Origin of the sequence: Streptomyces sp. NPDC059852 (assembly GCF_042731455.1) — a bacterium.
GTDB lineage: Bacteria > Actinomycetota > Actinomycetes > Streptomycetales > Streptomycetaceae > Streptomyces.
This window is the reverse complement of the sequence record NZ_JBHWJK010000031.1, coordinates 1-54,131: the sequence shown is the minus strand read 5'-3', so window position 1 is coordinate 54,131 and position 54,131 is coordinate 1. Positions and strand designations below refer to the sequence as shown.

Below are 54,131 nucleotides of genomic sequence, written 5' to 3'. Positions count from 1 at the left end.
AGTTCGAGCACCCGCTCGTTGAACGCCAGCCAGCTGCGCTCCCGGTCGAGGAAGCGGCCCTGGGGGAGCTGGACGCCCTCGACCTCGCCGACGTCGTAGGCGTCGAGATCGGCGTCGATGTCGGGTTCCAGGTCGGAGACGACCGCCGAGGTGACGGTGTGCGGGCGGTGCGCCGCGATGGAGCCCACGGAGGGCTGCGCGGGCTGGACCTGTGCCGGGGCGTTCGAGGGCTGGCTCATACGCCCATTGTTCCGCGCATCGAGGCGTACAGGCGCGTCGGAACGGGCGGGTGGGAGCGTCGCTGGGAGGCGTCGCACGTTCCCGTTCCCCGCGCCCGCGTGCGGAGGCGGCGTGGGCTCTGGCACGGCGGGAGTCATGGGCCGAGCGTCCCAAGGCTGTCTTAACCGCCGGTTACCAGGACATGGCGTGCGGTGAAGCGGGACGCGGCCCGCGCGCGTCCGCACGTCCCTCCCCCCGTGGAGAGACGTGCGGACGCGCGCGAGGAGCGGCCGCTCCCCTCATACGGCTCGCGCGGTGCGGCGGTTCAGCAGACGGAAGGAGACCAGGACCGCGAGGGCCGCCAGGGCCAGGACGATGGCCGTCTCGACCAGGTGCAGGGGCCAGAAGTGCGAGGCCGGGTGGAAGTCGCGGTAGTAGCCGACGATGTCGTGCTCGGCCAGGCAGCGGGCGTCGTCCACGCACAGCGGGTCGCTGACGCGGGCGCCGCCGGAGGTCAGGGCGCCGTCGTCGACGACCATGCCGGTCCACTCGGGGTACTCCTCGCCGGTCTGCGTCCTGACCGGCCACAGGTACGGGCGCAGATCGCCGAGGACGATCGTCAGGGCGCCGAGGGCGAGGACCGCCGTGCCCAGCGCGGGCACGGCGCGGCGCAGGAGCAGGCCCGCGAGGGCGCCGACGGCCAGGCCCAGCAGGGCGTAGGCGGTGGCGAGGGTGCCGTTGGCCTCGTAGGCCGGGCTCTGGTACCAGTCGGCTGCCCCGATGGTCGTGCGCAGCGCGCCGTCGGAGCCGAACAGCAGGCGGTGCAGCAGCGTGAGGACGAGCATGCCGGCCACCAGCAGCGCGGCGGGGACGGCGAGCTTGGCGGCGAGCCAGCGGGACGGGGAGACCGACTGCGTCCAGGCCAGCCGGGCCGTGCCGCTCTCCAGCTCCCGCCCGATGAGCACGGCTCCGGCCCAGGCGGCGGTGAGGAAGGGGACGAGCCCGATGAGCCCGCCGGCCAGCGCCGTGGCGCTGTGGTAGAGCCCCGCGGCGTCGCCCGCCATGTCGCAGCCCAGCTGCGGCCGGCCGTCGAGGCAGCCGCGGGACCGGTACTCGGCCCAGGCGGCGTCCGCGCCGGGGCCGTACGCCCACAGCAGGACGCCGGCGCAGACGGCCACCAGCATCACCCAGAACCACAGCGCCGAGCGGTGCACCCGCAGCGTCGCCCAGAGCAGGCCGCGGGGTCCCCGGCGCCGGTCGGCGGCCGCCGTGGTCTCGAGGGTCACGGCGGTCATACGGCGGCCTCCTGGGCGTCGTCGAGGCGCAGGGCGGGTGCCTGAGGGGCACGGAGATGGGCGAGGACCAGCTCTTCCAGGGTGGGGACGGTGTCCTGCCACGCGGGGTCGAGCGGGCCCTCGGGCCGGATCAGGGCGGTGAGCCCGCGGCCGGTGGTCCGCGCCTCGACCACGGTGTGCGGGTCGAGGGAGGCGTCGGCACGCGCGGTGACCAGGCGGTGCGCGGCCAGGACGTCGTCCAGCGGTCCGGACAGGCGCACCCGTCCGGCGCCGAGCAGCAGGAGGTGGTCGCAGGAGCCCTCCAGCTCGGCGACGACGTGCGAGGACATCACGACCGTGGTGCCGTGCTCGGCCGCGTCGGCCATGAGCGTCCCCGTCAGCTGGTGCCGGGCGAGCGGGTCGAGGTCGGCCATCGGCTCGTCCAGGAGCAGCAGTTCGGGCCGCTTGCCGAGGGCCAGGGCGAGCGCCACGCGGGTGCGCTGGCCGCCGGACAGGGTACGGATCTTCGCGTACGGGTCGAGCTCGCCCTCGGCGACGATCCGCTCGGCGACCCGGTCGTCCCAGCGGCCGGTGTTCAGCTCACGGCCCCAGCGCAGGGTCTCGGCGACGGTCAGCTGGGGGTACAGGGGCTTGTCCTGGGCGACGTGTCCGACCCGGGCGCGGGCCTCGGCGGGGGAGCGGCCGAGGACGGTGAGCGTGCCGTCGGTGGGCCGGGTCAGTCCGGCGGCCAGGGACAGCAGGGTCGACTTGCCGGCGCCGTTCGGGCCGACGACGGCGCACACGCCGCCCGCCGGGATCCGGAACGCGCAGCCGTCCAGCGCCGGCTTCCCCCGCCGCCCGAACCGCATGCCCAGCCCGGCCGCCTCGATGGCGGTCTCGGTCATGACGGGTCCCCCTTGAAGTGTGTGTCCAGTACGGAAGTGAAGAGCGCGTCCACGTCGTCGCGGTCCAGCCCGGCCGCACGGGCCCGGACGGCCCAGGCGTCCAGCTCGGCGCGCAGCGGTGAGTCCGCCGGCGCGGTGTTCAGCCCCCGCCGCACGAAGGTGCCGAGCCCCCGCCGCGCCTCGACCAGTCCCTCGCGCTCCAGTTCGCGGTACGCCTTGAGGACGGTGTTCGGGTTGATGGCGGTCGCCTCGACGACCTCCCGGGCGGTGGGCAGTTTGTCCCCGGGCTCCAGCAGCCCGAGCCGCAGCGCCTGTTTGGTCTGCTGCACGATCTGCACGTAGGTGGCGACGCCGGAGCGCCGGTCGATGCGGTACTCGATCATCGCGTTCCACCACCCTTTCACTAATTGAGTAGTGAAAGGGTGGTGGAAGGGGGTCGCGATGTCAAGCGGGTCCGGTACGGTGACCGGACTCGACGACAGGGGGAGGGGCGCGTGGCCGGATCGCCAGCGCGTGTGGTCGCCGTCGACGTGGGCTCCGTCCGCACGGGCTCCTTCGCCTGGGCGGCCATCGACGTACCGGGGCGCACGCTCACCGCGCACGGCGACGACCCCGCGGGCGCGGTGGAGGCGCTCACCGCCGCCCTCGCGGACGGGAGCGCCGCGGTGCTGGCGCTGGAGGCGCCGATGTCCGTGCCCGTGCCCGACGACTGGCGGCTGCTGGGGAAGGGCCGGGCCGGGGAGGGGAACCGGGCCTGGTCGGCGAGTGCGGGGGCCGGGGCGCTGGCGACCGGGCTGGCGCAGGGGGCGTGGCTGCTGGCGGGAATCGCCCGCGCGCTGCCCGGACTCGCGGCCACCACGCAGCCACGGCGCTGGCGCGGTACGGCGGACGGCGGGGCCCCGCTGCTGCTCGTGGAGGCGTTCGTGTCGGGGGAGGGCAAGCCGGTGCCCACCGCGCTGGGCCCGCACGCCGCCGACGCCGAGGCGGCCGCCCGGGCGGTGGCGGAGCGGCTGGGCGGCGAGGACGGCACCGATGCCGGCGACGTGACCTGCGCGCCGCAGCGCGCCTTCAGCCTGCTCGCCGCGCAGGCGCGCTGGGCCGGGCTGTCCCTCGCCGGCGACGAGCACGCGCTCGACGTCCTCGTGGTCCGGGCCCGGCCCGTCGGGTGAGGAGGGCTCAGGTCTCCGTGCGGTACATCAGGTCCGTCTCGTACGTCGTGAACCCGAGGCGTTCGTAGACGGACACCGCCGCCTTGTTGTCCGCGTCGACGTACAGCATCGCCGTCGGCATCCCCTGCGCCGCCAGATGCCGCAGACCCACCGTCGTCAGGGCCTTGCCGAGGCCGCCGCCCTGGGCGCCCGGGCGCACCCCGACGACGTACACCTCGCCGAGCCGCTCCTCCGCGTGGACCTTCGTCCAGTGGAAGCCGACCAGTTCGCCGTCGCGTTCGGCCAGGAAGAAGCCCGCCGGGTCGAACCACGGCTCGGCCTTGCGGTCGTCGAGGTCGCGCTGGGTCAGGGAGCCCTGCTCGGGATGGTGGGCGAACGCGGCGGCGTTCACCGCGAGCCAGGCCGCGTCGTCCTGCCCCGGCACGAACGTGCGGATCGTGACGCCCTCCGGAAGCACCGGCTCCGGCAGCTCGAGCCCGGTCAACGGCATCCGCATCTGCCGCAGTTCACGGAACAGGGTCAGCCCCAGTACCTGGGCGAGATGCCGGGCGGCGGAGTGCCCGCCGTGCGCCCACACCCGCAGCCGCTTGCCGGAGGCCGCCAGAAGGGCCGTACCGAGAGCGCGCCCATGGCCGTGACCCCGGTGCGAGGGGTGCACGACCAGCTCGGCGGCCGGCGCCTCCACCGGGTCGGTGTCCTCCAGCTGGGCGTATCCGACGAGTTGGCCGTCCGCGGTCAGCAGCAGATGCGAGACGCCCGCACGGCCCCCGCCGTCACCGGCCGACACGCCGTGGCGCAACTGGAGCCGGCCCTGTTCGGACACCGCCTGCTGCCCGTCGACCCGGGCGGCCTCCGCCAGCAGTTCGAGGACGGCCTCGGTCTGCTCCGGGGACAGGACGGAGTAGGTCTCGACGGAACGGGACGATACGGATCGGGCGATGTCGTCGCTGGTCATGCGTACGAGGGTAAGGGGCGCCCCGGGCAAAGTCGCGGCACAGAAGCAACCAAGGTGTAACCCGGAACCCCCTGTCGCGCTACGCGCGTTGACTCTAGGCTGCCGCCCGACGGGCCCATGCCACTCACGACCCACAGGGGGGCGGATGTCAGCCACATCCCACCAGCAGCACCGCAGACGCCGTACATACGCACTGGTCGCGACGGCCGCCGGGCTCGCCACCGTCGGCGCGCTCGCCGCGGCGCTCCCCGCGACCGCCTCGCCGGAGTCCGGCAAGGGCGGCCACGGGCACGGCCACCACACCGGCCGCTACCAGGACGTGCAGCTGCTGTCCTTCAACGACCTGCACGGCAACCTGGAGCCGCCGTCCGGCTCCTCCGGCCGGGTCACCGAACTCCAGGCCGACGGCACCACGAAGACCATCGACGCGGGCGGCGTGGAGTACCTGGCCACGCATCTGCGCCAGGCGCGCGCCGGCAAGAAGTACTCCGTCACCGCGGCCGGCGGCGACATGGTCGGCGCCTCCCCGCTGATCTCGGGCCTGTTCCACGACGAGCCCACCATCGAGGCGCTGAACAAGCTGAAGCTGGACGTCACCTCCGTCGGCAACCACGAGTTCGACGAGGGCTCCAAGGAGCTGGCCCGCCTGCAGAACGGCGGCTGCCACCCCACCGACGGCTGCTACGCGGACGAGAAGTTCAAGGGCGCCGACTTCCCGTACCTCGCCGCGAACGTCCTGAACGAGAAGAGCGGCAAGCCGATCCTCAAGCCCTACTGGGTGTGGAAGAAGAAGGACGTCAAGATCGGCTTCATCGGGGTGACCCTGGAGAACACCCCGGGCGTCGTCTCCGCCGAGGGCGTCAAGGGCCTCAAGTTCAAGGACGAGGTCGAGACGATCAACAAGTACGCCAAGGAGCTGCAGCGCCAGGGCGTGAAGTCGATCGTGGCCCTCATCCACGAGGGCGGCTTCCCGGCCTCCACCTCGTACAACTACGACTGTGACTCCGGGAGCGCCGGCTCCGGCGTCTCCGGGCCGATCGTGGACATCGCGAAGAACGTGTCGCCGTCGGTGGACGCGCTGGTCACCGGTCACACGCACAACGCGTACGTGTGCACGATCCCCGACCCGTCGGGCAAGCCCCGCATGGTCACCTCGGCCTCGTCCTTCGGCCGCCTCTACACCGACACCACGCTGACGTACGACCGCCACACCGGCGACATCGCGCGTACGTCCGTGAAGTCCGCGAACCACGTGGTCAGCCGGGACGTCACCAAGGCACCCGACATGACCGCGCTGATCTCGAAGTGGAACACCCTCGCGGCCCCCATCGGCAACCGCCCGATCGGCTACATCTCCGCCGACATCACCACCGCCGGCACCGAGTCCCCGCTCGGCGACCTGATCGCCGACGCCCAGTTGGCGTACGGCAAGGAGCTGGACCCGGAGACGGACCTGGCGCTGATGAACCCCGGCGGCATCCGGGCACCCCTGACCTACGCGGCCAAGGGCGCCGAGGGCGACGGTGTGGTCACCTACGCCGAGGGCTTCACGGTGCAGCCGTTCTCCAACACGGTGAACCTCCAGAGCCTCACCGGCGCCCAGCTCATCCAGGTGCTCAAGGAGCAGGTCAGCGGCACCAACGCGGCCTCGCCGAAGATCCTTCAGATCTCCGCGGGCCTCACCTACACGCTGGACCTGACCAAGTCGGGCGCGGACCGTGTGGTGACGGACTCCATCAAGCTGAACGGCGCCGCGATCGACCCGGCCGCCACCTACCGCGTCGCGATGAACAACTTCCTCGCGGGCGGCGGCGACGGCTTCACCACCCTCGGCCAGGGCACGAACCCGCTCGTCGGCACGGACGACCTGACGGTGCTGCAGAACTACCTGACGGCCAACTCCACGCCGGCGAGCCCGATCGCGCCCCCTGCGGCGGACCGCATCACCGTCGTCCAGTAGGACGTCACCGCGCCGGGGGAGAGGCGTGAACTGATCGCGAACCCCCGGTAGCGGTCGCGGGTGGGGGGAGCGCGCACGGTCGGACGGACCGGTGCGTTCCCCCCCCCGTACAGAAGGACGGCGTCCGGGTCCGCCCGAAGGGCACGGACCTCGCGGTCGGCCGGAGGTGACGGCCCGGGAACAGCCCAGGTCACGGGCGTGGGCCGGACCTTCGACGGACCGGCCCGCTTCCCTCACTCCCTCTCCATCCACCCGCGCCGGCCGGTGGTAGGTTCGGGCGCGTGACAACCACGGGGTCCGCGCGCACGCCGGCGCCGGAGGTCCTTCCCCGCGGCCCCGCCGGGTACGACGCCACCGACGCGTCCGCCGACGACCTCGGGACGCGGGCCTGGCGATGGCGGCCCGCCACACGACGCGCCACCGGCGCCGGCGCCGCCGCCGCCGTGCTCTGGGCGTCGGCCGCCGCCGTCCTCGCCCTCCACCGCCTCGACCCGGCCACCGTCGGCGCCGTCCTGCTCGTCATCGCCCCGGTCGCGGCAGGGGCCGGTGCCCTGTGCGGGCGGGCCGGGCGCTCCACGACCGCCGTCACCCTGCTGGCGCTGGCCGCCGCCCTGGCCGTCGTCGGCGTATGGGCCTCGGCCGGCGCCCACGGCTGGCCGGGCCCGCTGCGGGCCGCCGGGCTCGCCGCGGCCGTGGCGGCCGCGCTCGCGCTCGCGGGCTGGTGCACCCCCCTGGGGCGTCCCGCGCTGATCTGCGCCGCCGCCGTCCTCGGCTGTCTCGTGCTGGGCGAGGCGGCCGTCCTGTTCCAGGGCGGGGCGGACACGGCCGTACGGCAGAGCCGGGCCGCCGCCCTCCCGGCCGTGGCCGCCGGACTCGCCCTCGGCGTGCTCCCGCGGCTCGCCCTGACGGCGTCCGGCCTCACCGCCCTCGACGACCGGCGCTCCGCCGGCGCCTCCGTCAGCCGCCACGACGCCGGCACCGCCCTCGCGGTGACCCACCGCGCGCTGGCCCCGGCGACCGTGGTGCTCGCCCTGGCCGCCGGCGCCTCGGGCGTGCTCCTGCTGCGCACCGCCACGGCGGGGACGGTCACGCTCGCCGTCCTGCTGGCCGTCGTCCTCGTGCTGCGCGCCCGCGCGTTCCCCCTCACCGTCGAGGTCGGGGCGCTCCTGCTGGCCGCCGCCGTCGTCGTGGTGCGGCTCGCCGCCCTCTGGGGGGAGCCCGGGATCGTCGTCCTCGCCCTGCTCGCGGTGCTGCAGTTGACCGTGCACCCGTCGGAGACGCCGCGCGCACGGCTGCGCCGGGCCGCCGACCTGCTGGAGCCGTGGGCCGTGCTCGCCCTGGTCCCGGCGGCGGTCGTGGTGTCCGGTGGCTTCGCGTAGGGCAGGGTGACAGCGTGACGGGGACTCAGGACGCACACCGCGGCCCGCTCGGGCCCGCGCCGGACGCCGGGCAGTCACCCCCGCCCCCGGTCCCGCGAGGGACCTTCGTGCCCGACCACGGCCGCGGGACGCCCGAGTCGGTGCCGACCGTCGACCCCCGCCTGGCCGTCGCCCTCGGCCGCCCGCAGCACGGCGACACGGCCGCCCGCCGGGCGGGCGCCTCGCTGCGCCGCCTGACCGCCTCCGCCGCGCAGGAGGTCACCGAGCAGACGCGGCTCGCCCGCGAGGTGCAGCAGCCGGTCACCACCGGACGGGTCGTCGCCGTCACCTCGATCCGCGGCGGCGTCGGCAAGTCCACCGTCGCCGCCCTCCTCGGACGCACCTTCAACCACTACCGGCACGACCCCGTCCTCACCCTGGAGGCCGACGCCGCCCTCGGCACGCTCCCGATGCGCATGGGCGCCAAGACCGTGCGCTGGACCTGCGCCGACCTCGCCTCGATCCTCACCCCGTCGATGGGGCTCACCGACCTCACCGGCTATCTGGTGCCGGTCCAGGACGGCGGCTGGCTGCTGCCCGCGAGCCAGGGCCGGGTCGGCGCCCCGCTGGACGTACGGACCTACCGGACCGTGACCCTCGCGCTGCGCCGCTACTTCGCGGTCACCGTCGTCGACAGCGAGACACTGCCCGGCGAGGTGGCGCGGACGGCGATGGACACCGCGCACGCCCGGGTCGTGGTCGCCCCGATGACCGCCGAGGGCATCCACGGCACCCGCCAGGTGCTGGACTGGCTCGCCCGGCTCCCGCACTCCGCGCTGCACACCACGGTCGTCGCCCTCAGCGCCGCCACCCCGGACGCCACCCTCGACGAGCGCACGGCCGTCGCCCATCTGCGCGAGCCCGGCGTCCCCGTCGTCCTGCTCCCCTACGACCGGCACCTCGCACAGGGCGGCCCCATCCGGACCGACATGCTCGCCACCGCCACCCGCGACGCGGCGGTCCACCTGGCCGCCGAGGTCATGCGCCGCGCGGCCGGCCCCCGCTGAGACGGGACTTGCGGAACGCGCCCTACGGCGTCCCGGGCGGCGGCGTCGGCGCGCCCGGCAGCCGTACGGTCGCGACCGTGCCACCGTCCTCGGCGCGGGTCAGCGCGACCTGACCGCCGGACTGCTCGACCGTGCGGGCCACGATGGACAGGCCGAGGCCCGAACCGGGCAGCGCCCGCGCGCTCGGCGAGCGCCAGAAGCGGTCGAAGACGTACGGCAGTTCGTCGGCGGCGATGCCCGGGCCGTGGTCGCGGACCGTGAGGACGCCGTCGGCCAGCGCCACCTCGATGGTGCCGTCGGCGGGGCTGAACTTCACCGCGTTGTCGAGGATGTTGACGACGGCGCGCTCCAGCGCCGCCGGTTCCGCGCGGACGTACCAGGGGCGCAGGTCGGTATCGATGGTCAGCTCCGGGCCGCGCAGCCGCACCCGGCGCAGCGCGGCCTCCACGGTGTCCGTCAGGGAGACCACCTGGACCCGCTCGCCGCGCTGGCCCTGCGGCCGGGACAGCTCCTGCAGATCGCCGATCAGGGCGGCCAGTTCGGTCATCTGCGCCTTCACCGAGGCCAGCAGGGCCTTGCGGTCGGCCTCGGGGAGCGGGCGGCCGGTCTCCTCGCTGCGGGTGAGCAGTTCGATGTTGGTGCGCAGCGAGGTGAGGGGCGTGCGCAGTTCGTGCCCGGCGTCGGCGATCAGCTGCTGCTGCAGCTCGTGGGAGCTGGCCAGCGAGGACGTCATGGAGTTGAAGGAGCGGGAGAGCCGGGCGATCTCGTCCTCGGCGTCGTCCTCCACGGGGATGCGGATGCCGAGGTCCTCGGTGCGGGCCACGTGCTCGACGGCCTCGGTGAGCTTGTCGACGGGACGCAGCCCGGCCCGCGCGACCGCGAGCCCCGCCGCCCCGGCGCCGACGACTCCGACGCCGGAGACGAGGAGGAGGATCAGGGCGAGGTCGCTGAGGGTGGCGCGGGTGCCCTCCAGCGACACGGCGATGCTGATGGCGACGTAGGACTGCCGTCCGGTGCCGGCGTCCTGGGCGAGCTGCGGCACGGTGATGACCCGGACCGGGGTGCCGTCCTCGGCCGTGCTGTTGTGGATGACGCCCTTGCTGGTGGCCCCGTCCCTGATGACGTCCTTGTCGGACTGGGTGACCTTGACCGCGCCGATCGAGTCGGCCGTGACGCAGGGCGTCCCGTCGGCCTTGACGATCTGGGTGTACAGGTTGCGGAAGGGCCCCGGGTCCTGCGGGGACGTGGTGCAGTCGGTGAGCGCGCGCTGCAGCTCGACCCACTGCCCGGGCTTCGTGCGCACCGCCTGGCGCAGGTCGTCGTTCAGCTGCTCGTACAGCTTCCCCTGCACCAGGAACCAGCACGTCACCGACACCGCCGCCACCGCGAACGCCACCGCCGCCGCCACCAGCAGCGACAGCCGGGTGCGGATCGGCAGCGTACGGAGGCGGCGCAGCGCCCTGCTCACTCGGCGCCGCCCTGGCGCAGCACGTAGCCCACGCCCCGGACGGTGTGGACGAGCCGCGGCTCGCCGCCCGCCTCCGTCTTGCGGCGCAGATACATGACGTAGACGTCGAGGGAGTTGGAGGAGGGCTCGAAGTCGAAGCCCCAGACGGCCTTCAGGATCTGCTCCCGGGTCAGGACCTGCCGGGGGTGCGCCAGGAACATCTCCAGCAGCGTGAACTCCGTGCGGGTCAGCTCCACGGGCCGCCCGCCGCGGAAGACCTCCCGGGTCGCGAGGTTCATCCGCAGGTCGGCGAAGGTCAGCACCTCCTCGTCGTCCGCCCGGTCCGCGCCGGCCGCCGCGTACGAGCTGCGCCGCAGCAGTGCGCGGACCCGGGCGAACAGCTCGTCCAGTTCGAACGGCTTGACGAGGTAGTCGTCGGCGCCGGCGTCGAGGCCGGTGACGCGGTCGCCGACGGTGTCGCGGGCGGTGAGCATCAGGATCGGCGTGGTGTCACCGGCGGCGCGGACCCGTCGGGCGGCGGTGAGGCCGTCCATCCGGGGCATCTGGATGTCGAGGACGACCAGATCGGGCCGGTAGGCGGCCGCCTTCTCCAAGGCGTCCGCGCCGTCGACCGCGACCTCGGTGTCGTAGCCCTCGAAGGCGAGGCTGCGCTGGAGGGCCTCGCGCACCGCCGGCTCGTCGTCGACGATCAGGATGCGCTGCGGGTCACGGTCGGCGTCGGCGGGGCTCATCGGCTCGGGTTCCTCGGGTGCGACGGGACGGGGGCGGGTGTGCGGGCGTCCAGGGACCGGACCTCTTCAGCCTCGCACGGTTCACGGCCTTCTCAGCTCTGTGATCCCGCCCGCAGCTTGGCCAGGTCGGCCTTGACCGTGTTCACGGGGATGGCGAAGCCCAGGCCGACGCTGCCGGCGTCGGAGGAGCCCGACGACCCCGCGGCCGAGTACATCGCCGAGTTGATGCCGATGATGTGCCCGTTCATGTCGATGAGCGCGCCACCGGAGTTGCCGGGGTTCAGCGACGCGTCCGTCTGGATCGCCTTGTACGTCGTCGTCGACGAGCCGGTGTCGCCGTTGAACTGCCGGCCGCCGAACTCGAACGGCCAGCCGCCGTCCGGCTGCTGTTGCTGCTGCCCCTCGTCCGTGGAGACCGTCACGTCGCGGTCGAGCGCGGAGACGATGCCGCTGGTGACCGTGCCGGTCAGGCCCTCGGGCGAGCCGATCGCCACGACCTGGTCGCCGACCTGGACCCCGCCGGAGTCGCCGAGGGTGGCCGCCGTCAGCCCGGAAGCGCCCTTCAGCTTGATCAGCGCGAGGTCCTTGCCGCTGTCGGTGCCGACGACGTCGGCGGTGTACTGCTTGCCGTCGTCCGTCCGCACGGTGACCTGGGAGGCGCCGGAGACGACGTGGTTGTTGGTGACGATCTCGCCGTCGCTCGTGATGATCACGCCGGAGCCGGTGGAGGTGCCGGCGTTCGACTGCGCCTTGATCTCCACGATGCTCGGGCTGACCGCCTTGGCGACCCCGGCGACCGTGCCCTTCTGGCTGGAGGGGACGACGGTGGTGCCGGCGGGCGCCGCGGTGGCCGCGGTGTCGTCGCGGGTCAGCTCCTGGATGCCGTAGGCGGTGCCGCCGCCGATGGCCGCGGCGACGATCGCCACGGCGGCGAGGAGGGCGACGGGGCGGCCGCGCCTGCGGCGCCGCCCGGCCGGCGGCTGGGCGGCCGGCTCGGAGAGGAGAGCGGTGGGCGCCGTCCCGCCCACGGGGTGACCGGCCGGGTGGGCCGGCGGGGGCGGCCATTCCGGGTTCACGGGGGAGGAGGCGTGCTGCTGGGCGCCCTGGTACGGGTCGTCGTCGCCGCTGCGGCGGTAGCTCTCGCTCATACGACCGAGCGTGGCGTCCGAGGATGAGAGCTTCCTGAGGGCGGGCTGAGAAGCCCGGCAGAAGACCGTATGCCCGATATAAAGACGGCCGGAGACCGGTCAGGCGCAGCCGCAGGACTGGCGCTGGACGAGCCGCGAGGGGAACACCTTCAGCCGCTCCCGGCGCGATCCCGCGACCCGCACCCCGTCGTCCAGGACGAGGTCGACGGCGGCGCGCGCCATGGCCGAGCGGTCGGAGGCGACCGTCGTCAGCGGCGGGTCCGCCAGAGCCGCCTCCTTGATGTCGTCGAAGCCGGCGACGGCCAGCTCGCCGGGGACGTCGATGCGCAGCTCGCGCGCCGCGCGCAGCACGCCGATGGCCTGGTCGTCGGTGGAGCAGAAGATCGCGGGGGGCCGCCGCGGCCCGGACAGGATGTCCAGCGCTATGCGGTAGGCGTCGTAGCGGTTGTACGGAGCCTCGAAGAGCCGTCCCTCGGTGGGCAGGCCGGCCTCCGCCATGGCCCGCTTCCAGCCCTCGACGTGGTCGGAGACCGGGTCGCCGACCGCCGGGGTCTCCGCGGTGCCGCCCATACAGGCGACGTACGGGTATCCGTGCTCCAGCAGATGGCGTACGGCGAGCTGGGCGCCGCCCAGGTCGTCGGTGACGACGGCGACGTCGTCGATGGCCTCGGGCCGCTCGTGCAGCAGGACGACCCGGGCGTCCCACGCCTCGATCTCGGCGGCGGCCAGGTCGTTCAGGGCGTGCGAGACGAGGATGAGCCCGGAGACGCGCATCCCGAGGAACGCCCGCAGATAGTGCACCTCGCGCTCGCCGACGTAGTCGGAGTTGCCGACGAGGACCATCTTCCCGCGCTCGGCGGCGGCCCACTCGACCGCGTGCGCCATCTCCCCGAAGAAGGGCTGGCGGGCGTCCGGCACGATCAGGCCTATGAGGTCCGTGCGCCGCGAGGCCATCGCCTGCGCGACCCGGTCGGGCCGGTAGCCCAGCTCCTTGATCGCGGCGAGCACACGCTCGCGGGTGGCCGGGGCGACCGGCCGGGGTCCGTTGTTGATGACATAGCTGACGACGGCGGTCGATGTCCCCGCCAGTCGTGCGACGTCATCGCGAGTCACCTTGGCCACGCGCGGAGTCTACGCGGATGGACCCGCTCTGGGCAGGGCGTGCGGGAGCGTCCCGTATGCCGGACGGGGCCCGGCCGCGCCGGTGCGCCCCGCCCGGGGTGCCGCTACGCGTCGGCCCGGACCTCGGTGGCGTCCAGGGCGGCCGCTGTGTCCGCATCCACCGGCTTTGCCCGCCCCGCCGCGGCCTTCGGCTCCTCGGCGGAGCGCTCCGGCTTCTCCGGGGTAACGAATCGATAACCGACGTTGCGGACGGTGCCGATCAGCGACTCGTGCTCGGGGCCGAGCTTCGCGCGCAGCCGCCGTACGTGCACGTCGACCGTCCGGGTGCCGCCGAAGTAGTCGTAGCCCCAGACCTCCTGGAGGAGCTGGGCACGGGTGAAGACGCGGCCCGGGTGCTGGGCGAGGTATTTCAGCAGCTCGAACTCCTTGAAGGTCAGGTCGAGGACCCGGCCCTTCAGTTTCGCGCTGTAGGTGGCCTCGTCCACGGACAGGTCGCCGTTGCGGATCTCCATGGGGGAGTCGTCGTTGACGATCTGCTGGCGGCCCATGGCGAGCCGCAGCCGGGCCTCGACCTCGGCGGGGCCCGCCGTGTCGAGCAGGACGTCGTCGATGCCCCAGTCGGCGGTGACGGCGGCGAGGCCGCCCTCGGTGACGACCAGGACGAGCGGACAGCCGGGGCCGGTGGAGCGCAGCAGCTGGCAGAGGCTGCGCACCTGCGGCAGGTCGCGCCGGCCGTCGACCAGGATGACGTCGGCGCCGGGGGTGTCGACGAGGGCGGGGCCTTCGGCGGGGGCCACGCGCACGTTGTGCAGCAGCAGGCCGAGTGCGGGGAGCACCTCCGTCGACGGCTGGAGGGCGTTGGTCAGGAGCAGCAGAGAACTCATACGTCTGGTTCCTCCTCGGTCCCTGCGAGGACGTGTGCGGTACGGAACTGCTCTGCGATCCCGAAAGGCCCCGTACACCCGCGGTCTCCCGCGTCGTATACAACGCTTCCGAAAGCACAAAAGGACCCGGGGGCAACGCTGCCCGAGTCCTCTGCCAGCAGAATAGCCCACATGAGCAACGGTCCGGCAGGTCATGGGGCACGATCCACGGTTCGTCCGAATTCCGAGACGGATGGACGGGTACCTATCCGGACGTTCCTGCGCACGGCGGACGGCGTGGCCGTCGATTCCGTATACGACCCGGGCCGGGCCGTATACGACACCTCCCGGTCGTCCGGCGGTGACCCGGTGTTCGTCGTCGCGCACGGCTTCACGGGCGACGCCGACCGGCCGCATGTTCGACGGGTGGCGGGCGTGCTCCGGCGGTACGGCGCGGTCGTCACCTTCTCCTTCCGCGGCCACGGGGCGTCGGGCGGCCGTTCGACGGTCGGCGACCGGGAGGTGCTGGACCTGGCGGCGGCCGTGCGGTGGGCGCGCGGCCTCGGGCACGCGCGCGTGGTGACCGTCGGCTTCTCCATGGGCGGCTCGGTGGTCCTGCGCCACGCGGCCCTGCACCGCGACGACGACGCCCGCACGGACGCGGTCGTCTCGGTGAGCGCGCCCGCCCGCTGGTACTACCGGGGCACCCCGCTGATGCGCCGGCTGCACTGGATGGTCACCCGCCCCGAGGGCCGGCTGGTGGGCCGCTACGGCTTCCGCGTCCGCATCCACCACCGCGAGTGGGACCCCGTCCCCCTGTCCCCGGTCGAGGCGGTGCCCCGCATCGCGCCGACACCGCTGCTGATCGTGCACGGCGACCGCGACGGCTACTTCCCCCTCGACCACCCCCGGATGTTGGCCGCCGCGGCCGGTGACCACGCCGATCTCTGGCTGGAGCCCGGCATGGGGCACGCCGAGAACGCGGCCGGCGACGATCTGCTCGCCCGGATCGGGGACTGGGCCGTCACCCGGTGCGGCTAGCCTGACCGTGTACACAGACGACCGATCGAGGGACGGGATGGCAAAGGTCACGGTGCGCTACTGGGCCGCCGCGAAGGCCGCGGCCGGGGTGGCGGAGGACGCGTTCGACGCGGCCACGCTCGCCGAGGCGCTGGACGCCGTACGCGAGCGGCACCCCGGTGAGCTGGAGCGCGTCCTGCGGCGCTGCTCGTTCCTCGTCGACGGTGACCCCGTGGGCACCCGCGGGCATGAGACGGTACGGCTGGCCGACGGCGGCACGGTCGAGGTGCTCCCGCCGTTCGCAGGAGGGTGACGATGAGCGACCAGCCGTATCAGGGATACGACGGGTACGACCCGTACCGGCAGCAGCACCCGCCCCAGGGGTGGCCGCAGCAGCAGCCGTACGACGACCCGCAGGCGGATCGGCAGTACACGCAGCAGTGGCAGGGACAGACCTGGGAGACCCAGGTGCAGCCCCCGGTGGCCCCGGCCGCCGAGGAGACGGCGTACATGCCCTCGCAGGGCGCCGGCGCCGTCTACGGCGGACACCAGGCTCCGGCCCCCGGGTACCAGGAGGCAGGCTGGGCCGGCCCGGGCCATACGCAGGCCCCCGGCTACACCCAGGCCCCCGGCCACCCGCAGGCCGCCTCGCACGCGCAGGCTCCCGCGCACCCGCACGCCTCCGCGCAGACCCCGCCCACGCCCGCCGCCGAACCGGAGTACGGCCCGGCGACCGTCGCGGGCAACGCCCGCATCACGGACGCGCAGCGGGCCCGGCTCGAGGGCCGCTCCCCGATCATCGAGCCGGGTGTGCAGCCGGCCGGACTGACCGCGCTGCTCGGGCTGCTGCTCGCGGGCGCCGCCGCGATCGGGCCGTACGCCCTCGTCGTCCCGCTCGTCGCGCTGCAGGCGGTGACGGCCGCCGGCTGGTTCCGGCTGAACGGCATGTGGCCCGCCCGGCAGGGCATCGCGCTGGCCTTCGCGGGCGCGCTCACGGCGGACGTGGCACTGCTCGCCTCCGGCCGCACCCCGGCGGCCATCCTCGGCACGCTGGGCGTCTGGGTGCTGCTCACGCTCGTGCTCCAGCTCCGCTCGCACGCCGACCCCGACGAGCGCATGTACGGCCTGATGGCGACGGTGGCCTCGGCCGCCCTGGCGATCGTCGCGGCCGGATACCTCGCCGCGCACGGCGACGCGGTGACCGTCGGCGCCGCCGCGGTGGCCGTCGCGGTCCTGGTGCGGGCGCTGCCGCTGCCCACGCCGGCGTCCGTGGCCGCCGCGCTGCTCGCCGCCGCGGGGGCGGGGGCCCTGGCCGGCGCGCTGACCGGGACGGGAGCCGCGGGCGCCCTGCTCGGCGCCGGTGCCGCCGTGTGCGCGCTGATCGGGCACCGGGTGGCGAGCTACGACTACCCCTCGCGCTTCGTCCACTTCACGGCGGGCGTCGCCCTGCCGCTGGCCGCCGCGGCCCCCGCGGTGTACCTGCTCGGGCGGGCCCTGGGCTGACGCGTCGGCCCGGGCCGCCGGCGGTCGCGCCTGTCACAGGTGATCGACAATCCGGCGGTCCGGTCCCGCGGCGGGGTTAGTCTCACGGCGTGGACGGCCGCCCGGTCGTCGGGAAACCGTCGTCGTGGACGACCGTCGAGGTGGGGGAAGACCGGACCATGCGAGCCCTGCGCATACTGCTCATCGTCGTGGTGATCCTGGGCGGCCTGTTCGTGCTGGCCGACCGGCTCGCCGTCGGGTTCGCCGAGGACGAGGCCGCCGGCAAGCTCCAGGCCACCGAGAACCTCGCGGCCACCCCGGACGTGTCCATCAAGGGCTTCCCGTTCCTCACCCAGGTCGTCGGCGGCACGCTGGACGACGTCGAGGTCGGCATCAAGGACTACGAGGCCACCGCCGACGGCGGGACCATCCGCATCGACGACCTCCAGGCGAACATGAAGGGCGTCGAGTTCTCCGGCGACTACAGCTCCGCCACGGCCGCCACCGCCACCGGCACCGCCTCCATCTCGTACGCCGAGCTGCTGAAGACCGCCAAGTCCGAGTCCACGCAGGTCGCCCCGGGCGTCACCGCCCGGGTCGTCGGCCTCTCCGACGGTGGCGACGGCAAGATCAAGGTGTCCGTCGAGGCGACCGTCCTGGGCGCCAAGCTGCCGCAGCCGGTCTCCGTCCTCAGCACCGTCACCGCCGAGGGCGACACCGTGCGGGTGCACGCGGACAAGCTGCCGGCCTTCGGCGGCGCGGACGTCGCCGAGAACCGGGTGCGGACGATCACCGACTTCGAGCAGAAGATCGACGGCCTGCCCGGCGGCATCAAGCTCGACAGCGTCCAGGCTGCGAAGGACGGCGTGGAGATCACGGTGCGGGGTTCGAACGTCCGCCTCGCCGGGTAGGACGGGTCAGGACGAAGTGGACGGCACCCGCCGGGCCCCGGACCCCCGCGATGGACGATCCGGTCCCAAGGTGCGAGACGCCCTCGTCCGCCCTGTCGCTGTGACCGCCGAAACTGGTGCCCGGAAACCCTTCCGGCATGGGGTCGGCGGTCTTCTCGTTTCACACCCCGGACAATCTTGTCTCAGCATGCGACACACCGGTGACACGCCCGCCTGTCCGTCCCTACGATCGAGGCCATGAAGCGACAGGCGGACCTCACGAAGCGGCGGGCAGTAGACCTGTGCCGCGTCGCCGCCATGCTCTGTCGCCCCTTCTGAGCGGACAGCCCGGCTCCGCGCCGGTCCACCCCCGCATCCCCGCAGCCCTGACCGGGCACCCGTGCGCGCCCCGGCCGCCCGAGCCGGCGCCTCATCGCACGCCCGCACCTTTGCAACGCCCCGCCGCAACTGCCCCGGAGGAGAAACATGAGCCGCAGCGACGTCCTGGTCGACGCCGACTGGCTGGAGCAGCACCTCGACGACGCGAACATCGCGATCGTGGAGGTGGACGAAGACACGTCCGCCTACGAGAAGAACCACATCCGCAACGCGATCCGGATCGACTGGACCAAGGACCTGCAGGACCCGGTCCGCCGCGACTTCGTCGACCAGGAGGGCTTCGAGAAGCTCCTGTCGAAGAAGGGCATCGCCAACGACACGCTGGTGATCCTCTACGGCGGCAACAACAACTGGTTCGCGTCCTACGCCTACTGGTACTTCAAGCTCTACGGCCACGAGAACGTCAAGCTCCTCGACGGCGGCCGCAAGAAGTGGGAGCTGGACGCCCGCGAGCTGGTCGCCGGCGACGACGTCCCCGAGCGCCCGGCCACCGACTACAAGGCCAAGCCGCAGAACACCGCGATCCGCGCCTTCCGCGACGACGTCGTGGCGGCCATCGGCTCGCAGAACCTGGTCGACGTCCGGTCGCCCGACGAGTTCTCCGGCAAGCTGCTCGCCCCGGCCCACCTGCCGCAGGAGCAGTCGCAGCGTCCGGGCCACGTCCCGACCGCCGCCAACATCCCGTGGTCGAAGAACGCCAACGACGACGGCACCTTCAAGTCGGACGACGAGCTCAAGGAGCTCTACGCCGGCGAGAACGTCGACCTGGCCAAGGACACCATCGCCTACTGCCGCATCGGTGAGCGCTCCGCGCTGACCTGGTTCGTGCTGCACGAGCTGCTCGGCGTGGAGAACGTCAAGAACTACGACGGCTCCTGGACCGAGTACGGCTCCCTGGTCGGCGTGCCGATCGAGCTCGGCACCGGCAAGTAACCCACCTCAGCGATCCCGACCGGCCTTCCTTCCGGTCAGACCCCAACCTGGAGAAAGACATGTGTGGAGCGAAGGCCGGCGGCCCCGACGCCTCGACGATCAAGCCCGGTGAGACCACGATCCAGGGTCATGTGACCCGTGACGGCGAGCCGGTGACGGGCTACGTCCGTCTGCTGGACTCGACCGGCGAGTTCACCGCCGAGGTCCCCACCTCCGCGACGGGCCAGTTCCGCTTCTACGCGGCCGAGGGCACCTGGACCGTCCGCGCACTGGTGCCCGGCGGGACCGCCGACCGCACGGTCGTCGCCCAGCAGGGCGGCCTGGCCGAGGTCGCGATCGCGGTCTGAGGCGGGACGAGCGGAAGGGCCGCACCCCGGCTGTCCAGGGGTGCGGCCCTTCGGCATGCGAGCCCGGTGAGCCGACCTACCCTGGACGTATGTACGCACGGCGGCGTCACCGGTACTTCGCCTTGATGGGGCTCTGCGTCACGCTCTTCGTCCTGGCGTGGGGCGTCGTGCGCCTGTGGTCGGTCCCCGTCGCGGTGGGCATGTGCGTGGTCGCGATGGTGATCCCGCCCCTGGCGGCGATGGTGGCCAACCGGCGTGGCCCGGATGACCGCTGGTGGGACGAGCCCTCCGGCGACCCCCAGTCCGACGAGTGGTGGGACGAGCTGGACGGCAAGAAGAAGCCGCAGTAGAACAGGCCGCATGCCGTCCGCCAAGCTGTCCACGGTGGTGCTGGACGCACCCGACGCCCATGAACTCGCCGCCTTCTACCGGCGGCTGCTGGACTACGAGGTCCGCTCCGAGGAGGCGCACTGGGTGCTGATCGGCCCGCCTCCCGGTGCCGAGGGCGTCGCCCTGGCCTTCGAGAGCGAACCGCACTACGTACGCCCGGTCTGGCCGACGCGCCGGCCGGGGGACCAGCAGATGATGCTGCACCTGGACGTCCAGGTGGACGACCTGGCGGCCGAGACGGAGCGGGCCGTCGCGGCGGGGGCGACCCTCGCCGCGTACCAGCCGCAGGACGACGTGCGGGTGCTGTTCGACCCGGCGGGCCACCCGTTCTGCCTGTGGACGGAGACCGGTCGGTAGCCGAGGGCCCGGGGTCAGTAGACGAGGGCCTGGGTGCCGTCCGTCATCGCCTCCTGGACGAAGACCTGGGCGCCCGCGATGCGCACCCCCTCGATCACGTCCTTCTCCGTGATGTCCCGGCGGGCCGCGCACTGCGTGCACAGGGTGACCCGGCCGCCCGCGAGCAGCGCGTCCAGCAGGTCGGGCAGCGGGGCCGCGTGCGGGAGTTCGAACTCGGCGGCCCGGCCCGGCAGGGCGAACCAGGCGGACTCGCCGGTCAGCCACAGGGACACGTCGACGCCGCTGGCCACGGCCACCGCCGCGACCGTGAACGCCTGCGAGCAGCGTTCGGGAGCGTCGGCTCCCGCCGTCACCTTGATCACCAGCTTGTTCGCCATGACCGAATCGTAATCAACATCACCACAACCCCGGCCGTGGGTCATGGGTCTCCTGTGCGCCGCATGTGAAATGCGCACGTCACGCACTGTGGGAGACGTCGTGGAACAACCCGAAAGACCGGGGGAGCCGGAGGGCACGGCCCCTCCCGGCACCGAGCCCGGGCCCGAGGCAGCAACGCCGGAGGCCGCCGAACCCGAGGCCGCCGAACCCGAGGCCGCCGCAGCGCCGGTCCGTGCCCGCCGCCGTGGACGGACGACGCTGCTGATCGCCGGGGCCGCCGTGCTGGGGCTCGTCGCCGGGACCTGCACCGGATACCTGGTGCAGGCCGACCGCGAGCCCACGAAGCTGCCGCCGCTGTCCCAGCCGAAGCTGAAGCAGTCCAAGGGCGAGGCGCCCGAGCCGCTCTCCGCCGCGCGGGACCGCCGCGTACGCACCGACGGCGACCTGCGCAAGCTGCTGCTGGAGAAGCCGCGCGGGGCCAAGACCGCCGACTGGTCGTCCGCCGACGACGGCTGGATGGACCTGGCCTCGTACGCGGAGACCTTCTCGGACCCCAAGGACATCTTCCCCGAGCTCGTCGGCAACGAGTTCCGGCGCGCGGCCGTCGCCGCCTGGGAACAGGGCGACACCACGGTGGAGATCCGGCTCGTCCAGTTCCGGCAGGAGGAGTCGATGGCGGCGGCCGAGCAGGCTCGGGGCGCCCACTACTGGGCGGACGAGGACGACAACCACTCCTGGCCGATCCCCGGCACGGAGGACGGCATGGCCTACGCCTACACGAAGCCGCAGGCCGAGCCGGGCTACGTGCCCATGTACGAGGCGAAGGCGTTCGCGTGGCGCGGCGACATCGAGATGGAGATCTTCGTGAGCTCCACCAGGTCGATCGGCAAGAAGACCCTTCTCGGACTGGCCAAGCGGCAGATGGAGCGGCTGTGAGCGAGGAACGTCCCCTGGACGAGGGCAGCGCCCCCGTCGCCGCGAGCCCGGCCGAGACGGCCGCCGAGGAGCAGCCGCCCGCCCGCAAGCGGTGGCGCCGCGGCCGGATCGCCGCCGTCGCCGGAGCGGTCCTGGCCGTCGCCGTGGTCGTGGCCGGCACCGGCTACACCGTCGTCACCGTGCGCGACGCCGACCGCGACCCCGGGGCGCCGACGTGGAAGTTCCCGTCGGCCGCCGCCGACCGCCCCGCCGAGGCGCCGAAGGCCACGGGCCTCGCCGCGATGCTGGTCCCGTACGGCACCGACAGCTGGGTCCGCGGCCCCGACATGGGTCAGTTCGGCTCGGACGCGCAGCTCACCGGCGCCGAGGCGACGGCCCTGCGCAAGGAGGCGCTGCGCGACCTGCCCCGCTCCCAGCGCCGTGAGCTGGAGAAGCGGATGGACCGGATGCGCCCGAAGGGCGTGGCGATGCGCAGCTACTTCAGCGAGTTCGCCGCCGGCCGCGCAGGAGGGTTCACCTCGGACATCTACAGCGTGGACGTCGTGCTCAGCCAGTTGGAGAACCGCGCGGCCGTCCGGGACGTCGTCCGGACCCAGAACAGCCTCCTGGGCGCGCTCGACGGCATCTTCCGCAAGGGCCCGGCGGTCAAGGGCCACAAGGACGCCAAGTGCTTCCTGGCCCCCAAGGACATCAGCGAGGGCACCGACGAGATGTCCTGCTTCGGCTACGTCGGGGACGTCATGGTCACCGTCTCGGCGCAGGGCGCCCGCCCCCTGGACGCCAAGGCCGTCGCGAAGCTCATGAGCACCCAGCTCGACCGCATCGCCGAACCCGGGAAGGCCGTATGACCGAGCAGCAGCCCCAGGCCGTCGAGCCGGGCCCCGAGACGACGCCCGCGGGCGGCCTCGCGACGACGGAGGCACCGGCACCGCCCGCGCCGGAGCGGACGCCCGCGCCGGAACCGGAGCAGACCCCCGCCCCCGGGACCGCCGTGCCTGAGCCCCCGGCCCCCGCGAAGGACCGCCGGGTCCTGCGGGCCGTCCTGCGCTGGACCGCCGCCGTGGTCGTCTTCGCGGCCGTCGGGGCCGGGACGGCGTACGGGATCGCCGGGATGGAACGCACCGACGTGCCCGGACTCGCCACCGAGTCGGACGGCCGCTGGGACTACCCCACGCTGACCCGGCCGCCCCTGCCGTCGGGCAGCCCGCGCCCCTTCGCCGAGGAGAACGCCGCCGAGGCGCACTACGCCGACCCGCGCGCGCTCCTGCTGCCGGCCCCCGCGGGCGCCACCGCCGACCCCGCCCTGCGCGGCGAGGACGGCTGGCTGCCGACCGAGGACTTCCTGAAGGAGTTCGCCGACGACGACGAGCGCGCCGACCTGCGGCAGATGCTCAAGGACGACGGTCTGCGGCACATCGCGGCCCGCGGGTGGACCACCGAGGACGGCACCCACACCCGGATCTACCTGCTCCGCTTCGACACCTCGGTCATCGTGGACGACCTGGCCGGCCGCCTGGCGCCCTTCGGCGCCCCGGCCTACCGGCTGCGCGGCACCGAGACGTCCGTCGCCGACGAGGGCTTCGGCGACCTGCCCTGGCCGGGGGACTTCCCGCGCTGGGCGTACACCGAGTCCAAGCCGTACGGCACCGAGCAGGTCCGGCAGGCGTACCTGGGCGCCGGTGACATCCTCGGCGTGATCGTGCAGTCACGGAAGGGCACCGCCGCCTCCGTGCCGTTCCGCCAGACGGTGACCCTGCAGGGCCAGCTGCTCGGCTGACCCCGCGAGGGCGCACCTCACACGAAGGGCCGGTCCCGGGCCGACTAAGCTGGGGGCCGGCCCTTGTACGTTCCGCTCAACCTCCGCTCAATCGAGGAGCACCCCGTGGAGATCTTCTTCGAAACCCTGCTCGTCCTGGTCTGCGTCGGCGTGCTCGCCTTCGCCGGCCTGACCGTGAAGAAGCTGTACCAGGGCCAGCGCTGACCCCCCGTCCCAGACGTACGAGACTTCTGAGCTGCTCATGATCGAGATCCCGTCCGACCTCCACAAGGACCTCGTGCCCCTCGCCTTCCTGCTCGGCAACTGGGCCGGTGCGGGCGTCCACGACTTCCCCGGTTCCGAGAAGTGCAACTTCGGTCAGGAGGTCTCGTTCACGCACGACGGCCGGGACTTCCTGGAGTACCAGTCCCACACCTGGGTGCTGGACAACGAGGGCAACAAGGTGCGCCCGCTGGAGTCCGAGCACGGCTACTGGCGCATCGACGCCGACCGCAAGGTCGAGGTGACCATGGTCCGCCACGACGGCGTGGTCGAGATCTGGTACGGCGAGATGGCCGACAAGAAGCCCCAGATCGACCTGGTGACCGACGCGGTGGCCCGCACCGCCGCCTCCGCCCCGTACTCCGGCGGCAAGCGCCTGTACGGCTACGTCAAGAGCGACCTGATGTGGGTCGGTGAGAAGCAGACCCCCGAGGTCGAGCTGCGCCCCTACATGTCGGCGCACCTGAAGAAGGTCGTCACCCCGGAGGACGTCGAGCGCTGGGCCAAGGCCCTGCCCGACGACATGCCGGACGACGGCATCGCCTTCTTCAAGTAGTCCTAGACTTCCAGTGTGGTGAGCACCGACTGGAAGAGCGACCTCAGGCAGCGCGGCTACCGGCTGACGCCGCAGCGCCAGCTTGTCCTCGAAGCAGTGGACACCCTGGAGCACGCGACCCCCGACGCCATCCTCGTGGAAGTGAGGAAGACGGCGTCGGGGGTCAACATTTCCACCGTCTACCGCACCCTGGAGCTGCTGGAGGAGCTGGGCCTGGTCAGCCACGCCCACCTCGGGCACGGCGCGCCCACCTACCACCTGGCCGACCGCCACCACCACATCCACCTGGTCTGCCGCGACTGCGACAACGTCATCGAGGCCGATGTGTCGGTGGCCGCCGAGTTCACCGCGAAGCTGCGCCGCGACTTCGGCTTCGAGACCGACATGAAGCACTTCGCGATCTTCGGGCGGTGCGGGGACTGCGCGGCCCGGGGCGCGGCCGGGAAGACTTCAACTACCGGGTCGTAGGCTGGACCCATGAAGAGCCCCCTGCTGACCCTGCCCGGCGCCGTGCCCGCCGAGGGCGTGGACGAAGGCGTCGCCGCGCACTACGGCGATCTGTTCCGCGAGCAGCGCGCCCTCGCCGACGGCACCGGCTTCGTCGACCTCTCCCACCGCGGCGTCGTGACCGTCTCCGGCGAGGACCGGCTGACGTGGCTGCACCTGCTGCTCACCCAGCACGTCACCGACCTGCCGGCGGGCGAGGCCACCGAGGCGCTGATCCTCTCCGCGCACGGCCACATCGAGCACGCCCTGTACCTCGTCGACGACGGCACGACGGTCTGGGCGCACGTCGAGCCCGGCACCCAGGACGCGCTCATCGCGTACCTGGAGTCGATGAAGTTCTTCTACAAGGTGGAAGTCGCCGACCGCACCGGTGACTTCGCCGTGGTGCACCTGCCCGCCGGGTCGATCACCGAGGTCCCCGAGGGCGTCGTCGTCCGTGAGACGCCGTACGGCCGCGACCTGTTCCTGCCCCGCGCTGACCTGGAGGACTTCGCCGGGAAGGCCGGACCGCCGGCCGGGCTCCTCGCCCACGAGGCGCTGCGCGTCGAGCGTCACCGCCCGCGCCTGGGCTTCGAGACCGACCACCGCACCATCCCGCACGAGCTGGGCTGGATCGGTACGGCCGTGCATCTGCAGAAGGGCTGCTACCGGGGCCAGGAGACGGTCGCCCGGGTCCAGAACCTCGGCAAGCCGCCCCGCCGCCTGGTCTTCCTGCACCTGGACGGCAGCGAGGTGCACCTGCCGGCCGCCGGCACCGAGATCCGCCTCGCGGACGAGGAGCCCGACGGCCGCAAGATCGGCTTCATCACGACGTCGGCCCGCCACCACGAACTGGGCCCGGTCGCCCTCGCCCTGGTCAAGCGCAACGTCCCGGTGGACGCCCGCCTGATCGCCGGCGACACGGCGGCGGCCCAGGAAGTGGTCGTCGAGCCCTAGATCTCGATGAGCACGGTGAACGGGCCGTCGTTCGTCAGGGACACCCGCATCCTGGCGCCGAACCGGCCCGTCGCCACGGTCGCCCCCAGGGCGCGCAGCTGGGCCACGACCTCGTCGACGAGCGGCTCGGCCACCTCGCCGGGGGCGGCGGCGTTCCAGGTGGGGCGGCGGCCCTTGCGCGCGTCGCCGTAGAGGGTGAACTGGCTGACAACGAGCAGCGGGGCGTCGATGTCGCTGCACGACTTCTCGTCGTCCAGCATCCGGATCGACCAGAGCTTGCGGGCGAGCTGCGCCGCCTTCTCCTTGGTGTCCTCGTGCGTGACGCCGACGAGGACGCACAGCCCCTCGCCGGTGATCTCGCCGACTGTCTCGCCGTCCACGACGACGCTCGCGCCGTCCACTCTCTGCACCACAGCTCGCATACGGCCATCATGCCGTGCGCCGAAAGGCGGCCCGGCACCGCCCGGTGAGGGCGGCGGCTGTCCCGAAGACCCCTTCGGGTGCTTCTTTTTGAACAGGTAACCCCCCATCTGGGGCTGTTCGTGGGCTCTCGGTCACGTGGGGGCCGGTCGGGATGGCACGATGCTTCCACACGCCGGTCGAGGGGACGGTTGAGGCACATGAGCACACCGAGTACCGGGCAGCCGCCCGGGGCTGTCGTGCTGGCCCACACGGGCCGGCTGGACGGTCTGCGGCCGCCCACGCAGCGCACCGCCGACGATCCGGGCCCGGGCCCGCACGCACCGCTGCCCCCGGAGCCGCCCGAGCAGGACCTGACCGTCCTCAGCCTGCCCGAACTGCGCACCCTGCGCCGGGACGCCCAGAGCGACGAGGCCGATCTGAGCTATGTGCGGCGCCTGTTGCAGGGCCGTATCGACATCCTGCGGGCGGAGCTGGCGCGGCGGTCCCCGGCGGGAGCCGCGGCCGTCGTCGACCGCCTCCCGGAGATCCTCACCGACGCCCCCGCGCGGCACCGCTCCTCGGCCCGCCATGTGACGCTGGGGACCCCGCAGAGCGAGGAGTCCCGGCGGCTGGTGTCCGAGATGCTGGCCGAGGTCGAGCTGTCCGACCTCCGGGCGCGCACCGACGCGGAGCTGACCGCCGCGATGGGCCGCCTCGTCCGGTACGAGCAGCAGGTCTCCCGCCGCCGCCAGCGTCTGCAGCGCACGGCCGACGAGTGCGGCGCGGAGATCACCCGGCGCTACCGCGACGGGGAGGCCCAGGTCGACGACCTGCTGAGCTGACGGCGGGACGGCTCGGGGCGCGGGTGCGGGGAAAATCCCGGGACACCTCCCGCGCCCCGACCTACCGTGGCTCCATGAGCCGTTCCGCATCCCTCAGCGACATAGAGATCCGCCCCCTCACCGAGGGCGACGTCCCGGAGTGGAGCCGGGCCATGAGGACCGGGTTCCTGCGCTCGCCGGGGGTCACCGACGCGGAGGTCGCGGACCGGGAGTCGTACATCGACCCGGCCCGTACGCTCGGTGCCTTCGACGGGGGGCGCTGTGTGGCCACCTTCCGGTCCTTCGCGCAGGAGATCACCGCCGTCGGCGGTGCCGCCGTCCCCGCCGACGCCGTCACCAACGTCACCGTCAGCCCCACCCACCGCCGCCGCGGTCTGCTCAGCCGGATGATGGCCCGGGGTCTGACGGCCGCCCGGGAGCGCGGCGACGTCGTCGCGACGCTGATCGCCGCCGAGTACCCGATCTACGGCCGCTTCGGCTTCGGGCCCGCCGCGTGGACGGCCGAGTGGACGATCGACGTGCCGCGCGCCGGCATCGACCCCCGGTGGTCGGGCCCGGCCGACGGCGGCCGTATCGAGCTCGTCGACCCGGGCGAGGTCCGCAAGGCGGGCCCCGAGCTGTTCGAGCGGGTGCGCCGGGTGCAGCCGGGGGTCGTCGACCGGGACGAGCGGTGGTGGCAGGTGAACACCGGCGGGCTGGTCCTGGAGGGGTCCTCGTGGACCGAGCCGTTCTTCGCGGTGTACCGCTCGGCGGACGGAACGGTCGACGGGCTGGTGTCGTACAAGGCCGACGACAAGTGGGGCGACGGCAAGCGGCCCCTCAACACGGCGACCGTGGACTGGCTGATCGCGGCGACCCCCGAGGCCGAGCGCTCCCTGTGGCACTACCTGTGCTCCATCGACTGGATCACCACGGTGAAGAGCGGCCGGCGGGCCCCCGACGATCTGCTGCCGCTGTATCTGCCCGATCCGCGGGCCGCGCGCATCACGACGCTGGCGGACTGGCTGTGGGTGCGGATCCTCGACGTCGAACAGGCCCTCACGGCACGCGCCTACGCCGGGCGCGGCGCGCTGGTGCTGGAGGTCGTGGACGACTCCGGGCTGTCGGGCGGGCGGTTCCGGCTGGAGGCGGCCGCGGACGGCGCGACCTGCGCGCCGACCACGGCCACCGCGGACCTGACCCTCGACGTGGCCGACTTGAGCCGGCTGTGGCTCGGCGACGAGTCCGTCGTACGGCTCGCCGCGCTGGGGCGGGTGCGGGAAGAGCGAGCGGGCGCCGCCCTGACGGCCGACGCCCTGCTGCGTACGTCCAGGCGTCCTTGGTGCCCGGACGTCTTCTGAACCTCCTTGCGCCGAGGTGACGGGTCCGCTCATCCGTAGCGAACTGTTCGGTTGTGCGCGTTCAGTTGTGCGGGCGGGCGGAGTGCGCCCTTCTTCAGTTGTGGCTGTGCGTCCGTATGCGGTTGTGGCTGTGCTGTCGGTGTGCGGTTGTCGATGTGAAGTTGTGGCTGTGCGCCGGCCGTCCGGGCTCCCGGCTCCCCTCCGGAAGGGAGCCCGGTCGGCTGAACCTGCGGCGACTCGTGGCCAACTCCTTGAAGTTTGACCATGTCGTTGAAGTTGGCGACCAACTTCACTGTAGTTATGACCGTCTCGACGCGTCCTATAACCACCATCCGGTGAACTGCCCAAAGATGGCGGGAAGTTGTAATGTTCGGTCGTGGAGCCGAAACACGCCCCCGCCACTGGGCGGAAGAGGTCGCACCGGCCACAGACTTCACACCGGGAGGTGGCCGCGGCGCTGCGCGCCCGGATCGCCTCGGGCGAACTGCGGCCGGGCCAGCGCATGCCCACCCAGGCCAAGCTGGCCGACGAGTTCGGCGTCGAGCGCGGAGCCGTACGGCAGGCCCTGCGCATCCTGCAGTCCGAGCACCTGCTCACCAACGCCTCCAAGGGCGCCCCGGCCACCGTCGCCCCCGAGCCGGGCAGGGCCGCCACCGGCCCCGAAGCCGTCCCGCAGCCCACGATGGTGACCCTCGGACCGCGTATCGCGGCCGCCTTCGCCGCCCCGCACGTCGAGATCGACGCGCTGTGCCTCACCTCGGTGTCCCTCACCCTCGCCATCGGCGAACCGCTGCGGCAGATCCACGCCGGGCGTATGAAACCGGCCAAGGTCGTCGTGCGGGTGCTGCTGCCCAGCCGGGACATTCCGCTCGCCTTCCCGACGCCGGTGGACGACGCGTCCGACGACCTCGACGTCCAGTTGCGCCGGCGCTGGCTGAACCAGCGCAACGCCCAGGGCCAGGTGCTCCGGCACAACCTGCTGGCGCTGCGCTCCACGCACGGCATCGACGTCCAGGTCACCTTCCGCGCGCTGCCGTTCACCCCGCCGGTGAAGCTGTACCTGCTGAACGGCACGGAGGCGCTGTTCGCCTACTACACGCTGACCCGCAGCGAGGTCGAGATCGGGCAGCAGCACCTGGAGATGTACGACGCCCCCGGCATCCAGTCGACGCTGTTCGCCTTCGAGCAGGGGGCCGGGCTGCGCGACACGACGTTCGTGGAACAGTCGCACGTGTGGTTCAACGCACTGTGGGAGACGATCAGTTCGGAGCTGACGCTCACGACCTGACGGTCTCCCACGGCGTTCGACCTGCGCCTTTCGATGGCCCCTCGCGCGTACGACTCACAGGGCCGGGCCCGAGAAGAGGACGGCGAGGACGGCCGCACCGATGGAGCTGACGGCTGGGTTCCTGGCCTTGATGCCTATGGTGAGGAGGAGCAGGCCGATGAGGCCGGTGGCGCCGTACTTCCACTGGAGGAGCTGCTCGACGCCGACGACGAAGACGGCGGAGAGGAGTGCGAGGACGGGCATCGGTGTTTCCCCCTTCGATCTTCCGGGGATGGAAGGATTACTTCCGCCAACTCAACCAACTTGGTGCCAACTCTGAATAGGTTGTCCCCACTTGGTCCCTACTTTGAAACAAGCTGCAAGCAACTGCCGCCAGATGGGCACAAGTTGTAGCGTTTGGTCGTGACTGAGGAGAACGTGGCCGTGAACGGCAGCAGGAGACTCTCTCCGCACGAGATCGCCGACATCCTGCGGGAACGCATCCGCGTCGGGGAACTCAAGGCCGGCGACCGCCTGCCCACCCAGGCCGAGCTCGCCGAGGAGTTCGGCGTCGAGCGCGGCACCGTCCGCCAGGCCCTGCGTGCCCTCCAGGAGGACGGCCTCCTCACCAACGTCAGCAAGGGCAGCCCGCCGCGGATCGCCCTGCCGCCGCCCACGCGCGGCGCGCCGCAGCCCACGATGGTCGGGCTCGCCCCCCGCCTGGCCGAGGCGTTCGCCGCGCCCCACGTGCGCGTGGACGTCGTCTGCCACACCTCCGAGACGCTGATGCTCGCCCTCGGCGAACCGCTCCGCCTCATCCACGAGGGCTCGATCCGCCCCGAGTCCGTCGACGTCCGGGTCCTCCTGCCGTCCCGGACCATCCACCTCGCCTTCCCGGTCTCCGTGGCCGGCGGCGAGGGCGACGACCCGGTGCACAAGCGGTGGCTGGAGATGCGCAACGCCCAGGCGCGCGTGCTGCGGCACAACCTCCAGGCCCTGCGCTCCACGATCGGCGTCGACGTCCGCGTCACCTTCCGGGCGCTGCCGTTCACCCCTCCGGTGAAGCTGTATCTGCTCAACGGCCAGGAGGCGCTCATCGGCTACTACGTCCTCACCGAACGGCAGGAGGAGTACGAGAGCCGGACCCTGGAGATGTACGACGCCCTCGGCTCGACGTCCCTGCTCTTCTCCTTCGTGGAGCAGGCCGGACAGCGGGACGCCGCGTTCGTGCAGGAATCCCAGAAGTGGTTCGACGCCCTCTGGGAAACCATCACGACTGACCTGACACTCTCCTAGTGACTCCTGATACGACGCACACTGAAGCGGTGGCAGCACACCCGGACGGCGAGACCGACGACCTGACGGCCCTGGTCGAGCGCGCACGCGTGGTGGTGTGGGACTTCGACGGCCCGATCTGCCGGCTCTTCGCCGGGCACAAGGCGGAAGGGGTCGCGCGGGACCTGGTGCGATGGCTGGAGGGCCGGGGACTGCACAGCCTGCTGGACGAGGCCGAACGGGAGTCCCTCGACCCGCACGTCGTCCTGCGCGCCGTGAACCGCCGGCACCCGGGCAGCGACCTGGTCGCCGAGCTGGAGGAACGCCTCACCCAGGAGGAACTGCGCGCCGCCGCCTCGGCGATGCCGACCGCGTACGCGGACGTACTGATCCACACCTGGACGGAGATCGGCGCCCGCCTCGCCGTCGCGACGAACAACTCCCCGCGCGTCGTCCGCACCTACCTGACCGGCCGCAGACTGCTCCACCGCTTCCAGCCCCACATATACGGCCGCACCCAGGACCTCCAGTACCTCAAGCCCCACCCCCACTACCTGAACCGGGCCCTGAGCGCGATGGGAGCGGCCCCCGGCAGCGCCCTGTTCATCGGCGACACCCCCACCGACCGGCAGGCGGCCGCGGAGGCGGGCGTCCCCTTCCTGGGCTACGCACGCACCGAGGACAAGGAGAAGCAACTGCGCAGGGCCGGCGCCGACCACGTCGTGACGGACCTGAACGAGGTGCTGCGGGCGGTGCGGGCGGCGGGGTCGCCGGGGTGACCGGGGCGGAACCCGCCCGTCCTTCTGCGAGGTTCTCCCCGAACTCACCCCTCTCTTCTGGCACTATGCCCCCTCACAGGGGGATGCCGTGCCATTCCCGCCACCGGTGCGGGGTCAGTCGAGAGAGCGTGTGCCATGTCAGCCCAGCGGGTGTCCCAGACGCGGGAGAAGGCCGTCGAGTTGAGCGGCGGTGACGTGAGCGCGGTCGAGGGCCCGCTCAAGGGCTACCACCACGAGACGTATGTGCTCTCCCTGCCCGGCGGGGCCGGTGACGGTGAGGACGACGAGGAGGGCGAACCAGGGCGGGTCAAGTGCCGGGCCCCGCGTGATCGGCTGCTGTGGTTCGACCGGCGGTGCTTCCGCTCGGAGGAGCAGCTGCTGGAGACGCTGCAGGGACGTATCTCCCGTATCCCGCGTCTCGTGGACGTCGGGGGCATCCGGCTCCAGGGGTTCATCGAGGGGCGCACGCTCGGGTCCCTGCACGGACCGGGCCGTCCGGTACCGGACCGTGTCCTCGACCAGATCCTGTCGCTGTTCGGGGAGTTGACCGCCGTCGCCCCCGGCACGGTGAGCGCCGAACGCCGCTGTTCGCCCGAGGACCGGGCCGAGGACCGGGACTCCGCCGGGTTCCTCGACGGGCTGATCCGGTTCGCCGAGGAGCGGGTGTACCAGGCCAACCGGGACGCCTTCGAGGGGCTCTTCGCCGCGCTCGGAGTGGACGACGACTCGTTCCGTTCGCTCCGCAAGCGTGTCCTCGTCGCCGGTCTGACACGGCGGCCCTTCACGCTCCTCCACGCCGACCTGCACCGGGAGAACTTCGTCCTCGACCCGGTGGGCCGCCTGTGGGCCATCGACTGGGAACTGGCCATGCTGGGCGACCCGCTGTACGACCTCGCCACGCATCTGCACCTCATGGGGTACCCGGCCGAGCAGGAGACCCGGGTGGTCGAGCGCTGGCGTGCGGTGGCGGAACGGTCCGCCCCCGGCAGCACCGAGGGCTGGCGGGACGACCTGCCCCGGCTGCGGGAGTTCAAGCGGGCGCAGAGCGTCTTCACCGATGTGATCCGGGCGACGCAGGTCCTCGGCGAGGGCGGGTCGTTCCACTGGCGGCGCTGGCTCACCGAGTCGGTCAAGGTCCAGCGCGTCCTGGAGCGGGCCGCCGTTCCGCTGGGCCTGGACGAGGTGCCGACGCTCACGACCGTGGCCCGGTCGCTGCGCGAGTGGCACCGGTCGCACCGAGGCTGACGCCGGTGACGGCTGCGGACGGCCTGCGCCCGGCGCGTAGGCTCGCGTCCATGAGCGACGACGGCACCCCCGCCCCCGGCCTGCGGGAACGCAAGAAGCGGCGTATGTACGAGACCGTCTCCGAGACGGCCATCCGGCTCTTCCTGGAGAAGGGCTTCGACGCCGTGTCCGTCGCCGAGGTGGCCGCCGCCGCCGAGATCTCCAAGCCGACCCTCTTCCGGTACTTCCCGGCCAAGGAGGACCTCGTGCTGTACCGGATCGCCGATCACGAGGAGGAGGCTGCGCGGGTCGTGGCCGCGGCGGAGGGGTCGCCCGTGGAGGCACTGCGGCGGGACTTCCTCGAGGCGATCGAGCGCGGGGACCCGATCACCGGGCTCAACGACCACCCCCAGGTCCTCGCCTTCCACTCCCTCGTCTACGGCACGCCGGCCCTCGTCGCACGGATGTACGGCTACCTCGAGCGGTCCGAGGCCGCGCTCGCCGAGGCGCTGGGCGGCGGGCTGGACGCGCGGCTCGCGGCCGGGCAGATCGTGGCCGTGCGGCGGATCCTCGCGGAGGAGAACTGGCGCCGGATCAAGGCCGGGGAGCCGCTGACGGAGGTCAGGAGGGACGCCGTCGCGGCGGCGGAGCGGGCGTTCGGGCGGCTGGAGGCCGGGTTGCCGGAGCTGGCCTCCGAACAGACAGCTCACTGAGTCACGGTAAATAATTTAACCGAGTTGCTTTTTCGCGGTAGGGTGACGGCATGACGCCAGCCGACCCCTCCGCCGACCTGCGCACCGCTCTCCTGGGCGAGCGCGCCCATCACGACCGCTGCCGTCGCGCGCTCGCCGCGATGCTCGACGGGGCGGACCATCAGGTGGTCATCGGCGAGAACGCCTCCGCCTCCGGCGCCGACGCCGAGGTGCTGGGCCGCCGGCTGCGCAGCCAGGCCAAGGCGCTGCGCGAGCTGCCCGAGGGGCCGCTGTTCTTCGGGCGGCTGGACTTCACGGGCGGTGAGCGGCAGGCCGACCTGCACATCGGCCGGCTGCGGATCAGCGAGCACCCCGCCGACCCGCCTCTTGTCGTCGACTGGCGTGCCCCCGTCGCCCGCGCCTTCTACCAGGCGTCCGCCCGCGACCCGCAGGGCGTGGCCGTACGGCGCCGGTTCGGGTGGGCGCCGGGCAGCCGGGGCGACTCCGGCGACCTCACCGGGCTGGAGGACGAGCATCTGGACCGGGGCGAGAGCCGGCTCAGCGAGATCGTCGCCCGGGAGATCGAGCGTCCGCGCGTCGGGCCGATGCGGGACATCGCCGCCACCATCCAGCCCGAGCAGGACGACCTCGTTCGGGGCGACCTCGCCGTCTCCCTGTGTGTGCAGGGCGCCCCGGGCACCGGCAAGACCGCCGTCGGTCTGCACCGCGCCGCCTACCTGCTCTACACCCACCCGCAGCGCATCCGCCGCGGCGGCCTGCTGATCCTCGGGCCGAACCCGACCTTCCTGTCGTACATCTCCGAGGTGCTGCCCGCCCTGGGCGAGACCGGCGTGCGTCAGTCCACGCTGGCCGGGGAGATCGCCCGGCATCCGGTCCGGGGCACCGACGGCGAGCGGGCCGCCCGGCTGAAGCACGACGTCCGCATGGCGGAGGTGCTGCGGCGGGCGCTGTACGCGCGCGTGGGGCGGGCCGGGGACCTGACCCCGCTCGCCGTGGCCGACGGCTCGTACCGGTGGCGGGTCCCGGTCGACGCGCTGCGGCGGATCGTCGAGGACGTCCGCGCCGAGGAGCCGCCGTACGCCGTGGGGCGGGAGCGGGTGCGGTCCCGGGCCGTACGCCTCCTGCGGGAGCAGGCCGAGCGGCGCGCCGGACCGCAGACCGCCGCCTGGGCGCAGCGGGTGTCGCGGGGGCGGGCGGTCGGCGCGTACGTGGACGCGGTCTGGCCGAAGGTGCGGCCGGAGCAGGTCGTCGCCGAGCTGTTCACGGACCCGGACGCGCTGGCGGACGCCTCCGAGGGGGTGCTCGACGACGACGAGCGCAAGGCGCTGCTCTGGGCGAGACCGCCGCGCTCGTGGAAGTCGGCCCGCTGGTCGGCCGCCGACCTGGTCCTCCTGGACGAGGTCGCCGGGCTGATCGAGCGCCCGGAGGGGTACGGCCATGTCGTCGTCGACGAGGCGCAGGACCTGTCGCCGATGGAGTGCCGGGCGATCGCGCGCCGCTGCCCGTTCGGCTCGCTGACCGTCCTGGGGGACCTGGCGCAGGGGACGACGCCGTGGGCCGCGCGGGACTGGGCGTCGGCGATGGCGCACCTGGGCAAGCCGGACGCGGCGGTCGTCGCGCTGACCACCGGGTTCCGGGTGCCGCGCGCGGTCCTGGAGCTGGCCGACCGGCTGCTGGCGCGGCTGGCGGTGGCGGTGCCGCCGGCCCGCTCGCTGCGCGGGGACGGGCAGGTGCGGTTCCGGGCGGCCGGGGACGACCTGCCGGGTGCCGTCGTGGGGGCCGTCCGGGACGCGCTGGGGCGTGAGGGGTCCGTGGGGGTGATCGCGGCCGATGCGGACGTGGCCCGGATGCGGGAGGCGCTGGCGGCCGCCGGGATCGCGGCGGGGCGGGCCGAGGAGTCCGGGGAGCGGGTGGTCGTCGTACCGGCGAGTGTGGTGAAGGGACTGGAGTACGACCAGGTCGTCGCGGTGGAGCCGGCGGCGATCGCGGAGGCGGAGGAGCGGGGGCTGCACCGGCTGTACGTGGTGCTGACGCGGGCGGTGGCGGGGCTGGAGGTGGTGCACGGGAGGCCGCTGCCCTTCTAGCGGCGGCCTCCCGGCCCGTCGTCGCCGTCAGCCGGTGGCGTCCAGGAGGGGGATCAACTGTTCCTCCTCGTACGTCAGATGGGCTTCGAGGTCCGCCGTCAGCCGGGCCACCTCCTCGCGCGCGGCGTCCGGATCGCCGGCCGCCGCGTCCTCTCCGACGGCCCGCCGCAGCCGCTCCACGAGGCCGGCGATGTGCTCGTGCTCCTCGCGCAGGCGGGCCAGGACGGACGCGTGCCCGGGGTGGCGGTCGGCGAGGAACGGGAACAGCGCGGTGTCCTCGCCGGTGTGGTGGTTGTGCAGGCCCTGGCAGAACGTGAGGCAGTTGACGCGCAGCTGGGCACCCAGGGTGGAGCCGCCCTTGGCCATCTCGTCGCGGATCAGCCCGAGTTCGCGTCGGAAGGCGTCGTGCACGACCTTGACGGCCTCGCCCATGGAGGAGGCGTTGACGTGCGGCGGACCCTGCGTGATCTCGTACAGGGCGACCACCGGGATCACCCGCTGCGTCCGCTCCTGGTAGGCGGCCCAGCCGGGATCGGCCTCGGCGGCCCGCGCGAACACCCGGTCCCGTTCCCCGCCCTCCAGGACGACCGCCCGCGCCGGGTAGGTGAACGCCCCGGCCTCCACGGTCACCTCGGGATGGGCGACGAGGTTGTGGAACCACGCCGGGTGCCGCGGGGAGCCTGCGGCCGAGGCGATGACGAGGACGCGGTCGCCGCCGTCCGGCAGATAGGCGACCGGGGTGGTGTGGGGGCGCCCGGTGCGGGCGCCGGTGGTGGTGAGGAGGAGCAGCCGGCCGCCTTCGAAGGGGCCGCCGACGCGGCCCTTGTTGGCGCGGAACTCCTCGATGACCTGCTGATTGAAGTCATGGGGCATGTCGGGGTGTCTGGTCTCTTTCTCTTCGCGGTGTCCGTCTGGGAGGGAAGCGGAGAGAAAAGGCGGGCTCCTGGCCCGCGCCCATGGCCTCACTCAGAGGCCGGGCAACACCCAACTCGCTCACGGCACAAGGCCGACCCGGCAGTCATGCGGTCGACGGTAGCGCAGGGCCCGCCCAAGGGCGATGCTGTTTTCGATGCTTCTGTTCCTCGACGTCGACGGCACGCTCATCCCCTTCGGGTCGCAGCGGCCGTACCCCCTGTTCGAGGCACCCCGCACCCTCACCGGACCTCCCGCCCACCCTCTCCTCGCCCGGGTGGACCCCACCCTCGGCGCCCGGCTGCGACGGCTCGCGCGGCTCGGCTGCGAGCTCGTGTGGGCGACGACCTGGCTGGACGACGCGAACGCCGCCCTCGCGCCCTGGCTCGGTCTGCCCCCGCTCCGGCTGGTCGACTGGCCCGACGAGGACGCCGAACCCTGGCTCGGCACCCGCGCCCCGCACTGGAAGACCCGTCCCCTGGTGGCCTGGGCGGCGGGCCGGGCGTTCGTCTGGGTCGACGACGAGATCACCGACGTGGACCGCGCCTACGTCGCCGCCCACCATCCCTCCCCGGCCCTTCTGCACCGGGTCGACCACCGCCGGGGCCTGACCGACCGGGACTTCGCGGTGCTGGAGGAGTGGATCGCGGAGGGGGGCCGGAAGGGCGCCGCGACGCCCGTGTTCCGCTGACGACGGCCCCTCCACGACGCCGCGCGGGTGGTGTGGCGCACTTTTGCAAGCGGGTGCTTGCAAAAGTTAGCGAGGCTGCGGCACAGTGGACGCATGGCATCGCTCAACGTCGGCAATCTCGGCGAGTATCTGCGCGAGCAGCGGCGCACAGCGCAGCTGTCGCTGCGGCAGCTCGCCGATGCCGCCGGGGTGTCCAATCCGTACCTGAGCCAGATCGAGCGCGGGCTGCGCAAGCCGTCCGCGGAGGTGCTGCAGCAGGTCGCCAAGGCCCTGCGGATCTCCGCGGAGACGCTGTACGTCCGCGCCGGCATCCTCGACGCCGAGCGGGACCGGGACGAGGTGGAGACGCGTGCCGTCATCCTGGCCGACCCGACCCTGAACGAGCGCCAGAAGCAGGTGCTGCTCCAGATCTACGAGTCCTTCCGCAAGGAGAACGGCTTCGGGATATCCCCCGAGGACGTGGAGGCGGAAGCGGCCGAGCGGATCGCCGACGCCATGGAGGACCTGGCCGGCGGCCCGCAGGACGGCACGGACTCCGACGGCGCGGCCGACGGTGACGGCGGCCGCGAGGACACCGCGCGCCGCCCCCGAAGCACCCGCACACCCCGCACAACCCGTTCGACCCGTACGTCCGACGGCAGCGACGCCGACCCGGAGAACCCGACCGGCCCGCAGCAGTCGGCCGGCTGACCGTGGACCGCCGTACGCACCCGGTGCGTCGGCCGCTCCCCGGATGTCAGCCGTCCGGCCGGCCGCGGGTACCCAGAACCCTCATCTGATAGCGACCCGGGAGGACCATCACCATGGCCATCACCGACGACCTGCGCAAGACCCTCAGCGACCCGACCCCGCTCTACTTCGCCGCCGGCACCGCCGACCTCGCCCTCCAGCAGGCCAAGAAGGTGCCCGGACTGGTGGAGCAGCTGCGCACCGAGGCGCCGTCGCGGTTCGAGGCCGTGCGCAACACCGACCCGAAGGCCGTCCAGGAGAAGGCCGCCGCCCGCGCCAAGGAGGCCGGTGCCAAGGCCAAGGAGGCCCAGGAGACCCTGCAGGCCAAGGTCACCGAGTTCGTCGGCAGCCTGGACACCGACCTCAAGAAGCTGGGCAGCAGCCTGGACGCCGACTTCAAGAAGTTCGGCAGCAACCTCGACGCCGACCTGAAGAAGTTCGGCGAGAGCGCGCAGGACCTCGCGCTGCGCACCATCGGCGTCGCCGCCGAGTACGCCGTGAAGGCCCGCGAGACCTACGAGAGGGTCGCCGAGCACGGTGAGCAGGCCGTGCGGACCTGGCGCGGCGAGGCGGCCGAGGAGATCGAGGAGTTCGCGATCGCCGTCGAGCCGGACGCCAAGCCGGTCGAGGTCAAGGACAAGCCCGCGCCCGCCGCCCCTGCCAAGCCCGCGCCGGTGAAGCCGGAGCCGGTGAAGACCGAGCCGGCCGCCGAGCAGGCGAAGAAGGCCCCGGCCAAGAAGGCCCCGGCGCGCAAGGCCACCGCCAAGAAGACGACCCCGCCGGCCAAGTAACGGCGATCACGCCCGCCGGGTCACCCGGGCGGGTGAAGTACGAGGACGGGGAGCGGGCCGGGCACTTACCGAGTGCGCGGCCCGTTCTCCGGGTAACGGTCCTGCGGATGCGGGTACGGTGACCGCGTAGACACGAGCTGATTCAGGTGGTGGACGTTGTGCTGATGCAGGGCTTCGCGGGGTTCATGTGGCTGCTGAGCGTGGCCCTGATCCTCTTCAGCGGCTTCGCGCTGATCGACGCCGCCGTCCGCCGGGAGGACGCCTACCGGGCGGTCGACAAGCAGAGCAAGGCCTTCTGGCTGATCGTCCTCGGGCTCGCCTTCGTGGTGAACCTGATCTTCAACATCCTGTCGTTCCTGCCGATCATCGGCCTCATCGCGACGATCGTCTACATGGTCGACGTCCGCCCCGCCCTGCGGGGCCTGTCGGGCGGCGGGCGCCCGCGCAGGGGCGGCTCCAGCAGCGACGGCCCCTACGGGCCGTACAACGGGGGCCGCTGACCGGTACGGACGGGCGGGGGGCGCCGGCCGGGACCGGTGGCCCTCACGCCGACCGGTCGAGCAGCAGCACCGCCACGTCGTCCGTCAGCTCACCGCCGTTGAGGTCCCGAACCTCGTTGACGGCCGCCCTCAGCAGTTCCTCGCCGCGCAGCCCCTCGTCCAGCTGCCGCCGGACCATGTCGACCATGCCGTCCTGCCCCAGCCGCTCGCGGCCCTCGCCGACACGGCCCTCGATCAGGCCGTCCGTGTAGAGCATCAGGCTCCACTCGGCCCCGAGCTCCACCTGCATCCGCGGCCAGCGGGCGCCGGGCACCAGCCCGAGCGCGGGTCCGTTGTTGTCGTACGGCAGCAGCCGTGCCGCCCGTCCGGGGCGGGCCAGCAGCGGGGACGGATGCCCGGCCAGGCAGAGCCCGGCGCGGCGCCCGTCCGGCGCTATGTCGACCGTGCACAGCGTCGCGAAGATCTCGTCGTCGCTCCGCTCGTGCTCCAGCACCTGCTGGAGCGTGTTCAGCAGCTGGTCGCCGCAGAGCCCCGCCAGCGTCAGCGCCCGCCACGCGATGCGCAGCTCCACGCCGAGCGCGGCCTCGTCGGGCCCGTGCCCGCACACATCGCCGATCATGGCGTGCACGGTGCCGTCCGCGGTGCGTACGACGTCGTAGAAGTCACCGCCGAGCAGGGCACGCGAGCGGCCCGGGCGGTAGCGCGCGGCGAACCGCAGCGAGGAGCCCTCCAGCAGCGGGGTCGGCAGCAGGCCGCGCTCCAGGCGCCGGTTCTCCTGCGCGCGCAGCCGTCCCTCGGCGAGCCGCCGCTCGGCCGTGTCGGAACGTTTCCTCTCCACGGCGTAGCGGATCGCCCGGCTCAGCAGCCGGGCGTCCAGCTCGTCCCGGAACAGATAGTCCTGCGCGCCGACGCGTACGGCCTCGGCGCCGCGCTCGGCGTCACCGGAGGCGGTGAGGGCCAGCACGGCGTGCCGGGGCGCGAGCTCCAGGACGTGCTTGAGCACACCGAGCTCGTCGTCGTCCTCGCCCGACCGGGCGGGCGCGGGCAGCGCCAGGTCCAGCAGGATGCAGTGGACGTCGTCGGTGAGCAGCCGCGCGGCCTCGGTGAGGTTGCGGGCGGTGCGCACCCGGATGGGCTTGCCGGCCGAGTCGAGCATGTCGGGCACGACCGTCGAGCCGCCGGGATCGTCCTCGATCAGCAGCAGCGTCAGATTGGTGTGCGGGGTGTTCTCGACCGTCTGTTCCTTACGCGGGGCCTCATCCGTGAACGTGCCGCCGCCTGGGGACGCGGCCTGCGCCTGACTCGTCTCCACGGCCGGGATCGCTCTCTGCCGCGGTACGGGTACGGGCATTGTCGTGAGTTCCTTCCCTCCCCCCGAGGGCAGGTGGAACGAGGGTCCTCGATCCACCGACGGGGACCATAGCGGGTGTCGGCGCCGCAGCGGAATGGCGCGGGGCACGTCCGGCCGACCCTCGCCGCTGTCATATGCCGCGTTTGCTACCGCAGTTGGACAGGCCGGCGGGGCCGCGGGGATGACGAACGTCACGTCCGTGACGGAGGCGTGGGGGATGTGACGTGGAGTGGGTCACGTGGTGGCGGTCACCACTGAACCGTCACCATGGAAGGCCACCGGGAGGGTCACCGGGTGGGTCACAAGACGCCCTGAAACCTCACGCATCGGGACGGACCACACCCAGGATCCGCATCGAACCGGCGCCCGCCACGGTCACCGTACGGCCGGGCCGCGGGGCGTGGATGATCGTGCCGTCGCCGACGTACATCGCCACATGGCTGGCGTCGGCGTTGTAGATGATGAGGTCGCCGGGGCGCATGTCCTCGACCGGGATGTGCTTGAGCCGCTTCCACTGCTCCTGGGACGTTCGGGGGATCGGGCGCCCCGCGCTCGCCCACGCCTGGGAGGTCAGCCCCGAGCAGTCGTACGTCTTCGGGCCCTCGGCGCCCCACTCGTACGGCTTGCCGAGCTGCTCGGTGGCGTACGCGACCGCCTTGCGGCCCTGCTCCGACGCCTTCGTCTTCAGGTCCTCGAGGATGCCGGAGTCCAGCCAGGCGGTCTGCGCCTTGCGGGCCGCCGCCGCCTCCAGCTCGGCGAGCCGCTCCCGCTCCTCCTTCTCGAGCTGCGACTCGAGCTCCTCGGCCGCCTTGATCTGCTTCTCGATCTTCTTCTGGGCGGCCGCCTTGGCCTTGCGGCCCTCCTCCAGCCGCCGCCACTGCGCGGAGGCGTCCTTCGCGTACTGCTCCAAGTCCTGCTGGGTGCGCGTCATGTCGGCGAGCAGGCCCTTGGTGGCGCGCTGTCCCTGGAGCACCCGGCGGGTGTTGTCGAGGAAATGCTGCGGGTTGTCGCTGAGCATCAGGTGCGCCTCGTCCGGCAGTCCGCCGGAGCGGTACTGGGCGGCGGCCGCGGCGCCGGCGCGCTTCTTCAGCTCGGCCAGCTTCTCCTTGCCCTGGACGATCTTCTTCGCCAGCTCGACGATCTCGGCCGACTGCTTCTCGGCGGCTTCCTCGGCGGCGTTGTACTCGTCGGTGGCGACGGAGGCGGCGTGGTAGAGCTTCTCCAGCTTCGTGCGGACGGCTTCGAGCTCCTCGTTGGTCACCGGAGCCGGGTCGGCGGAGGCGGAGGCCGAGGCGCTGGGGGAGGGGGTCGGGGATGGTGCCGCGAACGCCATGCCCGGTGCCGCCAGGACGGTGACCGCGCAGACGACGGTCACGGCCACTGTGATCAGGCCGCGCTTGCCCGTGCCCATACCTGTGCCCCCAAACTGATGTCCCGTCAGTAACTTAAGGCGTCCGGGGGATCGTGCCATGTCGGCGCGCAAAGTGACAGAGGTCTGCTTTCCCCCGTCCCCTCCCGGTCATGACGATCACCCCGCCTATGTGACGAACGACTCACGGAGATCGTTCCCCGCAGGTCAGCGGGACGGGAGGGGGCACGGGCCGCCTCCCGCGACCGGAGGGGTCAGCTCCGGGGCGCCAACGCCGCCCAGTCCACGGTGACTTCGCCCTGGCGCCAGCGCGCCGGGCCGTCCGTCACCGGCCAGTCCGCCGTCAACTGACGCACGGTCCGGATCCAGCGCTGGCGGGCCCCGTAGGAGGCGTAGGGCGCGGCGGCGGCCCAGGCGCGGTCGAAGTCCCGCAGGAAGGCGTGCACCGGCTCACCGGGGACGTTGCGGTGGATCAGCGCCTTCGGGAGCCGTTCGGCGAGGTCGGACGGCCGCTCCAGCGAGCCCAGCCGGGTCGCGAAGGTGACCGTGCGCGGCCCCTCCGGGCCGAGCGCCACCCACACGTGCCGGCGCCCGATCTCGTCGCAGGTCCCCTCCACCAGCAGTCCGCCCCGCGAGCCGGTCGCCGGATCGGCCGGGGCGAGCCGGGCGCACAGCCGCTCCCAGACCTCGGCGACCTGGCCCTCGTCGTACTGGCGCAGCACGTTCGCCGCGCGCACGAGATGCGGCCGCTGGGGGAGGGGGATCTCGAAGCCTCCGTGCCGGAAGACGAGCCCGTCCGCCTCGTACGGCTTCGCGGCGGCGACCCGGGCCGGTTCGATCTCGACGCCGACGACCCGCACCCGGGGCGCGACGGCCCGCAGCCGGCCGAGCAGTTCGACGGCGGTCCACGGGGCGGCGCCGTACCCGAGGTCGACCGCCACGGGGGCGGCGGCCCGGCGCAGCTCGGCCCCGTGGGCGTGGGCGATCCAGCGGTCCATGCGCCGCAGCCGGTTGGGGTTGGTGGTGCCGCGCGTCACCGATCCCACGGGACGGTGGGCTGCGCGGGCTGTCATGGATACGAGGGTAAAGGCCGGGCGCACCCCCCGATGAGGTCGCCGCATGGGCCCCCGCGCGTGGGGAACCCGGTCCCGGTGACGCACCCCGACGTCGAACGGTTGACCGACACCCGGTAACGCCTCGGCAAAAACCGCCCCGCCAGGAATGGGAACCCCGTCTTCCGGCGTTGCACCGCCTTGGAGGGCGTCATACCCCTCTGTCCGGCATGCCCGCAGGCCAAGGAGGAACGCCACGTGAGCCAGTACGTCAGCAGGCTCGGGCGTCGCTCCCCGGCGGCCCCCTCCCGGCTCAGGCTGCACCGCCGCCCCCGCCGGGTCGCCATGCTCTCCGTGCACACCTCACCCCTGCACCAGCCCGGCACGGGCGACGCCGGCGGCATGAACGTCTACATCGTCGAGCTCGCGCGGTGCCTGGCCGCGATCAACATCGAGGTCGAGATCTTCACGCGGACGACCGCCGCGGACCTCCCCCCGGTCGTCGAGCTGGCTCCCGGCGTCCTCGTCCGGCACGTCGACGCCGGCCCCTACGAGGGCCTCAACAAGGAGGACCTGCCCGCCCAGCTGTGCGCCTTCACCCACGGCGTCATGCAGGCCTGGGCCGGTCACCGCCCCGGCCACTACGACCTGGTCCACTCGCACTACTGGCTCTCCGGCCACGTCGGCTGGCTCGCCGCCCAGCGCTGGGGCGTCCCCCTGGTGCACGCCATGCACACCATGGCCAAGGTCAAGAACGCCAACCTGGCCGACGGCGACACCCCCGAACCGGCCGCCCGTGTCATCGGCGAGACGCAGATCGTCGACGCCGCCGACCGCCTCATCGCCAACACCGAGGAGGAGGCCGACGAGCTCGTACGGCACTACGCCGCCGACCTGGCCAAGGTCGCCGTCGTCCACCCCGGGGTGAACCTCTCCCGCTTCTCACCGGCCGACGGGCGGGCCGCCGCCCGCGCCCGCCTCGGCCTTCCGCAGGACGCCCTGATCCCGCTCTTCGCGGGCCGCATCCAGCCGCTGAAGGCGCCGGACATCCTGCTGCGCGCGGTCGCCGTCCTGCTGGACGAGCGTCCCGAGCTGCGCTCGCGCATCCTGGTGCCGGTCGTCGGCGGTCCGAGCGGCAGCGGCATGGCGAAGCCGGAAGGGCTGCAGAAGCTCGCCGCCCGTCTCGGCATCGCGGACGTCGTACGGTTCCGCCCGCCCGTCGGGCAGGACCAGCTCGCGGACTGGTTCCGGGCGGCGTCGGTGCTGGTCATGCCGTCGTACAGCGAGTCCTTCGGGCTGGTCGCCATCGAGGCCCAGGCGGCGGGCACCCCCGTGCTGGCGGCCGCCGTGGGCGGGCTGCCGGTGGCCGTGGCCGACGGCCGCACGGGCTTCCTGGTCGAGGGCCACAGTCCGGCCGCCTACGCGCGCGTGCTGCGCGCCTTCGCCGACGACCCGCAGTTGTGCCCGCGGATGGGCGAGGCGGCGGCGCGGCACGCCCAGTCGTTCGGCTGGGACACCGCGGCGGCCGCCACGGCGGAGGTCTACACGGCCGCGGCCCAGACGTATCGCCGTCGCGTACGCTCCCACCATGGCTGACGCACAGAAGGCGGCGCAGGTCGTCGAGGGAGCACTGAAGGACGCCGAACTGGAGTGGGAGAGCCCCGAGCCGGGCACCTACGTCGTCACGCTCCCCGGCACGCGGAAGCTGTCCACGACGGTCTCCCTGATCGTCGGCCGCCACTCCCTCTCCCTGAACGCCTTCGTCATCCGCCACCCCGACGAGAACGAGTCCGGGGTCCACCGCTGGCTCCTGGAGCGCAACCTCAAGCTGTACGGCGTCGGTTACGCCGTGGACCGGCTCGGCGACGTGTACGTCACCGCCCGGCTCCCGCTCGCCTCGATCACGCCCGACGAGATCGACCGTCTCCTCGGCCAGGTCCTGGAGGCCGCGGACGGCGCCTTCAACACCCTCCTGGAGCTCGGGTTCGCCTCCGCGATCCGCAAGGAGTACGAGTGGCGGGTCGCGCGCGGCGAGTCCACGCGCAACCTGGACGCGTTCAGCCACCTGACCCGTAAGTCCGAGGGCTGACGCCAGCTCCGTCCCACCTGAAGCAGAACCTCACCCCGCGCACACTCTTCCGGTCGCAGGGCTCTCGTGGCATGCTCACGCCCCAACGCACTTCTGAACAGCGTTCACATCCATGAAAAGCGGCATGGAGGGCGTACGGACATGGGCGACACGCATCTCACCAGACGGGCCCTGCTCGGCGGAGCCACGGCCGTGGCACTCGGCGTGACGGCCGGTGTGACGGCGGGTACGACGGCCCCGGCGGCCGCCCTCGCGGGCCCCGCACCCGGCGCCCCCCAAGTCCCCGCCCTCTGGCACGAGTTCACCCGCACCCCCTTCACCCACCCGCAGATCCCGTACATCGGCCGGGCGGGCCGGCGCGGCGGGGACCGCCACCGGCCCCGCCCCCGCGTCGTCGCCGACGTCCGCGCCTTCGGCGCCGTGCCGGACGGCACGACCGACTGCGCCCCCGCGATCAACCGTGCCATCGCCGCCGCCGGACGGGCCGGCGGTGGCACGGTCACCATCCCGCCCGGCACCTTCCGCATCGACGACGTGATCCGCGTCGGCCACTCGAACGTCGTCCTGCGCGGCGCCGGCAGCGGCCGTACGACCCTGCTCGCCACGAAGAACCTCACCGAGCTGATCGGCGTCTACGGCTCCCGCTACGGCGGCGACAAGTCGTCCTGGTCCTGGGCGGGCGGCCTGATCTGGCTGGCCCCCGAGGCCCGCTGGCGATCCCTGACCGACGCCATCCGCGCGCGGGACTGGCCGTTCGAGGGCTGGACCGGCAACCGGCGCGACGAGTGGCGCACCGTCACCACCGTCGCCCCCGCCCGCCGAGGCTCCTGGACGGTACGGGTGGCCGACCCCTCGGCGCTGCGCCCCGGCGCCCTCGTGCTGCTGCGCCTCGCCGACGACGCCGGGCACACGCTGCTGGAGCACATGAGCGGCGACGGGCCGGGCGCCGAGGCGTACACCTGGGACGACAAGACGAAGCTGACCTCGTACGTGCCCTACGAGTGGCCGGTGCGCGTCACCCGGGTCCGCGGCCGCGAGGTCACCCTCGAACGGCCGCTGCCGCTCGACGTGCGCCCCGAGTGGGACCCCCGGCTGACCACCCATGTGGAGGAGCTGACCGGGGCGGGCGTGGAGGGCCTCACCCTGGAGGCGGTGGAGACCCCGCAGCAGCCGCATCTGCTCGACAAGGGCTACAACGGTGTCGTCCTGCAGTGCGCCTACGACTGCTGGGTGCACGACGTGACGGTCCGCCATGTCGACAACGGCTTCGGCCTGGTGGCCGCCTCCGCCTGCACGCTCACGCACACGCGTGTGGCGGGCCGTGGCGTGCACCACCCGTACTTCTGCCGCGAGGGCTCGCACGACAACCTCGTCGAGGACTTCACGATCGAGGCCCGCACCACCCCCGCCCCCGCGAACACCCAGCTGCACGGCATCAACGTCGAGGGCCTGTCCTCCCACAACGTCTGGTCGCGCGGAGACATGCGCATGGGCACCTTCGACAGCCATCGCGGGCTGCCCTTCGCCAACGTCCGCACCGACATCACCGTCCTCAACGACGGCCGCCACGGCGGTGACGCGAGCGCCGGACCGCTGTTCGGGGCGCGCTTCACCCACTGGAACGTGCGGGTCACGAACGGCCGCGCCGGCATGATCCGCCTCGACGGCCTCGCGCCCTACTCCGCCACCGTCGGGCTCAACGAGGTCAGTGAGTTCGGCCAGATCGACGTGCCCGACTTCACGGGCGACCTGCACACCCGCCTGGAGCTGTACGGCACCACCGACGTCGTACGGCCCCGCAATCTCCACGACGCTCAGCGCGCGCTGGCGCGGTAGCGGCCCGGGGTGACGCCCACCAGCCGGCGGAAGTGCCGGGTGAGGTGCGACTGGTCGTAGAAGCCGGTCGCGGCGGCCACCTCGGCCGGCGCCCGGCCCTCGAGGAGCAGCCGGCGGGCGCGGTCGACCCGGCGGGACATCAGGTACTGGTGCGGGGCGATGCCGTACGCCGCGCTGAACGACCGGACGAGGTGGGTGGGATGGGCCTGCATCAGCGCCGCCGCCTCGTCCAGGGCGATGCCCGGCACCACCCGCTCGTCGAGGAGTTCGCGCAGCCGGCGGGCGAGCACGGGGTCGCGGCGACCGGCCGGGGCCGCCGTCCTCGGGAGCAGGCACGCGCGCAGCCGGTCGCCGATGAGGGTCAGCCGGCTGTCGGCCTCCAGCTCGTCGCCGGGGAGGGCCAGCGCCGCGTGGAGCTGCCCGACGCGCCGCCGCAGCACCGGGTCGCGCAGATCGGGCGAGTCCACGGCCGGGCCGATCAGGTCGTCGCCGAGCCGGGTGCCGTCCAGGTACAGGACGCGTTTGCGGAAGCCGTGCGGGGTGGCGGGGGAGCCGTTGTGCGGGACGTGCGGCGGCAGCAGGGACACCGTGTCGTGCGGGGTGCCGTGCTCGTGCCGGTCCAGGTCGTAGCGGACGGCGCCGTCGTCCACGATGAGCAGCGTCCACGCCTCGTGGACGTGCATCGGGTACGCGTAGTCGGTGAAATGGGCGTGGAAGACCTCGGTGACGCCCGGGACACGGGGACGCCACGCGCTGACCTCCTCGCGGGTGCCCATGCAAAGAACGTACAAGACCGGGCCGTACGGCGTCGGCGAGTCTCGCCGTATGAACGCTGAAGCACCCGTGCACGACGGGGCGGCCGCCCCCGTCCGTTTCGACACCAAGATCGCCGTGCTGCTGCGCGAGGACCTGGAGACCTGGCAGCGGCTGAACGTCACCGCGTTCCTCGTCAGCGGCCTGGGCTCGCAGGTACCCGAGGTGATCGGGGAGCCGTACGAGGACGCGGACGGCGTCCCCTACCTGCCGATGTTCCGCCAGCCGGTGCTGGTCTTCGAGGGCACCAAGGAGACCCTGACGGCCGCCCACGCCCGCGCGCTCTCCCGCGCGCTGCCGCGCGCCCTGTTCACCTCCGACCTCTTCGCCACCGGTCACGACGGCGCCAACCGGGCGGCGGTACGGGCCGTGGGGACGGCGGAGCTGGACCTGGTGGGGCTCGCGGTCCACGGGCCGAAGAACGCCGTGGACAAGGTGCTCAAGGGGGCGCGGATGCACCCCTGAGCACCTTGTCCACCTGGGTCAGGCCGCGCTGGTCTCCGGCTCGGACGCGACGACGGGGACGGTGGCGCCGGGCGCGTCGGCGGGCAGCCAGCGCGTCAGCACGCCGTACCCGGCCGCCGCGACCGTGCCGACGGCCGCGCACAGCGCCCACAGCCAGCCGGCGCCGAGGTGGTCGATGACGAGGCCCGACATCAGCGGGGCGACGAGGGCCGCCACCGACCAGGACAGCGTGTACACGCCCTGGTAGCGGCCGCGTCCGTGGGCCGGGGACAGGCGCACGACCAGGCTCGTCTGGGTGGGCGCGTTGAGCATCTCGCCGATCGTCCACACGCACACCGTCAGCGCGAAGACGCCGACCGACCCGGCGAACGCGGTGAGCCCGAAGCCGTAGCCCGCCACCAGGGACGACACGACGAGGATGCGGCCGGCGTCCCGGCGTTCGATGAACCGGGTGACCGGGATCTGCAGCACGACGATCAGGACGCCGTTCACGGCGATCGCGAGGCCGTAGTCGGCGGGGGAGAAGCCGGCCGCGCCCATGGCGACCGGCAGCCCGACCGCGCCCTGCTGGAAGACCAGAGCCACGAGGAAGCACAGCCCGACGACCGTCATGAAGCGCCGGTCGCGCAGCACGGTCCCGAGCCCTGTCGCCTCGCCGGGCCTGCCGGTGTCGGCCTTCTGGGGCCGCGACTCGGGGAGCTTCATGAAGACGACGACCGCGCAGACGGCCGTCATCCCGGCCTCCAGCAGGAAGCCGGCGCGGTAGCTGACCTCGGCGATGAACCCGGCGGCCATGGAGGAGACGGCGAAGCCCAGGTTGATGGCCCAGTAGTTGAGCGAGAAAGCCCTGACCCGGTCCTCGGGCCGGACGATGTCCGCCATCATCGCCTGTACGGCCGGCCGGGAGGCGTTCGAGGCGGCGCCCACGGCGAAGGCGACGGCGGCGATGGCCGCGGGGTGCTGCACGAAGCCGAGCACCGCCACCGACACCGCGGTCGCGGACTGCGCGATCAGCAGGGTGGGCCGGCGGCCGAGCCGGTCGGCCATCACACCGCCGCCGAGCGAGGAGACCACCCCGCCGAGGCCGTGGAGCGCGGCCACCAGACCGGCGTAGGAGGCGGAGTGGCCACGCTCCAGGGTCAGGTACAGGGCCATGAAGGTGGCGACGAAGGCGCCGAGCCGGTTCACCAGGGTGCTCGTCCACAGCCACCAGAACTCACGGGGGAGCCCGGAGACGGTCTCCCTGGTGGCGCGTCTGACGGCGGCGAGTGACATCAGGGATCCCCCCACGGGACGAGCCGGACACCGGCAGCGGATGTAAGTAGCCAGAACGGCATCCGCAACTTACAAAGCCGGGGTCGGCGAGAGCCACTCGATTAACAGATCCCGTCAACCGTCCGCCTGCTGGGCGGGGCCGCCGGGGGCCCGAATCCGTGGATTACGCTCTGAGGCATGGCCGACGCACCGTACAAGCTGATCCTCCTCCGCCACGGCGAGAGCGAGTGGAACGCGAAGAACCTGTTCACCGGCTGGGTGGACGTCAACCTCAACGAGAAGGGCGAGAAGGAGGCGGTCCGCGGTGGCGAGCTCCTGAAGGACGCCGGACTCCTGCCCGACGTGGTCCACACGTCGCTCCAGAAGCGCGCGATCCGCACGGCCCAGCTGGCGCTGGAGGCGGCCGACCGCCACTGGATCCCGGTCCACCGCTCGTGGCGCCTGAACGAGCGCCACTACGGCGCCCTGCAGGGCAAGGACAAGGCCCAGACCCTCGCCGAGTTCGGCGAGGAGCAGTTCATGCTGTGGCGCCGCTCCTACGACACCCCGCCGCCCCCGCTCGCCGACGACGCCGAGTTCTCCCAGTTCTCCGACCCGCGCTACGCGACCCTCCCGCCGGAGCTGCGCCCGCGCACGGAGTGCCTCAAGGACGTCGTCGTCCGCATGCTGCCGTACTGGTTCGACGCGATCGTCCCCGACCTGCTGACCGGCCGCACGGTCCTGGTCGCGGCCCACGGCAACTCGCTGCGCGCCCTGGTCAAGCACCTGGACGGCATCTCGGACGCCGACATCGCGGGCCTCAACATCCCGACGGGCATCCCGCTCGCCTACGACCTGGACGCGGACTTCAAGCCCGTCACCCCGGGCGGCCGCTACCTCGACCCGGAGGCCGCGGCGGCGGCGATCGAGGCGGTCAAGAACCAGGGCAAGAAGAAGTAATCGCCCACGAACAAGCCCCCTGCCTGCGGTTTTCCCGTGGGCAGGGGGCTTGTTTCTGTAGGTGCGGCTGTCCACTCCGCAAGCCCTGTCCCGGCAAGCGCTCTGTAGCCGGCTTCAGCCGCTGCCGACGTCCGTCATGTCCCGTCCGGTGTACTGCCGGGTTCGTCACCCGAGTCAGAACCCGGCGCTCACGTACAACCCTTGTCGTCCGCCGGCTGTCTTCTGATCGCCGGCCACCCGGTGAAGCAGGGGCCAGCTCCTGGTGGACACGGGAGGGCGGGCACCCGCAGTGCCTCGCATGCGCAGCGGGACTCCACCGGTCGCGACCCCGACTCGGCGTGATCGTTTCGGCCAGACACAAGGAGCTCCAGTCCCCATGCACAGACGCGCCTCGGCCGCCCTGGCGGCCGTTCTCCTCGCCGGGGGCCTCGCGCCGCTCACCTTGAGTGCACCGGCGTCCGCGGCCGTTGCCAAGCACTACGACGACTTCAACGGTGACGGATACCGGGACCTGGCGTACAGCCATGGGTACCAGGGCATCTCCGGCGACGACGGCTGGGAGGGCGGCGCCGTCAACGTCGTCTACGGCAAGGCCGGCGGCCTCGACACCTCTCGTACCCAGGTGGTCCACCAGGACAGCCCGGGAATCCCCGGCACCGGCGAAGAGGACGACACATTCGGTGAGTCGATGACGAGTGCCGACCTCAACAAGGACGGCTACGCGGACCTTGTCGTCGGCAATCCGATGGAGACGGTCGACAGCACGCAGTACCGCGGCACGGTCACCATCGTCTGGGGCTCCCGGTCCGGCCTGTCCGGCGGCACCAACGTGACCCCGAAGTCCGGCGCCGGCAGCTACTTCGGCCGCGACCTCGCAACCGGCGATTTCAACGGCGACGGCTCGCCGGACCTCGCGGTGATCGGTGGTCACGAGGCCTGGCTGTACCGCGGCGGCTTCACCAAGTCCGGTACGAGGGGGAGTGTCAGCAAGATCGACAAGGAGGGACAGGGCTGGTATTCGACCGGCCTCACCTCCGGCAAGGTCAACGGTGACGGCAAAACCGACCTGGTGGTGCTCGGCGAGCAGTTCATCGACGACAAGCCGGCTCCCCGCATCTGGTTCCTGAAGGGCGCCTCGGGCGGCCTGACTTCAGGCGCTTCCAAGACGTACTCCAGCGCTCCGTGGACCGCGGCGATCGGCGACTTCGACAAGGACGGCTACGGTGACATCGCCGTCGGCCTGCCCGACAACAACGGCGGCAAGGGCATCGTCAGCGTCTGGCGCGGCACGTCCTCCGGTCCGAGCGGCTCGATGACCTACAACCAGGCCAGCTCCGGTGTCTCCGGCAGTCCCGAGGCGGACGACAACTTCGGCTACGCCGTCTCGGCGGGCGACATCAACGGCGACGGCTACGCGGACCTGGCGGTCGGTGTGCCGCACGAGGACGTGAACGGGCTGGCGGACCAGGGCGGCGTCCACGTGTTCCGGGGCGGATCCGGTGGCCTGACCGGTACCCGCTCCTCGTGGATCCCGCAGACGGTCCAGGGTCCGGCCGACTCGTACGAGTCCTTCGGCTACGCGCTGCGGGTGCGCGACGTGACCGGCGACGGCAAGGCGGACCTTGCGATCGGCGCGGTGGACCCGAGCGTGCTCCTGCGCGGTTCGTCCAACGGGCCGACGGCGACAGGAGTGACCGAACTGCCCGAGATGGGCGGGGCGTTCAGCGACTGAGCGATCTGTGCGGGTGGCGGGCCCGGTGGCGACGGCAACGGCCTCCTGCCGGGCTCGTCGCATGCGGGCGGGTGCGGTGGGTCCTCCTTGCGCTCAGCTTTCCGAGATGAGGACGGCGACGTGACGTCCGACGTTGTCAGTCAGACTTCCGTCCGGTCGAAGGTCACAGACGCGCCGCGCATGTGCCGGAGCCCCGTGCCGTCGAACTCCGGTGAAGCCCCGGCCCTTGAGCACCTCGCCAGTCCGGTCGAAAGGACCTCACCGTTCCGAAGCGGTGCCGAGGCAGCCGTGCGGACCCGGTCATCGCTGCGTCCCGCTGCAACCCTCCGAAGTACTGGACCGCCCGCCGCTCACGACGCCGCCGCGACCCGCCCCACCGGGAACGACACCCCCGTCAGTTCCTCCGACACCGTCCACAGGCGGTGCATGACCGTCTCGTCGTGCGAGGCGGCGCTGGACGCGACCGGCTTCGGGTAGCCCCGGATCTCGCCGCGGCCGCCCGGGCCGTAGTACTGGCCGCCCGTGACCGCCGGGTCGGTGGCCGCGCGCAGGGTGGGCAGGGCGCCCATCGCGGGGCTCTGCGTCAGCAGCGGGGTGAGGCGGCTGACGGGCACCCGCAGCGGGGCCGGGATGTTGCGCAGCAGCTCGGTGTTGGACACGCCGGGATGCGCCGCCGCCGCGATCGTGGTGCCGTGCGGGGCGAGCCGGCGCTGCAGTTCGTACGTGAACAGCAGATTGGCCAGTTTGGACTGGCCGTAGGCGCCCGTGCGGCTGTACGACCGCTCCCACTGCAGGTCGTCGAAGTGGATCGCGGCCCGGATGCGGTGTCCGACACTGCTGACGTTGACGACACGGGAGCCGGGGACCGGCAGGAGCCGGTCGAGCAGCAGGCCGGTGAGGGCGAAGTGCCCCAGGTGGTTCGTGCCGAACTGCATCTCGAAGCCGTCGGCGGTGGTCTGCTTTGGCGTGTACATCACGCCGGCGTTGTTGATCAGCAGGTCGATGCGCGGATGCGCGGCGCGCAGGGCGGCCGCCGCCGCGCGGACCGAGTCCAGGGAGGTCAGGTCGAGGGCCTGGACGGCGACGTCGCCGGTGATGCGGGCGGCCGCCCGCTCGCCCTTCGCCGCGTCCCGCACGGCCAGGACCACGCTCGCCCCGCGCTCCGCCAGCATCCGGGCGGTCTCGAAGCCGAGCCCGGTGTTGGCGCCGGTCACGATCGCCACTCGGCCGCTCTGGTCGGGGATGTTCTGTTCGGTCCACTTGTCGGTCACGGTCATCGCCTTCTCCTCGGCTCGCCGTCGGCGGCTGTAACGAACCGCCGGTCTGTTATGGGTCGAGCGTAAGGGACCGCCGGTCTGATAGCAAGAGACCGGTGGTCCGTAAGTTAGGCTGAGGCGTGACTTTTCAGCGGGCGCGAAGCGAGGAGCAGCGACAGGCCCGCCGCCGGGCGATCCTCGACACGGCGGCGGCGATGCTGGACGAGATGCCGGTGGCCGAGCTGAGCCTGAACGAGCTCAGCCGGCGCGTGGGCCTGGCCAAGTCGAACGTCCTGCGCTACTTCGAGTCCCGCGAGGCGGTCCTGCTGGAGCTCCTCGACGACTTCCTGGGCCGCTGGATCGCCGAGCTGGAGGGCGAGCTGGCCGAGGGGATCGACGCGCACGCCGGCGCCGAGGTCCGGGCGGCCCAGCTCGCGGAGATCCTGAGCCGGTCGCTCGCGGACCGTACGGTGTTGTGCGACCTCTTCGGCGCCCAGGGCGGCGTCCTCGAACGCAACGTCTCCGTCGAGGTCGTCAAGCGCCACAAGCGCGCCTCCCTCGCCCGGCTCGAGGCCGCGACCGGGCTGCTGTGCCGCCATGTGCCCGAACTCGGCGAGGGTGCCCAGCTGTTCTGCCTGATGGGCCTCGCCGCGGCGGGCGCGCTGTCGTCGTACGTCCCCCCGCCGCCCAGCGTCCTCGCCGCCTATGCGGAGGAGCCCGCCCTCGGCGTTCTGCACATCGAGCTGCGCGAGGCCCTGCGGACCGCCTTCACCTCGATGCTGCTGGGTGTCCTCCCGCGCGGATGAGGGCGGCGTGCGGCCGCGGTCCGGAGAGCCGGTCGCGGCCGTTCTTCCTGCTCAGCCGTCCCAAGCGGCAGCGGCCCGCTCCCACCCCACCCGTCCCTAAGGGCTGTCCCGTAATCCCCGGCGGGCGCGCGACGCCGGCTACGGCACCTCGCAGCGTTGTCGGAACGTCCGCATACATCCAGTATGCGGAC

Annotated in this window: 58 protein-coding genes (1 of these 58 running past the window's edge); 38 read left to right on the top strand and 20 right to left on the bottom strand. The window is 72.7% G+C overall.

Annotated features, from left to right (window positions below):
- From ACFV46_RS29470 to ACFV46_RS29455, 4 genes are all read right to left on the bottom strand, one after another.
- Positions 1-377 carry the 5' portion of an RNA degradosome polyphosphate kinase gene (locus ACFV46_RS29470; RefSeq protein ID WP_376729836.1) on the bottom strand. The gene continues 1,999 nt to the left of window position 1, outside the view, so 377 of the gene's 2,376 nt are visible here — the first part of the coding sequence; the start codon lies at positions 375-377; its stop codon lies beyond the left edge, outside the window.
- 141 nt (positions 378-518) lie between these two features.
- Entirely contained in the window at positions 519-1,514 is a 996-nt protein-coding gene (locus ACFV46_RS29465; RefSeq protein WP_376729837.1) for an ABC transporter permease subunit, read from the bottom strand.
- The gene (locus ACFV46_RS29460) at positions 1,511-2,398 is read right to left on the bottom strand and encodes an ABC transporter ATP-binding protein (RefSeq protein WP_361922516.1); all 888 of its coding nucleotides are present in this window, start codon (positions 2,396-2,398) and stop codon (positions 1,511-1,513) included. The genes ACFV46_RS29465 and ACFV46_RS29460 overlap by 4 nt, the downstream gene beginning before the upstream one ends.
- A complete protein-coding gene (locus ACFV46_RS29455) occupies positions 2,395-2,781 on the bottom strand; it encodes a GntR family transcriptional regulator (RefSeq protein ID WP_151784729.1) in 387 nt (128 codons plus the stop codon). The genes ACFV46_RS29460 and ACFV46_RS29455 overlap by 4 nt, the downstream gene beginning before the upstream one ends.
- A 111-nt stretch (positions 2,782-2,892) precedes the next feature.
- On the opposite strand from ACFV46_RS29455, the gene ACFV46_RS29450 reads away from it, so the two are divergent.
- Entirely contained in the window at positions 2,893-3,567 is a 675-nt protein-coding gene (locus tag ACFV46_RS29450; protein WP_376729838.1) for a hypothetical protein, read from the top strand.
- Between the two features lie 7 nt (positions 3,568-3,574).
- Here ACFV46_RS29450 and mshD read toward each other — a convergent pair whose 3' ends face one another.
- Positions 3,575-4,522, bottom strand: a complete 948-nt coding sequence (gene mshD, locus ACFV46_RS29445; protein ID WP_376729839.1) for a mycothiol synthase — start codon at positions 4,520-4,522, stop codon at positions 3,575-3,577.
- A gap of 145 nt (positions 4,523-4,667) precedes the next feature.
- Between mshD and ACFV46_RS29440 the strand changes: the two genes are divergently transcribed.
- The 3 genes from ACFV46_RS29440 to ACFV46_RS29430 all read left to right on the top strand — a co-directional run bounded on the left by ACFV46_RS29440 (position 4,668) and on the right by ACFV46_RS29430 (position 8,907).
- Entirely contained in the window at positions 4,668-6,482 is a 1,815-nt protein-coding gene (locus ACFV46_RS29440) for a bifunctional metallophosphatase/5'-nucleotidase (protein ID WP_376729840.1), read from the top strand.
- Positions 6,483-6,763: 281 nt separating this feature from the next.
- Positions 6,764-7,861, top strand: coding sequence for a type VII secretion integral membrane protein EccD (locus ACFV46_RS29435; protein WP_385500468.1), 1,098 nt, complete (start codon positions 6,764-6,766; stop codon positions 7,859-7,861).
- Between the two features lie 107 nt (positions 7,862-7,968).
- On the top strand, positions 7,969-8,907 hold the full coding sequence (locus tag ACFV46_RS29430) for a type VII secretion protein (protein ID WP_361923661.1): 939 nt from the start codon (positions 7,969-7,971) through the stop codon (positions 8,905-8,907).
- 22 nt (positions 8,908-8,929) lie between these two features.
- Here the strand turns inward: ACFV46_RS29430 and ACFV46_RS29425 are convergent, their stop codons facing one another.
- The 5 genes from ACFV46_RS29425 to ACFV46_RS29405 form a co-directional block, all read right to left on the bottom strand.
- Entirely contained in the window at positions 8,930-10,375 is a 1,446-nt protein-coding gene (locus ACFV46_RS29425; RefSeq protein ID WP_361922531.1) for a HAMP domain-containing sensor histidine kinase, read from the bottom strand.
- The gene (locus tag ACFV46_RS29420) at positions 10,372-11,106 is read right to left on the bottom strand and encodes a response regulator transcription factor (protein WP_376729842.1); all 735 of its coding nucleotides are present in this window, start codon (positions 11,104-11,106) and stop codon (positions 10,372-10,374) included. The genes ACFV46_RS29425 and ACFV46_RS29420 overlap by 4 nt, the downstream gene beginning before the upstream one ends.
- Positions 11,107-11,198: 92 nt before the next feature.
- A complete protein-coding gene (locus ACFV46_RS29415) occupies positions 11,199-12,254 on the bottom strand; it encodes a S1C family serine protease (RefSeq protein ID WP_385500466.1) in 1,056 nt (351 codons plus the stop codon).
- Positions 12,255-12,353: 99 nt separating this feature from the next.
- On the bottom strand, positions 12,354-13,376 hold the full coding sequence (locus ACFV46_RS29410; RefSeq protein WP_151784722.1) for a LacI family DNA-binding transcriptional regulator: 1,023 nt from the start codon (positions 13,374-13,376) through the stop codon (positions 12,354-12,356).
- Positions 13,377-13,480: 104 nt separating this feature from the next.
- A complete protein-coding gene (locus tag ACFV46_RS29405; RefSeq protein WP_361922540.1) occupies positions 13,481-14,260 on the bottom strand; it encodes a response regulator transcription factor in 780 nt (259 codons plus the stop codon).
- 171 nt (positions 14,261-14,431) lie between these two features.
- Between ACFV46_RS29405 and ACFV46_RS29400 the strand changes: the two genes are divergently transcribed.
- From ACFV46_RS29400 to ACFV46_RS29360, 9 genes are all read left to right on the top strand, one after another.
- Positions 14,432-15,280 (top strand): alpha/beta fold hydrolase, encoded by an 849-nt coding sequence (locus ACFV46_RS29400; RefSeq protein WP_361922543.1) that lies wholly within the window; start codon positions 14,432-14,434, stop codon positions 15,278-15,280.
- Between the two features lie 37 nt (positions 15,281-15,317).
- Entirely contained in the window at positions 15,318-15,572 is a 255-nt protein-coding gene (locus tag ACFV46_RS29395) for a MoaD/ThiS family protein (protein WP_062670576.1), read from the top strand.
- Positions 15,573-15,574: 2 nt separating this feature from the next.
- Complete coding sequence (locus ACFV46_RS29390) at positions 15,575-16,762, top strand: hypothetical protein (RefSeq protein WP_385500464.1); 1,188 nt, start codon at positions 15,575-15,577, stop codon at positions 16,760-16,762.
- A gap of 158 nt (positions 16,763-16,920) precedes the next feature.
- Positions 16,921-17,652, top strand: coding sequence for a DUF2993 domain-containing protein (locus ACFV46_RS29385; RefSeq protein WP_361923663.1), 732 nt, complete (start codon positions 16,921-16,923; stop codon positions 17,650-17,652).
- A 237-nt stretch (positions 17,653-17,889) separates the two neighbouring features.
- A complete protein-coding gene (locus tag ACFV46_RS29380) occupies positions 17,890-17,970 on the top strand; it encodes an Ms5788A family Cys-rich leader peptide (RefSeq protein WP_350751515.1) in 81 nt (26 codons plus the stop codon).
- 147 nt (positions 17,971-18,117) lie between these two features.
- Entirely contained in the window at positions 18,118-18,963 is an 846-nt protein-coding gene (locus ACFV46_RS29375; protein ID WP_361922549.1) for a sulfurtransferase, read from the top strand.
- 59 nt (positions 18,964-19,022) lie between these two features.
- A complete protein-coding gene (locus ACFV46_RS29370) occupies positions 19,023-19,310 on the top strand; it encodes a DUF1416 domain-containing protein (RefSeq protein ID WP_042174833.1) in 288 nt (95 codons plus the stop codon).
- Between the two features lie 89 nt (positions 19,311-19,399).
- The gene (locus tag ACFV46_RS29365; RefSeq protein ID WP_361922552.1) at positions 19,400-19,660 is read left to right on the top strand and encodes a DUF3099 domain-containing protein; all 261 of its coding nucleotides are present in this window, start codon (positions 19,400-19,402) and stop codon (positions 19,658-19,660) included.
- 10 nt (positions 19,661-19,670) lie between these two features.
- A complete protein-coding gene (locus ACFV46_RS29360) occupies positions 19,671-20,057 on the top strand; it encodes a VOC family protein (RefSeq protein WP_385500462.1) in 387 nt (128 codons plus the stop codon).
- A gap of 14 nt (positions 20,058-20,071) precedes the next feature.
- Here ACFV46_RS29360 and ACFV46_RS29355 read toward each other — a convergent pair whose 3' ends face one another.
- Entirely contained in the window at positions 20,072-20,434 is a 363-nt protein-coding gene (locus ACFV46_RS29355; protein WP_151784716.1) for a DsrE family protein, read from the bottom strand.
- Positions 20,435-20,534: 100 nt separating this feature from the next.
- Between ACFV46_RS29355 and ACFV46_RS29350 the strand changes: the two genes are divergently transcribed.
- The 6 genes from ACFV46_RS29350 to ACFV46_RS29325 all read left to right on the top strand — a co-directional run bounded on the left by ACFV46_RS29350 (position 20,535) and on the right by ACFV46_RS29325 (position 25,408).
- Positions 20,535-21,371, top strand: coding sequence for a hypothetical protein (locus ACFV46_RS29350; protein WP_376729847.1), 837 nt, complete (start codon positions 20,535-20,537; stop codon positions 21,369-21,371).
- Entirely contained in the window at positions 21,368-22,219 is an 852-nt protein-coding gene (locus ACFV46_RS29345) for a hypothetical protein (protein WP_376729848.1), read from the top strand. The genes ACFV46_RS29350 and ACFV46_RS29345 overlap by 4 nt, the downstream gene beginning before the upstream one ends.
- Positions 22,216-23,148 carry a hypothetical protein gene (locus ACFV46_RS29340; protein ID WP_361922564.1) on the top strand — a complete coding sequence of 311 codons (933 nt, stop codon included), beginning with the start codon at positions 22,216-22,218 and terminating at the stop codon, positions 23,146-23,148. Before ACFV46_RS29345 ends, ACFV46_RS29340 begins: the two co-directional genes overlap by 4 nt.
- Positions 23,149-23,389: 241 nt before the next feature.
- Positions 23,390-23,965, top strand: coding sequence for an FABP family protein (locus tag ACFV46_RS29335; protein WP_151784714.1), 576 nt, complete (start codon positions 23,390-23,392; stop codon positions 23,963-23,965).
- Positions 23,966-23,980: 15 nt separating this feature from the next.
- Positions 23,981-24,433, top strand: coding sequence for a transcriptional repressor (locus ACFV46_RS29330; protein WP_361922567.1), 453 nt, complete (start codon positions 23,981-23,983; stop codon positions 24,431-24,433).
- A 9-nt stretch (positions 24,434-24,442) separates the two neighbouring features.
- Positions 24,443-25,408, top strand: coding sequence for a folate-binding protein (locus tag ACFV46_RS29325; RefSeq protein WP_361922570.1), 966 nt, complete (start codon positions 24,443-24,445; stop codon positions 25,406-25,408).
- Here ACFV46_RS29325 and dtd read toward each other — a convergent pair.
- The gene (gene dtd / locus ACFV46_RS29320; protein WP_151784711.1) at positions 25,405-25,830 is read right to left on the bottom strand and encodes a D-aminoacyl-tRNA deacylase; all 426 of its coding nucleotides are present in this window, start codon (positions 25,828-25,830) and stop codon (positions 25,405-25,407) included. The genes ACFV46_RS29325 and dtd overlap by 4 nt on opposite strands.
- 198 nt (positions 25,831-26,028) lie before the next feature.
- On the opposite strand from dtd, the gene ACFV46_RS29315 reads away from it, so the two are divergent.
- From ACFV46_RS29315 to ACFV46_RS29305, 3 genes are all read left to right on the top strand, one after another.
- On the top strand, positions 26,029-26,652 hold the full coding sequence (locus ACFV46_RS29315; RefSeq protein ID WP_361922573.1) for an aerial mycelium formation protein: 624 nt from the start codon (positions 26,029-26,031) through the stop codon (positions 26,650-26,652).
- 74 nt (positions 26,653-26,726) lie between these two features.
- Positions 26,727-27,992: a GNAT family N-acetyltransferase gene (locus ACFV46_RS29310; RefSeq protein ID WP_385500461.1), complete on the top strand. Its 1,266-nt coding sequence runs from the start codon at positions 26,727-26,729 to the stop codon at positions 27,990-27,992.
- A 376-nt stretch (positions 27,993-28,368) separates the two neighbouring features.
- Complete coding sequence (locus ACFV46_RS29305; RefSeq protein WP_376729850.1) at positions 28,369-29,280, top strand: winged helix-turn-helix domain-containing protein; 912 nt, start codon at positions 28,369-28,371, stop codon at positions 29,278-29,280.
- Between the two features lie 54 nt (positions 29,281-29,334).
- Here ACFV46_RS29305 and ACFV46_RS29300 read toward each other — a convergent pair whose 3' ends face one another.
- Positions 29,335-29,523, bottom strand: coding sequence for a hypothetical protein (locus tag ACFV46_RS29300; protein ID WP_055624770.1), 189 nt, complete (start codon positions 29,521-29,523; stop codon positions 29,335-29,337).
- Positions 29,524-29,676: 153 nt separating this feature from the next.
- Between ACFV46_RS29300 and ACFV46_RS29295 the strand changes: the two genes are divergently transcribed.
- The 5 genes from ACFV46_RS29295 to ACFV46_RS29275 all read left to right on the top strand — a co-directional run bounded on the left by ACFV46_RS29295 (position 29,677) and on the right by ACFV46_RS29275 (position 35,334).
- Complete coding sequence (locus tag ACFV46_RS29295; RefSeq protein ID WP_376729851.1) at positions 29,677-30,555, top strand: GntR family transcriptional regulator; 879 nt, start codon at positions 29,677-29,679, stop codon at positions 30,553-30,555.
- The gene (locus ACFV46_RS29290; protein ID WP_361922585.1) at positions 30,555-31,313 is read left to right on the top strand and encodes an HAD family hydrolase; all 759 of its coding nucleotides are present in this window, start codon (positions 30,555-30,557) and stop codon (positions 31,311-31,313) included. Before ACFV46_RS29295 ends, ACFV46_RS29290 begins: the two co-directional genes overlap by 1 nt.
- A 135-nt stretch (positions 31,314-31,448) precedes the next feature.
- Entirely contained in the window at positions 31,449-32,558 is a 1,110-nt protein-coding gene (locus ACFV46_RS29285) for a phosphotransferase (protein ID WP_385500460.1), read from the top strand.
- Positions 32,559-32,608: 50 nt separating this feature from the next.
- Positions 32,609-33,250, top strand: a complete 642-nt coding sequence (locus ACFV46_RS29280) for a TetR/AcrR family transcriptional regulator (RefSeq protein ID WP_385500459.1) — start codon at positions 32,609-32,611, stop codon at positions 33,248-33,250.
- A 50-nt stretch (positions 33,251-33,300) separates the two neighbouring features.
- Positions 33,301-35,334 (top strand): HelD family protein, encoded by a 2,034-nt coding sequence (locus ACFV46_RS29275; protein WP_385500458.1) that lies wholly within the window; start codon positions 33,301-33,303, stop codon positions 35,332-35,334.
- A gap of 27 nt (positions 35,335-35,361) precedes the next feature.
- Here ACFV46_RS29275 and ACFV46_RS29270 read toward each other — a convergent pair whose 3' ends face one another.
- Positions 35,362-36,207, bottom strand: a complete 846-nt coding sequence (locus ACFV46_RS29270) for a nitroreductase/quinone reductase family protein (RefSeq protein WP_385500457.1) — start codon at positions 36,205-36,207, stop codon at positions 35,362-35,364.
- A 196-nt stretch (positions 36,208-36,403) separates the two neighbouring features.
- On the opposite strand from ACFV46_RS29270, the gene ACFV46_RS29265 reads away from it, so the two are divergent.
- The 4 genes from ACFV46_RS29265 (at position 36,404) to ACFV46_RS29250 (ending at position 38,957) form a co-directional block, all read left to right on the top strand.
- Complete coding sequence (locus ACFV46_RS29265; RefSeq protein ID WP_361922603.1) at positions 36,404-36,937, top strand: HAD domain-containing protein; 534 nt, start codon at positions 36,404-36,406, stop codon at positions 36,935-36,937.
- A gap of 93 nt (positions 36,938-37,030) precedes the next feature.
- Positions 37,031-37,627 carry a helix-turn-helix domain-containing protein gene (locus ACFV46_RS29260; RefSeq protein WP_385500456.1) on the top strand — a complete coding sequence of 199 codons (597 nt, stop codon included), beginning with the start codon at positions 37,031-37,033 and terminating at the stop codon, positions 37,625-37,627.
- A 113-nt stretch (positions 37,628-37,740) separates the two neighbouring features.
- Positions 37,741-38,457, top strand: coding sequence for a hypothetical protein (locus tag ACFV46_RS29255; protein ID WP_385500455.1), 717 nt, complete (start codon positions 37,741-37,743; stop codon positions 38,455-38,457).
- Positions 38,458-38,621: 164 nt separating this feature from the next.
- Positions 38,622-38,957: a DUF2516 family protein gene (locus tag ACFV46_RS29250; protein WP_079034315.1), complete on the top strand. Its 336-nt coding sequence runs from the start codon at positions 38,622-38,624 to the stop codon at positions 38,955-38,957.
- A gap of 43 nt (positions 38,958-39,000) precedes the next feature.
- On the opposite strand, the gene ACFV46_RS29245 is transcribed toward ACFV46_RS29250, so the two are convergent.
- From ACFV46_RS29245 to ACFV46_RS29235, 3 genes are all read right to left on the bottom strand, one after another.
- A complete protein-coding gene (locus ACFV46_RS29245) occupies positions 39,001-40,308 on the bottom strand; it encodes a PP2C family protein-serine/threonine phosphatase (RefSeq protein WP_376729857.1) in 1,308 nt (435 codons plus the stop codon).
- Between the two features lie 319 nt (positions 40,309-40,627).
- The gene (locus ACFV46_RS29240; RefSeq protein WP_376729858.1) at positions 40,628-41,719 is read right to left on the bottom strand and encodes a C40 family peptidase; all 1,092 of its coding nucleotides are present in this window, start codon (positions 41,717-41,719) and stop codon (positions 40,628-40,630) included.
- A 212-nt stretch (positions 41,720-41,931) separates the two neighbouring features.
- On the bottom strand, positions 41,932-42,750 hold the full coding sequence (locus ACFV46_RS29235; RefSeq protein ID WP_376729859.1) for a class I SAM-dependent methyltransferase: 819 nt from the start codon (positions 42,748-42,750) through the stop codon (positions 41,932-41,934).
- Positions 42,751-42,987: 237 nt separating this feature from the next.
- Here ACFV46_RS29235 and mshA point away from each other — a divergent pair, with 237 nt between their 5' ends.
- From mshA to ACFV46_RS29220, 3 genes are all read left to right on the top strand, one after another.
- Positions 42,988-44,325 (top strand): D-inositol-3-phosphate glycosyltransferase, encoded by a 1,338-nt coding sequence (gene mshA, locus ACFV46_RS29230; RefSeq protein ID WP_385500453.1) that lies wholly within the window; start codon positions 42,988-42,990, stop codon positions 44,323-44,325.
- The gene (locus ACFV46_RS29225; protein WP_361922623.1) at positions 44,318-44,818 is read left to right on the top strand and encodes a YbjN domain-containing protein; all 501 of its coding nucleotides are present in this window, start codon (positions 44,318-44,320) and stop codon (positions 44,816-44,818) included. Before mshA ends, ACFV46_RS29225 begins: the two co-directional genes overlap by 8 nt.
- A gap of 141 nt (positions 44,819-44,959) precedes the next feature.
- A complete protein-coding gene (locus ACFV46_RS29220) occupies positions 44,960-46,654 on the top strand; it encodes a glycosyl hydrolase family 28-related protein (protein ID WP_385500452.1) in 1,695 nt (564 codons plus the stop codon).
- On the opposite strand, the gene ACFV46_RS29215 is transcribed toward ACFV46_RS29220, so the two are convergent.
- Entirely contained in the window at positions 46,633-47,430 is a 798-nt protein-coding gene (locus ACFV46_RS29215; RefSeq protein WP_385500451.1) for an AraC family transcriptional regulator, read from the bottom strand. The genes ACFV46_RS29220 and ACFV46_RS29215 overlap by 22 nt on opposite strands.
- Positions 47,431-47,479: 49 nt before the next feature.
- Between ACFV46_RS29215 and ACFV46_RS29210 the strand changes: the two genes are divergently transcribed.
- Positions 47,480-47,932 carry a DUF2000 family protein gene (locus tag ACFV46_RS29210; protein WP_385500449.1) on the top strand — a complete coding sequence of 151 codons (453 nt, stop codon included), beginning with the start codon at positions 47,480-47,482 and terminating at the stop codon, positions 47,930-47,932.
- Positions 47,933-47,950: 18 nt separating this feature from the next.
- Here the strand turns inward: ACFV46_RS29210 and ACFV46_RS29205 are convergent, their stop codons facing one another.
- On the bottom strand, positions 47,951-49,207 hold the full coding sequence (locus ACFV46_RS29205) for an MDR family MFS transporter (RefSeq protein ID WP_385500447.1): 1,257 nt from the start codon (positions 49,205-49,207) through the stop codon (positions 47,951-47,953).
- A gap of 177 nt (positions 49,208-49,384) precedes the next feature.
- On the opposite strand from ACFV46_RS29205, the gene ACFV46_RS29200 reads away from it, so the two are divergent.
- Positions 49,385-50,146, top strand: a complete 762-nt coding sequence (locus tag ACFV46_RS29200; protein WP_151784691.1) for a phosphoglyceromutase — start codon at positions 49,385-49,387, stop codon at positions 50,144-50,146.
- Between the two features lie 376 nt (positions 50,147-50,522).
- Positions 50,523-51,878 carry an FG-GAP and VCBS repeat-containing protein gene (locus tag ACFV46_RS29195; protein WP_385500446.1) on the top strand — a complete coding sequence of 452 codons (1,356 nt, stop codon included), beginning with the start codon at positions 50,523-50,525 and terminating at the stop codon, positions 51,876-51,878.
- 350 nt (positions 51,879-52,228) lie between these two features.
- Here the strand turns inward: ACFV46_RS29195 and ACFV46_RS29190 are convergent, their stop codons facing one another.
- Complete coding sequence (locus tag ACFV46_RS29190; protein WP_376729865.1) at positions 52,229-53,155, bottom strand: SDR family NAD(P)-dependent oxidoreductase; 927 nt, start codon at positions 53,153-53,155, stop codon at positions 52,229-52,231.
- Positions 53,156-53,274: 119 nt separating this feature from the next.
- Here ACFV46_RS29190 and ACFV46_RS29185 point away from each other — a divergent pair, with 119 nt between their 5' ends.
- Positions 53,275-53,940 (top strand): TetR/AcrR family transcriptional regulator, encoded by a 666-nt coding sequence (locus ACFV46_RS29185; RefSeq protein WP_361922661.1) that lies wholly within the window; start codon positions 53,275-53,277, stop codon positions 53,938-53,940.
- Positions 53,941-54,131: the final 191 nt, after the last annotated feature.

Excerpts from the sequence above, each read along its gene's own strand:
- ACFV46_RS29440 (WP_376729840.1), top strand. The coding sequence starts at position 4,668 with ATGTCAGCCACATCCCACCAGCAGCACCGCAGACGCCGTACATACGCA.
- ACFV46_RS29460 (WP_361922516.1), bottom strand. The coding sequence starts at position 2,398 with ATGACCGAGACCGCCATCGAGGCGGCCGGGCTGGGCATGCGGTTCGGG.
- ACFV46_RS29380 (WP_350751515.1), top strand. The coding sequence starts at position 17,890 with ATGAAGCGACAGGCGGACCTCACGAAGCGGCGGGCAGTAGACCTGTGC.
- ACFV46_RS29415 (WP_385500466.1), bottom strand. The coding sequence starts at position 12,254 with ATGAGCGAGAGCTACCGCCGCAGCGGCGACGACGACCCGTACCAGGGC.
- ACFV46_RS29360 (WP_385500462.1), top strand. The coding sequence starts at position 19,671 with ATGCCGTCCGCCAAGCTGTCCACGGTGGTGCTGGACGCACCCGACGCC.
- ACFV46_RS29265 (WP_361922603.1), top strand. The coding sequence starts at position 36,404 with ATGCTTCTGTTCCTCGACGTCGACGGCACGCTCATCCCCTTCGGGTCG.
- ACFV46_RS29280 (WP_385500459.1), top strand. The coding sequence starts at position 32,609 with ATGAGCGACGACGGCACCCCCGCCCCCGGCCTGCGGGAACGCAAGAAG.
- ACFV46_RS29205 (WP_385500447.1), bottom strand. The coding sequence starts at position 49,207 with ATGTCACTCGCCGCCGTCAGACGCGCCACCAGGGAGACCGTCTCCGGG.
- ACFV46_RS29405 (WP_361922540.1), bottom strand. The coding sequence starts at position 14,260 with ATGAGTTCTCTGCTGCTCCTGACCAACGCCCTCCAGCCGTCGACGGAG.
- ACFV46_RS29270 (WP_385500457.1), bottom strand. The coding sequence starts at position 36,207 with ATGCCCCATGACTTCAATCAGCAGGTCATCGAGGAGTTCCGCGCCAAC.
- ACFV46_RS29215 (WP_385500451.1), bottom strand. The coding sequence starts at position 47,430 with ATGGGCACCCGCGAGGAGGTCAGCGCGTGGCGTCCCCGTGTCCCGGGC.
- ACFV46_RS29395 (WP_062670576.1), top strand. The coding sequence starts at position 15,318 with ATGGCAAAGGTCACGGTGCGCTACTGGGCCGCCGCGAAGGCCGCGGCC.
- ACFV46_RS29220 (WP_385500452.1), top strand. The coding sequence starts at position 44,960 with ATGGGCGACACGCATCTCACCAGACGGGCCCTGCTCGGCGGAGCCACG.
- ACFV46_RS29340 (WP_361922564.1), top strand. The coding sequence starts at position 22,216 with ATGACCGAGCAGCAGCCCCAGGCCGTCGAGCCGGGCCCCGAGACGACG.
- ACFV46_RS29250 (WP_079034315.1), top strand. The coding sequence starts at position 38,622 with ATGCAGGGCTTCGCGGGGTTCATGTGGCTGCTGAGCGTGGCCCTGATC.
- ACFV46_RS29300 (WP_055624770.1), bottom strand. The coding sequence starts at position 29,523 with ATGCCCGTCCTCGCACTCCTCTCCGCCGTCTTCGTCGTCGGCGTCGAG.
- ACFV46_RS29355 (WP_151784716.1), bottom strand. The coding sequence starts at position 20,434 with ATGGCGAACAAGCTGGTGATCAAGGTGACGGCGGGAGCCGACGCTCCC.
- ACFV46_RS29370 (WP_042174833.1), top strand. The coding sequence starts at position 19,023 with ATGTGTGGAGCGAAGGCCGGCGGCCCCGACGCCTCGACGATCAAGCCC.
- ACFV46_RS29315 (WP_361922573.1), top strand. The coding sequence starts at position 26,029 with ATGAGCACACCGAGTACCGGGCAGCCGCCCGGGGCTGTCGTGCTGGCC.
- ACFV46_RS29200 (WP_151784691.1), top strand. The coding sequence starts at position 49,385 with ATGGCCGACGCACCGTACAAGCTGATCCTCCTCCGCCACGGCGAGAGC.
- ACFV46_RS29210 (WP_385500449.1), top strand. The coding sequence starts at position 47,480 with ATGAACGCTGAAGCACCCGTGCACGACGGGGCGGCCGCCCCCGTCCGT.
- ACFV46_RS29390 (WP_385500464.1), top strand. The coding sequence starts at position 15,575 with ATGAGCGACCAGCCGTATCAGGGATACGACGGGTACGACCCGTACCGG.
- ACFV46_RS29420 (WP_376729842.1), bottom strand. The coding sequence starts at position 11,106 with ATGAGCCCCGCCGACGCCGACCGTGACCCGCAGCGCATCCTGATCGTC.
- dtd (WP_151784711.1), bottom strand. The coding sequence starts at position 25,830 with ATGCGAGCTGTGGTGCAGAGAGTGGACGGCGCGAGCGTCGTCGTGGAC.
- ACFV46_RS29365 (WP_361922552.1), top strand. The coding sequence starts at position 19,400 with ATGTACGCACGGCGGCGTCACCGGTACTTCGCCTTGATGGGGCTCTGC.
- ACFV46_RS29225 (WP_361922623.1), top strand. The coding sequence starts at position 44,318 with ATGGCTGACGCACAGAAGGCGGCGCAGGTCGTCGAGGGAGCACTGAAG.
- ACFV46_RS29310 (WP_385500461.1), top strand. The coding sequence starts at position 26,727 with ATGAGCCGTTCCGCATCCCTCAGCGACATAGAGATCCGCCCCCTCACC.
- ACFV46_RS29195 (WP_385500446.1), top strand. The coding sequence starts at position 50,523 with ATGCACAGACGCGCCTCGGCCGCCCTGGCGGCCGTTCTCCTCGCCGGG.
- ACFV46_RS29240 (WP_376729858.1), bottom strand. The coding sequence starts at position 41,719 with ATGGGCACGGGCAAGCGCGGCCTGATCACAGTGGCCGTGACCGTCGTC.
- ACFV46_RS29235 (WP_376729859.1), bottom strand. The coding sequence starts at position 42,750 with ATGACAGCCCGCGCAGCCCACCGTCCCGTGGGATCGGTGACGCGCGGC.
- ACFV46_RS29400 (WP_361922543.1), top strand. The coding sequence starts at position 14,432 with ATGAGCAACGGTCCGGCAGGTCATGGGGCACGATCCACGGTTCGTCCG.
- ACFV46_RS29455 (WP_151784729.1), bottom strand. The coding sequence starts at position 2,781 with ATGATCGAGTACCGCATCGACCGGCGCTCCGGCGTCGCCACCTACGTG.
- ACFV46_RS29260 (WP_385500456.1), top strand. The coding sequence starts at position 37,031 with ATGGCATCGCTCAACGTCGGCAATCTCGGCGAGTATCTGCGCGAGCAG.
- ACFV46_RS29325 (WP_361922570.1), top strand. The coding sequence starts at position 24,443 with ATGAAGAGCCCCCTGCTGACCCTGCCCGGCGCCGTGCCCGCCGAGGGC.
- ACFV46_RS29465 (WP_376729837.1), bottom strand. The coding sequence starts at position 1,514 with ATGACCGCCGTGACCCTCGAGACCACGGCGGCCGCCGACCGGCGCCGG.
- ACFV46_RS29285 (WP_385500460.1), top strand. The coding sequence starts at position 31,449 with ATGTCAGCCCAGCGGGTGTCCCAGACGCGGGAGAAGGCCGTCGAGTTG.
- ACFV46_RS29335 (WP_151784714.1), top strand. The coding sequence starts at position 23,390 with ATGATCGAGATCCCGTCCGACCTCCACAAGGACCTCGTGCCCCTCGCC.
- ACFV46_RS29385 (WP_361923663.1), top strand. The coding sequence starts at position 16,921 with ATGCGAGCCCTGCGCATACTGCTCATCGTCGTGGTGATCCTGGGCGGC.
- ACFV46_RS29375 (WP_361922549.1), top strand. The coding sequence starts at position 18,118 with ATGAGCCGCAGCGACGTCCTGGTCGACGCCGACTGGCTGGAGCAGCAC.
- mshD (WP_376729839.1), bottom strand. The coding sequence starts at position 4,522 with ATGACCAGCGACGACATCGCCCGATCCGTATCGTCCCGTTCCGTCGAG.
- ACFV46_RS29190 (WP_376729865.1), bottom strand. The coding sequence starts at position 53,155 with ATGACCGTGACCGACAAGTGGACCGAACAGAACATCCCCGACCAGAGC.
- ACFV46_RS29255 (WP_385500455.1), top strand. The coding sequence starts at position 37,741 with ATGGCCATCACCGACGACCTGCGCAAGACCCTCAGCGACCCGACCCCG.
- ACFV46_RS29275 (WP_385500458.1), top strand. The coding sequence starts at position 33,301 with ATGACGCCAGCCGACCCCTCCGCCGACCTGCGCACCGCTCTCCTGGGC.
- ACFV46_RS29245 (WP_376729857.1), bottom strand. The coding sequence starts at position 40,308 with ATGCCCGTACCCGTACCGCGGCAGAGAGCGATCCCGGCCGTGGAGACG.